Consider the following 57,671-nt stretch of genomic DNA (forward strand, 5'->3'; position numbering starts at 1 on the left):
ACCATTTAGTTTTTCAACACTAAGAAAAACCCTGATGCAAATGGCATCAGGGTTTTGTTGTTGTTTATTCTAATATTGGCTCATTTTCAATTGGCTTTGTCACTTCGTTATCTTCACCAACAACCTCTTCTTGTTGGTAAATTGCCTTACCAGATTTACGTAATACGAAATAGGCACAGCCAAAATTACAAAACTCATATAAATAATCTTGAAGCGTACTAATTTTCGTATCGAAAGTAGATTTTTGATTTTTATCATCAAAAAAGCCTTTTAAGCGTAATTGATTATAGCCCCAATCGCCCACAATATAATCATATCTGGCTAAAATATCTGAGTATCGCTCATTAAATACTTCCTCTTGAAAGGCGTCTCGGTAATCTTCAATAATCTCATATTCATATCCATCAATAATAATCAAAGTGACACCACCTATTCTATGACAGCTTTTGCTTTATAATTCTGCTTGTAATTGTCGTTCTTTTGTTGCTGCATTCACTTGCTCATCAGCATGATAGCTACTACGAACAAGTGGGCCAGCCTCGCAATGCTTAAAGCCTTTTTCCATCGCAATTTTACGTAGCTTCCCAAATTCTATTGGAGAATAGTACTTTTTAACAGGCAAATGCTTTTTCGTTGGCTGTAAGTATTGACCGATAGTCATAATATCTACATTATTTGCTCGTAGATCGTCCATTACTTCCAAAATTTCTTCATGTGTCTCACCTAAGCCGATCATTAAAGAAGACTTTGTAGGGATATCTGGCTGCATTTCTTTTGCCAAGCGAAGGAATTCTAAGGAACGCTCATATTTTGCACGTGCACGTACTCTAGGCGTTAAGCGGCGCACCGTCTCAATATTATGGTTTAAAATATCTGGCTTTGCGTCCATTAAAATTTGCAGGTTCTCTTGCAAGCCACCTAAATCAGATGGTAGGACTTCTACAGATGTAAACGGACTCTTACGTCGAATCGCACGCACCGTCTCAGCGAGTACTTGTGCGCCACCATCCTTTAAGTCATCACGCGCAACCATTGTAATAACAACGTGCTTCAAATTCATAATGGCTACCGAATCTGCTACACGCTCTGGTTCAGCTAAATCTAGCTCATTTGGTAAGCCTGTTTTAACTGCACAAAAACGGCAAGCACGCGTACAAACGGAACCTAAAATCATCATTGTTGCTGTACGACGTTCACCCCAGCACTCATGAATATTAGGACAGCGTGCTTCCTCACATACTGTATGCAGATTTTTTTCACGCATCAGTTTTTTTAGCCCTTTATATTCATCATTTGTGTTTAGTTTAATTTTTAGCCAGTCCGGTTTTCTTAAATGTTCTTCCTTATTTGTGCTTGTAGGTTTACAAGATGTCATACGAATATCGCCCCTATCAAAAATGTGCTTTTTTTATATTAACTATCTTTACTGTTGTCAATGTAACATATTAAAGGAACGGCAACAACTATCACAGCAACTTTTCTATTTATCAAATGGTATAGGTATTTCAAGTGATGGCTGAGTCCCCTCAGTACCATTTGTATAAACATTGGGTACAGGCCCCCTTGTCAATCCCATTGCAACTGGGATATCCTGCGTAATGGTTGAGGATTTACTAGCGAATGGGACAATGATTTGTACATTTACCTCTATACGAATTCCTACTTCCACAAACGCACTGTTAATACCATATTCCGTTATGGAAGAAGTAACATCACTATGCACATTACCAATTACATGAAAGCGTGCTGGAATTTTAGGACCTAAATTCCCCAGTAGTGGAATATTAGCTGCTTGGCTTATTGGTATATAAAAAACAATCCCATTTCCTTCTTTTATTTTATTTAAATCATATTCAATATTATCGAGATCAGGCAAACTCGATAAATCTCCTAGTTCTGCTTGCTCCAAATACATTTTTACTTGCTTTACTGTGTCTGCACGTACTCGATTAATGATTTCTGTATTAATTTTCAAATCAGAGCTGCTGTTGGGAGATACTTCTACAAGAACGTCATTAATATCTAAAACATTTAAAGATGCTTTACTCACAACATAGGATGCAATTTTATTGGTTTGTACTTCAGCATATTGTAAGTAGGTGGGCATAAGTCGCTCGTTCAAAAAATAAATGAATAAAGAAACACCTATAATGATGCTTACGATTAACAAGGTCAAACGATTTAACCGTTTTCCCTTTTTTCTATAGCTACCATAATGACTATAATTACTATATGATCTTAGTTTCATTCTTTTTCGAGGGAAAAACAAAAAAATCTCCTCCTGTTCCATAAAATATGAACAGGAGGAGATTTTTATTCGACCTTGGACGGTACAACATAGTCTGTTTCTACACATTCAATTGTTAAGCCAGGGTAATCCACTAAATTAATTTCATATGTAGCTGATAGTAATTGATTTTGCTCCTCAAAAACACGAATAAATGGGTATGCAGCATTCAAAGTATTTTGTCTTGATACGATGCCTCTACGATTATCCGATAATTTTAAAATAACTCCATTTGGATAATGGACAACCGCCTTTTTCAAAGCTCTCACAATACGTGCATCATAAATAGTACCTGCACCCGCCTCTACAATTGCTAGGCCCTGTGATGGTAGCATTTTCTCACGGTAAACTCGATTTGTGGTCACCGCATCAAAGACATCAGCGACACCAATAATTTTAGCAAACGGATGAATTTCGAAATCAACTAAGCCTCGAGGATAGCCACTGCCATCAATGCGTTCATGGTGCTGGAATGCACAGTGAGCTACTAGCAATGATATAGAATGTAAATTACGTAACAAATCAAAGCCATAACGTGTATGCTTTTTCATCGTATCAAATTCCTCATTGGATAAGCGTCCAGGCTTTGTGAGAATTTCCTTTGGTACCATTAGCTTGCCTACATCATGTAACAATGCACCAATGCCTATCAAACGTAAATCCTCTGCTGAATATCCAAGCTCCTTCGCAATAGCTATCGAATAGAGCGTAACCTGAAAGGAATGTTGGTATAAATATTCATCAAATAAATATGCATCTGTAAGTATTGTTAAAATTTCATCATTTCCGGTAACTGCTGACAGTAACTCATCTACAATTGAGACAATCGCTTTTGACTGCTGGTCAAGTATATAAGAGGCATTCACTGGATTTAATCCATCCATTGATTGAAAAGAACTCTTAATGGTTGAAACTGCCTTATTTCGCATTGCAGTTGGAACGGTTTCCTTTACTTCAATCCCTTCAGAAATTTCATCATCTATATATAAATAATGCATATTTAATTCCTGAAGTCTTTGAATAATGCGGTCATTTATCACAACATCCTTCTTTAATAAAGGATGTCCAGCCTCATTCCAAATAGTTCTTCCTAATACCATTCCTTCTTTTAATACATCGATTGAAATTAATCGCATGACCTCTTCCCCAATCCATTCTAAAAGCATTGATTTCTACGGCTTAAAAATTCTTTGCCCATAATCTATCATAATGTTTCGTAAAAATTCTGGTAGAATATATTTTTTCTTCGCATATTTAAAACTTGGATAAAAATAACCAAATGTAAATAAATCAAGTGTTACTAATTTATAAATTCGATCGTTATCTGCAAGCTTTCCATTGATAAGTAACTGACGATCCTCATTCATGGAAAAGCCATAAGTCAGCATCTTTCCAAAGATTACGCCCCTAAATCCTAGTCCTTTCAACTCAATATAGGGCCACTCTTCATTTTTGGATTGCTGGAATACTTCTTTCATTTCTGCAACCGTTAATTCAATCGTACATAAATTAATTGGATGTGGGAAAATCCTATGCAAGTCCAGTGCCGTTACAGTTCCCTTTGGTAGACCCTCTAAAAATATTCCTGCATTAAATAATGCACAGTCTGCTCCGCTTTTATCCAAGATGGCCCGTGCAAATAAATCGGATAATTGCGAATAATGGAACCATTCCTTATTGTACGATTTTTCCGTTGTAAATATTGGGATATCTAGTAATTGCTTGCCTTTTTCCTCATATGACTGTACAATATCTAGCTCATTTTTAACCTTTGGCAAATCCTTATTATGAATTAAACTATCCTTTTTTTCAACAATTTTCCTCAGTTTTTTATCATATTCTACCACAAGATGCCCTGTATATTGTCCAAATTTTCCTCCACCTGTTAATAAAACGCCATTAACAAGCTTTCCATTCGGAAGAATATGATGGGTATGTGAACCAAAGATTACATCTATTTCTGGGCACTCCTCCGCTAAAAGCTCATCCTCTGTCACACCTAAATGTGACAAACAGACGATAATATCTACTTCATTACGAAGCTGAAGAGCTAGCCGAATTAATGTTCCCCGAGCATCGTCCATTTGCCATTTTAATTCTTTATAATAAATTTCAAACATAGCTGTGGCTGCAATTACTGCCAGCTTAGTACCATGTGTTGTGGTTAATATAACATAGGGCTTCATCCAAAAAGGATTACTTCCCTGTGAGGCATAGACATTGGCAACAACAACCTCAAACGCTGCCTCATCATACAAATGATATAGCTCTTCGTGTGACAATGTTATACCTTCATTATTACCAATGGTCACAACATCGTAACCCGCTTCATTTAGCAGTTTCACATTCCCCTTACCAATTGTAGCCTCTGTATAAATATTGGAACGATCTAAATGATCACCTACATCAAAAAGAAAACTTGATTCGCCCAATGTTGCGAGCTCCATACGCTGCTCTTTCACATAATTTTGCATTCGTGGCCAATACTTAAAATGACTGTGCAAATCATTCGTGTGAAAAATATGAATTTTTTCCAGCATTTTAGCCACCTCTTCTTTTCATTCACATTATTATCTCAACAAGAGATATTCACAATAAACCTTCAATTATGGATCTAATTCCCATCAATAATAATATAACGCGCAACGCTACAACAAGTGTCTCTGATTTTATTCTTTTATTTAATGCTGCTCCAAGCTTTGCACCGATATAGGCGCCTGGGATTACAGGAATTGTATAGAGCCAAGGCACATGTCCTAAATATATGTGACTCGCCGAACCAACAAGCGAGGAAAGAAACACTAGAAACATCGATGTTGCCACAGCAACATGTGGTGGGAATAAAAATAAAATTATCATTGCAGGAACAATCATTGAGCCACCACCGATACCAAATAATCCAGAGGCAAAACCTATACAAAACGTTAAAATAATGGCAAACCAAATTGGATATCCATAAATAAAGGTATTACCTTCAGTATCTGTAAATTCTCGCTGCGTCCCATTTTTTACAAACCATTTTACTGGTTTCAATTTATCACGTACAAGTAATATTGTCGCTAAAATAATAAGTAAAATACCAAAATATAAATTAAATGAAGGTAAATCTAATCCCTTATTTACCCACGCACCAAGCATTGTTCCTGGGACACTACCTATAAAAAATAGTAAACCGCTTTTATAATCAACAGTTTTGGATTTCATAAAGCTTAAGGTTGAGGCAAGCCCAGTAAAAATCATCATTACAACAGATAATCCAACCACTTTTTGGGGTGTTATATCTGGAATCATTCCTAGATTCAATCCTACGAATAATGTTGCTGGCACTAATATTATGCCCCCGCCTAGTCCAACTAGTGCACCTACTAAGCCGGAAAACAGTGCAATAATGACTAAAAGAAAAAATTCCATTATAGTTCCCCTTCAAACATATTTAATTGTTTAGGTGCTAGTCCGACATCTTTAATGTCTAAGATACCTTGTAGCTCCTTCGCATTTTTAGCAGCATGCAGTCCTGAATTATTATTAAATAATACATAAAGCTCCTCCACCTCAGTCTCAAGCCCTTTGATATGATGCCCAAGCTGCTGCAATTCTTCTTTATTATAATCGTATAAGAACCGAACTTTTCGCCAATTTTCAGCATTTCCGGTGTTACGCCAGCCATGAATATTGCGACCATGAATTCGAATAAGTGCCTTCTTAGCAGTAACAGTAGGATAAAATGGAACTGATCCAACACCTGCTTGTGGCTCATCACAAATGGTATGAATAAATTGTTGCTCTCGTAAGAAATTCATAGTTTGCTGCACGACAGGCTCTGCATACCATGTTTGATTTCTAAACTCTATAGCCACCTCAAAATCCTTAAGCTGCTGTCGTATATACAACAAATATTGAACATTTTTTGCCTGACAATCAAACCACGGCGGAAACTGAGTAAGAATCATTCCTAGCTTACCATGGTATTTAAATTCATTGGCACATTCGATAAAGGCATTAAACATATCATTTTTTGATTCAAAAGGAATATCCCCCCGTAAATGCCCTGTCATGCCTTGATAGGCTTTGACAACAAAACGGAAATGATCCGGCGTATCCTGACACCATTTTTGTACATTCTCTTTAGATGGTATAGCATAAAAAGAAGTGTCTACTTCAACCGTTAAAAAATGACCCGTATAATCGAATAATTTATCTTTTGAGGCAGTCACTCCACTGTAAAGTGAAGGATGATCGCCCCAACCAGTTAATCCAACTCGTATCATGTGACCCCCTCCTCTATGTACATTATCATAGCATACAGTTTCTACTTCCATATAAACACAAAGTAAAAAAATCGTATTCACTGATTCTAAGAACGAATAAAAAAACTGCACCCGATTGTTTAATGTGTACAACAATCGGGATACAGCATACTAATACATTTCCTTTTTTTATTAAACCAAGTAAATGGTTTGATCCTTGTCTTCACCAATTATTTTAGAAGGTATTGTTGAACACTTTCTAAGAATTTAATTCGGCTATATGCTGGGCCACCTTCCATAAGAGGGTCTACAACGTTGACAAATACTTGATCATTTTTAAAGGCAGTAATATTTTGGACAATTGGATTCTTTTTAAAATCTTCTAATGCATTTGGGGCATCAGCATTTTCATCAGCAGAGAATTGTATAAACACATAGTCTGGGTTCATATCAGCCAATTGCTCCACAGAAATAGCTTCCTGTGACTTAGCCTTGCTTACCTCATCAGGTACTTCTAAGCCAAGCTCTCCATATAATACAGGATTGAAGAACACCTCTTTTGGATACACATAAGCTTGTCCACCTCGCATACGAATAGCTGCCACTTTTTGACCTTTTAATTTCTCAATTAACGTTGCTTTAGCTGCTTCGATATCAGCCTTATATGTAGATAGGATTTTCTCTGCGTCTGCTTGTTTACCAGTTAATTCAGCTAATAAATTTAAATTATCTTCCCAGTCTGTAGAGATATGTGAAACTAAAATTGTAGGAGCAATTTTCTCCAACTTCCCATGTACTTCCTCTGGAAACTTTGTTGAGCCTAAAATAACATCTGGAGCTAATTCTACTATTTTTTCAAAGTTCGGTTTTATTTTCTCCCCAATGGATTCAGCTTTGTCTGTCACAGAAGCATAGAGTTCAGGGAATTTTCCACCAACAGCAATAGCTCCTACTGGATGCACATCAAGTACAACCATATCTTCCATTGCCTCCATTGCGCCTGTTACAACGATTCTTTCTGCTTTTTGTGGAACTGTATAGCTTTCACCAAGATATTCTATTGTTCTTGTACCTTTTTCATCTGTACGCTCTTGTTTGGTTTGTGCTGTTTCCCCGCTTTCGTTTTTATCAAGTGATGTATTTTGCTCACTTTCCTTTTCTCCTGAGCAGGCAGCTAAAACGAGCATAAATAATGTAATAAAACCAATAAGTAAAAATTTCCTTTTCATTCTGTCAAAAACTCCTTTGTCAATTATGTGTGAATACCAATCTTTCTGTTTAACCGCCTCTTTCTATGTAGTTATTTTGAAAAAGTATTATCAGCTCCTGATATAAGTGATATTGATAATCATTATCATTGTAGTATTAAATCATTATAAAATCCAGTGTTATTTCATTAATTAGTGAAATTAATTATCAATTAGACTTTATTTATACAAAAAAGGCATCCTAATTAAAGGATGCCTTTTTATGGGTATTTCATTAAAATTAAAGTTTTACGATGTTTGTAGCTTGTGGTCCACGTTGACCTTCTTCTACTGAGAATTCAACTTTTTGACCTTCTTCTAATGTTTTGAAACCGTCACCTTGGATTGCTGAGAAGTGAGCGAATACATCATTTCCGCCTTCTACTTCGATGAAGCCAAAACCTTTTTCTGCGTTAAACCATTTTACTGTACCTTGTGTCATTTATATGACCTCCACTAATTGTATTAAATAAAATCATTATTGCTTCAAAAGAAAAAAATTCACAAATTACAAAAAGTATCTAACAAAACACGATTACTCTTTGTAATTTGTGAATTCATTGTTCTACCGCAATTAATTTTATTACTTTAATTCTATGATAAGTTTTTGTATTTGTCCAGTATAATGTCACTATTACCCAAAAAAAGTCTAGAAATCAAAGATTTTGTGACGTTCTCTGTCTGACTTGTGTACTTATCGCATTATATAATCCTTCTTTCAGAATATCTGCTAGTAGCAACTATGTATGAAATCTAACCTTTTTTCTAACAAAGAGAGAGTTTGAAACCAGAAAGAAAAAAGGAAATAATTAAATTGATAGTTGGAGGCGATTTGTATGAAATTAAGATTTGAATCAGAGGAAGGAACTTCCATATTGAATAATCTTTATTTTGATGGCTATTTAAAAGTGTTTGCAAATGATAACAATGAAGACGAGCTACTTTTCTTTACCACTACTGGACACAGTACTATTTTAGGTGATTTTACTAGCAAATTGAAAACACTTCATCAAACAGGAAAAAGTCAAAAATTAAACCCATTTGGTAACGTAGATATTCTTACTTTAGAAAAAAATGGGTCCAAACTTATAGTTTCTCATTCTAAAAGAGTTGGAGAAAATAATCAGTGGCAACATATATACAATTTTACAGAGTTTGTAGTAGCTTATATCAAAGAATTACAACGATATTTAGCTACAGCGAAAAAAGCAGATACAAATATCACGACAATGAATACTTATGTTTATCTGAAGGAGGGATTAGACACATTACAGGCGATTATTAAATAAACTTTTATTAAGCAAAGATCCTAAAAAAGACCAAGACAGCAATTAAGCTTATCTCGGTCTTAGGATTTTAATTTATCAGGGAATAAATATAAGTGTCATATGAAATATTATTTTGATGTATATATTTTTTTAATACCCCTTCTTTTTCAAAGCCAGCTTTTGTTAACAGCTTGTTCGAGGCATCATTTTCAGTGAAAACGATTGCTCCTATACGCACTAACTTCATCTCTTGGAAGCCGAATGAAATTACTTTATTAACGGCTTCCAGTGCATAGCCTTTTCCCCAACTCTCTGGGAAAAGTGCATAACTTATTTCTGCTCTTTTATGCTCAGTTGACCACTCTTGAAAACCAATGGTACCAATTATGCCTGCTTGCCCTTTTAATTCTATTCCCCATTTAATTCCGCATTCTTCCTCATAGCTCTTTGAAAAGTTATTAATTATTAGCCTAACTTGATCTAAACTCGTTAATGGATTCTGCCCATAATGACGTAGTACATCAGGATTAGAAAAGCAATTTAGAATTGCCTGGGCATCATTCACTGTGAGCTCTCGTAGCACTAATCGATCTGTATGTAAAACAGGAAACATTTTCACACCTCTTCCAAGTAAGTTATATCTTACAAATTTTATATTAAAAGTATGAGGATTGCATTACTTATTTTTCTTCATTCAGCAAAATGTTTTCTGTAGTGAAAGTATAGTGGCAGCTACAATTATGCCAAGGCGAAATTGATCATGTCTTCACTAAATGATAATATGCAAATCTAGTAACAATTAGTGATTATCTGTTCATTCCTCAAATCCCATTCCTGAAAACTTTAAACACCTTACACCTGTCCGTTCAAATTAAAACAGAACAATATTAAGTAACCAATCTTTTAAAAGATTAGTGATAATATATTTCTTAATATTAATTTGGAAACTGTTAATCACCTTCTACGAAGCGAGTAATTATTGCAAAATGAACTATGTAGATTATAAAGGTCTCATTGTTTTCAGACATGTTATCATACACTCACCCATTACGAAGTGTTTTCTTATCTCCATAACCAACCTTACAAGCAAACTAAAATTTATTTAAACATAAAAAAACATCAAACATTATTTTTTTTGATGCAGCCATTTCGATAATATTTAACTCAATAAATCCCCTTTAAGAAAACTTAGTTACATTGTTTGACCTTCCCCTTACAGGATACTTTATATTTAAAGTAATTTAAAAGGAGGTGATTGTTATGCTTACAATTGGTGAGTTTTCAAAAATATCACATCTTACACTCAAGACGCTGCGATACTATGATGAAATTGGACTTTTAAAGCCTGATTTCATTGATGCTAATAATAATTATCGCTATTATAATTTTTCCCAGCTAGAAACAGCTTTATTAATAGCACGATTAAAAAACTATTTATTTTCGTTAGAAGACATCAAAATTATTTTAACTAATAGAGAGGATACCGAACTCCTTAGTAATAAAATGAAAATCAAACAAGAAAATCTGACACAACAACTCACAATTTATTCTTCTATGTTAAAAGAATTAAAACTAGATATTCAAGTGTTAGACAAAGATGGAAATATCATGAGCTATTTAGATCAGATTGAGATTAAACTTGTGGATCACATAGCCTATGATATCTTTTCTCAACGAAAAAAAATAAATACCGCTGATTTTTTAAAACACTTTAGTGAATTATTTAGTAAAATCTTGTTTAGAAATTTATCACCTAGCGCAAAACCACTTACTATTTTCCATAGTTCTGAATATGAACCTGATAATTATGATGTCGAAATTGCGATTCCACTTACAAATGCCACAAATGAAACAAAAGTGTTTAATCCTGGTCTTTGCGCAATGGCTACGCTTATTGGTTCTTACGATAAACTACCTTCCATTCATACTAAACTACATGTATGGATAAATGAAAATAACTATAAATTGAATGGTGCACCGTTTGAAGTTTATCAAACAGACCCCTATAGCACACAAGAGGATAATAGTATCATAGAAGTATTTTTTCCAATTAAATATAAATAACGAAGGGGTGCCTTATTGTGTATGGTATAAACAATTCTACGATAAAAGAAAAAATCTTAATTTTAATAGCTGAGATTATCTATTTAATCACTGCATATTATTTACTTTTCATTACATATGAAAAATCCGCCATTTCTCTCGGACTTTTTATTGCTTTAATTATTACAGCTTTGCGATTAACAGCTATGATGTTTATATGGTTACCTAGAGGTATTGCAATGCAGGAAGCTCTCATGAACAGTATAGCCTTTGGGATTTACTATTTGGGCTTTCCCATTTTAATGATTACTAGTAAACAGGATCCAAACTTAACAATACTCATTGTAGGTTGGATATTATTTTTAGGAGGGAGTATGTTAAACACAATTTCTGAATTGCTTAGAAAACCTTTTAAAGACAATCCTCTAAATAAAGGTAAGCTCTATACAGGCGGTTTATTTAAATATGCGATTCATATTAATTATCTTGGAGATTGCCTTTGGGTACTAGGCTTAGCGCTAATCTCTAACAATATTTATAGTTTGCTAATTCCTCTTGGTTTATTTTTCGTATTTGTTTTTGGCTATATTCCAAAATCAGATGATTACTTACAAAACAAGTACGGACAACAATTTACATTATATAAACAGAAAACTAAAAAACTAATTCCTTTCATTTGGTAAAAAGTTACAAATTCAAAGTCAAAGATCACCTGTAATTGGGTGATCTTTTTTACTCAAATCAAAATTAATTCAGTACCTAGTCATTTTCTTGATAACTAATATTTTTCATAGGTTTTTTCTCTATTAAACAAAGGCAGGCTAAGGTTTCCCCTAGCCTGCCTTTGCTATATCTTATTTTGAAAGCTGCTCATTTCCATCTTCATCAATAAAATATGAGTGAGATTTCGCTGCTTCTTCAATGTCATCAAACGCCCAGTGAGTTGCTTTTACATCTGGGAAGCTTGTTGTTGTTACGCCTTGTAGTGGACCACGCTCGAACATGCGGTTCATCATCACCACAGCCTGGGCACGTGTTAAATGCTCGTCTGGCGCAAAGCTACCATTCTGACGACCATTGATGATGCCTGCCGTACGATTTGCTTCGATAATCCATTGTGCCCAATGACCTTTTGTATCATTGAATGTAATCGCTACCTTCTCTTCGATAGGCAGTTGCTTAAAGTTCGCTACTACCGTTGCCATTTGCGCACGCGTAATGTTTTCACTTGCACGGAAGTTACCATTGACGTCGCCATTCATAATGCCACGCTCTTTGACAAAGGCAATGGCACCCGCTGCGTAATGATCACTTGGAATATCCTTAAATGGTGCAGTGTTTGCTGGTCCATCTGTATAGCCTAAAATACGCGCAATCATTGTTGCCACTTGAGCACGTGTTACGTTTTTCTCGGGGCCGAATGTGCCATCTGGGAAGCCTTTAATGTACGCTTCATGCTCTTTTACTTCTAGGGATGGCTTTGTTTCTTCCTTCTTATTGACCTGAATAATCGTAAATGTACTGAACTTCTCGACTGTGAAGCGTAAGCCTAGCTCACCCTTCGCCATTGTTACTACCTCAGGGATAATTACTTTCTTCTCCCCGTCGGAGTGTTCAATAAATACCGCTAATTGCTTCAGGAATGCCTCACGCTCTGCTGTATTTGTTGGGATTTTCACGCCTTTTAATGGCAATGTTACCTGTACAGGACGACTTGGCATATTCGTTTCGATTGTCATTGGACGTGCTATCACATGGACATCATTGCTTTTCAGTGTCTCACGTACTACGCGCTCTACACGTGCACGCTCTTCAATCGCTTGACGCTCACTTTCCTTTTTCACGGGTACTAAACGGAAGTAGAAGTTATCGTCAATGCCTTCCATTGAACTCACTGGAATCGCAATATGTCCATTTTCCGATGAAATTTCTAACGATAAACCGTTATCACGTAGTAATTTCAGGGATTCTTTTGGAATTTCGACCTTCGCTTCCTTCACTTCATCATTGACATCTGGCAATACGATACGAGCAATATTGTTGCCGATTTCCTTTGCCTTTGCCACAGCTTCTTTGGCATTCGCTTCTGTAAGAGCTACGAAGTCCGTGATGTCGCCGTTGGCATGCTTAGTACGTTCAATTTCTACTGTTGTTTTTTCCAGTGGTTTTTCTCCATCGATTTCAAGCTCCACTCGGATTTTTGTTTTTGTGTCGCCCGGTGTCGGCGTAACTGGTGGTGTTGGGTTTGGCGTCCATGAACCACCCCCACCTGTGTAGGCATCGCGATATACTTTAATCGTATATTGTCTTACATTGCCATTTGCATCTTTCACTGAAATGACAATGATATTTTCCCCTACCTGTAGTGGAATTTGTCCAATAGCACCTAACTGTCCATTAACCGTTGTTGTGACTGTAGCGCCAGCCTCTACTGGAATCGCCGTAAAGTCAATGACGGATGTTGAATAGCCAACTGTCATTGTGTAATCTGTTACCCCTGTTTGGAAGCTTGGGCTTAACGTACCTGTTGATGGAGTTAATGTGCCTAACCCTTTGCCTATTTTCACAAGCGCATTTTGTGCCCCTGTTAATGCTGCTAATGCTTTGTCTACTTCTTCCTGTGTTGCATTTGGATTGGCTAGGATTTCTTTTGCTTTATTTAAAGCTGTTTGATAGTTCGACCAGCTTGCCGGTGTATACTCACCTGCAACTAAATTTTTACCTTCTTCTACTTTTTGCTGAAGTGGCACTTTGTTCACTATTGGTGTTGTTGCCACTGCGAATGTATGTTTCTTTGTTACCGTTTGTTGACCATTTGTTGCTGTTGCGATAATTGTGTATGTGCCATCTGGTAAATCTGTTGGTGGTGTAAATGTCCATTCACCTGTCGTTGGGTCGACTGTTGCCGCCACATCTACCAACAGAGGCTCATCCTTGTCATTTTTCAAGATAATTGTTACTGTAGATGGCGTTGTCGTTACATCCACCTTCCCACCAATTGTTGGCTGCGGATTAGCCGTCACTGCGTCTGGCTTCGTAATTTGGAATGCAGAACTATATGGATCTTCTACAGGCAATTCAAATTGTTCGATTGCTGCACCATTTGTTCCTTGTAAGTTCCCTGTGCCATCGTATTTCACTTTTACAGCTTTATCTGTGACGTCTGGATTATTCGGGAAGGTTAACACTAACTTATCCCCAACTATTTCAAAATCAGTAGGTACTACTTTAGTGCCATCCACTGTTATTGCAAAGCCCGCTAAATCTGTTAATTGAATATTTTTATCAAACGTTACTGTGACTTTATTGGCACCTGCAGTTTGTTCAAGTACAGCTGTTTTTGCTTTTGGTTTCACAAGTACTAAATTATCTATGGCATTTGATAAATTTGTTAATGCCTCATTTACCTCTTCTTGTGTAGCAGTTGGATTCGTTAATACGGCTTTCGCTTTCGTTAGTTCTTCTTGATATTTACTCCAACTTGCTGGTGTATAGTTTTCTTCCGTTAATGTGCCTTCTTCATTTACCTTTTTTTGTAGCTCTGTTTTGTCTATTAATGGTGTTGTTGGAACTAATGAACCCCGTGCCTCTGTTAATGCTGCTAATGCATCATCTACATCTTTTTGTGAAGCATCTACATCAGCTAAAACTGATTTTGCTGCAGTTAATTTTAGTTGGTAATCATTCCAACTACTTGTTGTATAATGAGCTTCTGTTAAAGTCGATTCTTTATCAACTTCTGCTTGTAGAGGTTCCTTATAAACAGTATCTGCCTTAATTTGATCTGCTGTTAATGTAATTAAACGGAAGCCTACAATTTCTCCAGTAAGATCATCTACTTCGTAAATGCCGACATACTTAATTGTTGTTGCATCGACACCTGCTATATCAGCATCTGAAGTGTAAGGCTGTGCCCCAGTCGGAATAGCTTCACCTGGGAATGGGAATGACAATATTTTGTCAGAAACAACCATTTTCAATGATGTACCGCTAGATTTAGAGGGTGCCACATCTACTTTCGTTGTACCAGGATTAGTTCCTTTTGATGCTGTTGCTGTTAGTATCTCAGCAGGAGTAATTGCACCATCCCAGAATTTTATAGAATATACTTTCCCGCCTGTTGTTTTTTCAAGTCCGCCTGATTTATAGTCATCATGGAAAAAACCAAATCGAATTTTGCCATCTACAATAGAGGGGGTAGCTTCTCCTCCTATATCGTTTACTTCAATTTCTTTTTCGAATACACCATCCACCATCATATAGGCAGTGAACTTTTTTGTACTTTCATCTCTTGTAGCAATAATATCAATAATACTTTTTGGAGCAGCTGATGTAATTCCATCAGTACCTATGTTATAGAATTTTAATTTATTTTTTCCTGCAAAATAAAATCCTGTATCCAAAGTTTTATTTTTATAATCAATAATTTTTGTCCAGGTACTATTAAACATATCATAAGAAAAACGTACACTTATTGTATAGCTTTTATCAATTCCTTCTGCTACTTTAGCTGGATCAATATCTAGCGTGAAACCACCTCCACGTTGAGTATTTGTTGTCCATTGCCAATAAGGTCCTGTACTATCAGAACCGTATGCTGTAGTTGTATTACCGTATGTGTTGTTGTTATGTGTTCCAGAGACCTCTGTTAATGTAGAATTACCTTTTTTATCTGCTGGTAATATATTTCCTGATCCTTGGTCCGTAAATTCATAATCTACAATTAATTCAGGTGATGCGCTTGCTGCTTGTGCTTGTTGTGGAACACCCATAAATGACACTGTACTCGCTACTAAAATCATCGCGAGAAACGTATTTAATATTCGTTTCCATCCTTGTTGTCGCTTTGTCGCTTTCATTTTGTTCCTCCAATCTTTTAAAAATTTCATAGATTTACTGATTCAATTTACCCTCCTTTCAATAGATTACCCCATGCTTAACTATAGTAAATCGACCTATACAAAATCTGAACAACCTTTCTAACCAGGTATTAATGAACTTCCATATAAACAATATTTCCTTTACTAGATAAAAAAAAAGAAGTATCCCACATTGAAATACCTTAGATATTGGTAATGTGAGCAAACTTTATTTTAAGACTACATTTGGAAAATAAAGTAGGTATACTTTGTTAAAATTAATTTAATTTTGAATATAAAAAGCCCAGGCTCAAAATTTATTGTGAACTGGGCTTCGTCATTGGTTAATGCGTGTTCATTTGTTTGTTTACAATGACATTGATAGATTACTACATCATTCTCAACAAAAACTGAACAATAGTATTTACTTTTACGTTGCTGAATAGTAAATGTATATTTTTTTTCGTTCTTGTGAGGGATATGTTTCAGTGATGAAAATATTTTTAATGCCTGCCTTGTAACACTCCTGGAATAACAAATACGGCAAGCAGTTTGTGCAGCTGGTAATAACTCAGCTAAACCTCGGCATGTAGTAGTTATGCTTGCACTTATTTCACATCATCCTTTGATTTGCCGTATTTTAAAGCCTGTGAACTGTCGTTAGGTCAACAACTTCACCAATGCGTACTAAAAAGTAATTCATTGCAAATGAAAACAGGCAAGGTAATTAACTTTGCCTGTTTTTATTAAAATCTATTTAAACGTTAACTAGAGTGAAGTTTGGTAGACTTTTATGCAGTAGCAAATTTGATGACGATTTATATAGTCCAAAACAACAGAAAGCGGTACTGAATCATCAATAAAATGAACATACAAATAGTTGCTACCAATATAGCATTCCATATTTTCCTTCTTCTGCTAACTTCTTTATTCCTAAATGATCTTAAAATAGGGATAGTTGCAATTATCATGCCAATAGAAAGAACTGCATTGATTATTAGGTGTATCCTAAAATCTCCAATTGGAGAGGACATAGCCGACATAAATCTCAATATAGTCACTATCATGTTGATCAAACTTAATAGACCGATAACTGGTAATAGATTTGTCTGTATATATGCCGGTATATAAAGAGAGGTTCCCTGCTTTTTACGTTTTCTCAATAAAATGACAGATATGAGCGCAGCAATGGAGCCTGTAATAAAAATTATTGTACAAAAAACAAAAGCAATCTGATTGATCTGGATGTTTTTGTTTAGCGGCATTTTTAAATAGTCTCGAATATTTCCTGTGCGAACCTTATCAACCTGACCATTTTCATCTAACTCAAAGGATAAAAAAGCGAGAGAGCCTCCGCTTCGTTCCAATATAGATGGATTGGAATCCATTCGTTCAAAAACCAAGGGGGCGACCTCTGCAAAGTGAAGTGTTTCTCGATTTGGATCGATGGAAGGTCGTACTTCAATTTCCCCGTTCCCCATATCCTTTACAACAATACTATCACCAGAAACCAAATATAAACTTGACAGGAAGTTGCTATGAATCATTCGGCCCGAATAATAAGTTCCACTAAGATTTTGGGTATGGAAATTTGGCACAGTAACCGTTGCTTGATGAGAAAACTGGGCAGAAAGCTTATCTACAATTTCAGTTCGCACACCACCCGATTCTCCCGCTACGTTGGTAAGCACACTAACACCGAAATTCTCTTCCGGGACGAGACTTAAAAATGCGGAAAAATTGGTTGTATTTCCTCCGTGTTCTAGTAAACGAACTCCGTTTTCCTGACGCATCCAAAACCCATGGGCATTAGAAGGCATACCGGCAGTAACAGAAAGGGAATCGGTATGCATTTCTTTAAGCGTTTGAGGTGAATTAAATAATGAGTTTTCTAAAGCACCCTCATAATCCATGTGGGCGATCATAAACTTTGCCATGTCTTCTGCGGTTGAAGTAATCGCTCCAGCAGGTGCCTCATTTAAAAAGTTTTCTGGTAGCAACTCGAATCCTTCTGACACACTGCCATAACCCTTGCTTTTATTTTCTGCAAACCCAGGTAGGTGATAATAATTTGCATAGGCAGTACTTCTTTGCATATGCAAAGGATCAAAGATATGCTTTTTTACATATTCTTCAAAGCGTTCCCCAGACTTCACTTCCACTATATATCCTGCAATGTCTGTACCGAAGTTAGAATATGCGATAACCGTTCCCGGTTCATATATTTGCTTGGGCTGATGTTTTGCACTTACCCATTTTTCAAGAGGAATGATTTTTTCTTTATCAAAAGTAAGCATTTCGCTTGCATTTTCTTCAAATCCTGCGGTATGGTTCATTAAATCTAATATTGTAATGGGTTTATCATAAATCAAATTAAGGCGCTCATACCCGATATATTCTCGTATATCGGTATGCAGATCAATCATTCCTTCTTCAACTAGTTGCATTACGGCTGTCCATGTAAAAATTTTGCTGACCGATCCAATTTCAAATACAGTAGATGCGGGATCGACAGGAATATCCTCCTTTATGTTTGCAACCCCATACCCTTTGCTGAAAATTAGCTTTCCGTCTTTAACTATAGAAACTGCCGCACCCGGTACGGTAACCCCTATTTTACCTTCCATAATATCATCAACTATTGTTTCGATTTTTGAAATATCCACACCGGATGGAGTTACTTCAGCACTTGCAAATGTTGACATGGGAAAGTAGAAAATGCAACTGAAAATTGTAATTACGGTGGTTACAAAAGCAACCAGCCTATTTGTTTTTTTCATTATAAGTCTCCTTATTTCCATTACGTAATCTTAATATATTTTTAGAAACACAAGTTTTATCTCTTTGTTTGTATACCTTGCCTGCCAGACGCGCATGTGTACTATGTACGCTTCAGTGACTTGATTAATTTTTTGGTTCGTATTAGAATTCATAAATGGAGTTCTCCTGTGTGATGGTGAATCAATTTAGGCGTTGACACTCATACATCATACAAGAGGACTTTTTCTTTTTAAGCTCCCGAAAATCCTTCTAACAGGAATGCTCCTAAAATAGGAAATAAGAACACCCCAGATAGATATAGCTTCTAAAAAACAGAATAGAAATTCCGATATAAATTTGTCCACAAATTCTTGCTTTCTTGTCTTATCCACTTTTTTATGTAAGACAACTCCAATCACAAGCAAAATTATGCTGACAGCAATATTTAAAATTATGAATAGTGGTACCTAATTTTTTAAAAACAGAAATACTTCAAAAAATCCCCAACCACCTTCATTTTACCTCCATTGATTTTTTCTCTCTTTATTCAAAAATTGTATCTATCGTACTATTTAATAGAAATTCAAATACTTCAAGATGGTCATAAGCAATTTTATCTTTCATTGTCACTATAAATAGCATCGAACTTATTACAGCATATGCTTTTTCTTTTTCAACTTTCAGTCTGAGCCCTGCAAGATCAATGGTCTCGTAGAAAAAATTAACGCTATCAAAATGTAGTTTTTCGATACGATCTTTAGGTATTTTGTTTAAAAAGGCTAAGAAATCTGGAGTTCCCAGATCATATAAAAATGGTGATTTATCAAATTCTTTAAAATGCCATTTCATGGCACTAATAAAACCAGCTTTGCCCTTTTCACTATTAATAATTTCTTGCAAATTGCTTTTCAACCTATTTTGCACACGCTCTAAGGTGTCACAAAACAAATCCTCTTTAGCCGAATACAATAAATAAAATGATCCTGTTGATATTCCTATTTTTGCAGTTAATTCACCAATACTTGTTTTCTTGTATCCATGTAATGCCCAACTCCGCTCACATTCAGTACAAAGCTTTGCTCTTAGCTCAATCTTTTCTTCATCAGAAAAGCCTTTCGGTCCTTTTGCCATCCATTACACCTCCTTATTTTATTATGAATTAATTTGTTTTTTAATTCATAATAAAATAATACTCCCTCTTGTATTGGCTGTCAACTAAATACTTGATTATATAAAAACGTTCAAGCATTAAAGATATAAGACTATCAACTGTACTATATGCTTTTGTATTTTTTAGCGAAGCAGGAATACGAATTAATGAGGCTTAGGCTTTACGCTGGTCAGATTACGAAGATAATAAAAAAATGTTGAAAGAGAAGGGTGACGTAATAACAATAATAAATTAACATTAACAAACTAAAAAAACATATATGATTTTTCAAAACTCTCTTGGAAATTATTTAGCTCCATCAACCGTACGAAGAAAGTATTGAGAAGTATTGCAAGGCAGCTGGCGTGGATTATATGGGAGCTCACTGTTTCAGACTACACACGCTGTTTTGCTTTTAGAATCCGGCGCAAGTATTAAATTAAATTTCAAATTTAGAGATAGTGAAAAAATAGAAGGAGACGAACTAAAAAAGTTCGCCTCCTACACTGATAACATCTGAATCGGCACGTTTCCGGTACGGCCAATTTTCATTGTTTATCTAAAAACCCTTATATATTAGGCATTTCAGGTGTATTACCCGATACTGCCTTCCATCTCAAATTTGATAAGACGGTTCATTTCTACTGCGTATTCCATTGGAAGTTCTTTTGTGAATGGCTCGATGAAGCCCATTACGATCATTTCTGTTGCTTCTTCTTCAGAGATTCCGCGAGACATTAAATAGAATAATTGTTCCTCTGACACTTTTGAAACTTTTGCTTCATGCTCTAATGAAACATTATCATTTAAGATTTCGTTGTATGGAATTGTATCTGAAGTTGATTGGTTATCCATAATTAACGTATCACATTCGATGTTTGCACGTGCACCGCTTGCTTTAGGACCGAAACGAACTTGTCCCATATACGTTACTTTCCCACCTTGTTTAGCAATTGATTTAGAGACGATTGTTGAAGATGTGTTTGGTGCCATATGAATCATTTTCGCACCTGCATGTTGGTGTTGTCCTTTACCTGCTAATGCGATGGATAATGTCATACCACGAGCACCTTCACCTTTTAGGATACATGCTGGGTATTTCATTGTTAATTTAGAACCAATGTTTCCATCAATCCATTCCATTGTACCGTTTTCTTCAACAACTGTACGTTTCGTTACAAGATTGTATACGTTGTTCGCCCAGTTTTGAATTGTTGTATAACGGCAATAAGCATCTTTGCGTACAATAATTTCTACAACTGCTGAGTGTAGAGAGTTTGTTGTATAAACAGGAGCTGTACATCCTTCTACGTAGTGTACGTGTGCACCTTCGTCCACAATAATTAATGTACGTTCGAATTGACCCATATTTTCAGAGTTAATACGGAAATAAGCTTGTAAAGGTGTTTCAACTTTCACACCTGGTGGTACATAGATAAATGATCCACCTGACCAAACAGCTGAGTTTAGTGCAGCGAATTTGTTGTCTGTATAAGGAATTACTTTACCCCAGTATTGTTTGAAAATATCTTCGTTTTCGCGTAAAGCAGAGTCTGTATCTTTAAACACAATACCAAGATCTTCAAGGTCTTTTTTCATGTTGTGGTAAACGACCTCAGACTCATACTGCGCAGATACACCTGCAAGATATTTTTGTTCCGCCTCTGGAATCCCTAATTTATCAAAAGTAGCTTTGATTTCATCAGGTACTTCATCCCATGAACGTTGTGTAGCCTCTGATGGTTTTACATAATACGTAATTTCATCAAAATCTAAGTCACCTAGATCGCCACCCCATTGTGGCATTGGTTTTGTATAGAAAGTTTCAAGAGCTTTTAAGCGGTATTCAAGCATCCATTCTGGCTCTTCTTTCATATTAGAAATTTCACGGACGATTTCTTCAGTTAAACCACGTTTTGAACGGAAAATTGATACGTCCTTATCATGGAAACCGTATTTGTAATCGCCGATATCAGGCATTTTTTTAGCCATCGTTTCTCCTCCGTTCATGCTATTGTATCTAGTCGTTAAATCCTTTCTAGTTAAGTGAAGACACATGTAGTGCCTTCGCTCAACTGAAAGAAATTATTTATTGCTTTACGCCTTTTTCCATTGCTTTCCAAGCCAATGTCGCACATTTGATACGTGCCGGGAATTGAGCTACACCTTGTAGTGCCTCAACATCCTCTAGGTCATATTTGTCACTATATTCTTCACCCATCATCATCTTCGAGAAAATTTCGGCAAGCTCTAATGCTTCCTCTACCTTTTTCCCTTTAATGAGCTGTGTCATCATAGACGCAGAAGACATCGAAATGGAACAGCCCTCACCATCAAATTTCGCATCCTCCACAATACCATCAGTCACCTTTAATGTTAAGTGAATACGGTCGCCACAAGTCGGATTGTTCATATCAATTGTTACAGCATCATTTTCTATCGATCCTTTATTACGAGGATTTTTATAATGATCCATTATGACTGAACGATATAATTGATCTAAATTATTAAAAGACATCGCCAAAATACTCCTTCGCAGAACGTAACCCTGCAACTAAGCGGTCAATATCCTCCTCTGTATTGTACAGATAAAAGCTTGCTCGCGCTGTCGCTACTTGCTGAAGACATTTCATTAGTGGCTGTGCACAATGATGACCTGCACGAACAGCAATACCATTCATATCAAGCACCGTTGCCACATCATGTGGATGTACATCGTCTAAGTTAAATGTCACTAGTCCACATCGCTTCATTGGATCACGTGGGCCGAAAATTTTAAGTCCATCAATTGCTTCAAGCTGATCCATGGCGTAGCCTACAAGCTTATGCTCATGCTCTGCAATTGTATCAAGCCCGATCTCAGTTAAGAAATCAATAGCGGCACCTAACCCTATTGCACCTGCAATAATAGGCGTTCCACCTTCAAATTTCCACGGTAGTTCCTTCCACGTTGACTCATAAAGTCCAACAAAGTCGATCATTTCGCCACCAAATTCAATTGGCTCCATCTTTTCTAGGTGTTCCTTTTTACCATATAGTACACCTATTCCAGTTGGTCCGCACATTTTATGCCCCGAAAAACCTAAGAAATCTACATCCAAATTTTGCACATCAATCTTCATATGTGGAGCTGCTTGTGCACCATCGGCTACCATAACTGCACCATTAGCATGTGCAATTTGAGCAATTTCTTTAATTGGATTAATCGTACCGAGCACGTTTGATGCCATTGAAACTGAAACAATTTTTGTTTTAGGTGTAATCGTTGCACGTACTTTGTCTAAGCTTAGTGTGCCATCCGCTTCAAGCTCAATGTATTTCAAAACTGCTTTTTTCTCTTTAGCTAGTTGTTGCCAAGGAATAATATTTGAATGATGTTCCATATGGGTAATAACAATTTCATCACCCTCACCAACGTTGGCACGGCCATAGCTTGCTGCTACTGTATTTAAAGCCGTTGTTGTTCCACGCATGAAAATAATTTCTTGTGTGGATTGAGCATTGATAAACTTACGAACCTTCTCACGTGCGCCTTCATATTTGTCAGTAGCACGATTTCCTAATGTATGCACACCACGGTGAACATTGGAATTATCGAATTCATAATAATTCTTCATCGCCTCAATTACTTGAATTGGTTTTTGAGAAGTTGCTGCACTATCAAGGTAAACCAGCTTATGACCATTAACTTCCTGATCTAAAATTGGGAAATAGCTTTTAATGTCTTTATTCATCATTAGCGAACTTTCCTTTCAATAACCTCCGTCAGTTGCTTTTGAACGCCTTCAATAGGTAATTGCTTAACAACTGGCGCAAGGAATCCATGGATAACAAGGCGCTCTGCTTCCGCTTTCGAGATACCACGACTCATTAAATAATAAAGCTGTAATGGATCTACTCGACCAACAGATGCTGCGTGTCCTGCTGTTACATCATCTTCATCAATTAATAAAATAGGATTTGCATCCCCACGAGCCTTTTCTGACAGCATTAAAACACGTGATTCTTGCTGTGCATCTGCTTTTGTTGCACCATGCTCAATATAACCAATACCGTTAAAGACTGATTGAGCTGCGTCCTTCATAACACCATGCTTTAAGATATGCCCGTTAGAGTTTTTACCCCAGTGACGAACCTCAGTAGTGAAGTTAAGTTTTTGTTCTCCACGACCAACAACTACTGTTTTTGTATCAGCATTAGAACCGTCACCAACTAAATGTGTAATGTTTTCAGAGATTGTATCTGAATCATTCATTAAACCAAGAGCCCAATCCACTTTTGCATCGCGTGCTAAACGAGCACGGCGGTTTACATACGTAGTATAGCCCTTTGCAAGTACATCTACTGCACCGTATGTAACTTGTGCATTATCTTGGACTACTACTTCTGCAATAATATTCGCTTGCCCTTTTGCTTCTTCAATAGTTGAAATATAAGTTTCAACATATGTTACAGCTGAATTTGCTTCCGCTACTACTAAAACGTGGTTGTATAGTGAAGCTTCTGCATTATCATTTAAAAATACAACTTGAAGTGGTTGTTCGATGATTACGTTTTTTGGTACATAGACAAACACTCCACCATTTACAAGTGCTGCATGAAGCGCTGTTAATTTATGCTCATCCACTTTTACTGCTTCTGTCATGAAATATTTTTGAACAAGTTCGCCATGCTCACGAACAGCTGTTAACATATCCGTAAAAATAACACCTTTATCAGATAATTCTTGTGATGTTTTAATATATGCTGGTGTATTATTACGTTGAATATAAAGATTTTCCTGAGCTTCGAGATCAATTAAGCCTCTCGCTTCTTCTGGTAGTGCATCAAGTGTAGTAAATTCTTTACTAGCAACTGAATGAGCTGGAAAATTCACAAAATCCCATTTTGAAATATTCGTTCTATCTGGTTTTGGCAAATCTAAACCAGTTACTTTGTCTAGTGCTGCCGTACGAAGCTCTGTAAACCAAGTTGGTTCTCCATTTGCTTCTGAGAACGAGCGCACGTCCTGTACTGTTACAGGCAAGTTAAGTTCCACTGTCATGCTAGTTCGTCCTCCCTCTTATGCTTCTTGTTCTTCTGTTTCTTCTTCGATACCTAATTCTTTTTTAATCCAGTCATAACCTTCTGCTTCTAAACGTTGCGCAAGCTCTGCACCACCTGATTTCACAACACGTCCTTGCATCATTACGTGTACATGGTCTGGTGTAATGTAGTTAAGTAGACGTTGATAGTGCGTAATCATTAAGCAGCCAAAGCCTTCTCCACGCATTGCATTGATACCTTTTGATACTACTTTAAGCGCATCAATATCAAGACCTGAGTCAATTTCGTCTAAAATTGCGAATGTTGGTTTAATCATCATTAATTGAAGAATTTCATTACGTTTTTTCTCACCGCCAGAGAAACCTTCATTTAAATAACGTTGAGCCATATCTTCGTTCATTTCAAGGAATTCCATGTTTTTATCTAATTCACGAATAAATTTCATTAATGAAATTTCATCGCCTTCTTCACGACGGGCATTAATAGCTGAACGTAAGAAATCAGCATTTGTTACACCTGCAATTTCAGAAGGGTATTGCATAGCTAGGAATAAACCAGCTTGAGCACGCTCGTCTACTTCCATTTCGAGCACATCTTCTCCATCAAGCTCAACAGTACCTGAAGTTACTTCATATTTCGGATGCCCCATGATAGCAGAAGCTAGTGTCGATTTACCAGTTCCGTTAGGTCCCATGATTGCGTGAATTTCATTTGTATTGATTGTAAGGTTTACACCTTTTAAAATCTCTTTCCCGTCGATTGCAACGTGAAGATCTTTAATAACTAAAGTTGACATGAAAATACCTCCATAGTGTGTTCAGTGAATGGGGAACCATTCCTTAATTATCATCATTCTAATCTTAACTGAAAATCGTTCTCTATGCAAACCATTTCAATTTCTTTCACTCTTCTCAGTTGAATTCCTTAAAAATAAGGATTTTGTAAGCATTTTCAGATTATTGCTAACCGTTATTGACAATGAGAATCAACTTTCTTCATTTTCAATGAATTAACTCTAATTGAGAATTAATTTCATCTAGCAACATAGTGAAAACCCCGCAGAAAGCGTTAATTGTAGCGGTTTTGTGACAAATTTGCATAAACAACAATATCTATACTATAACCTTTTTCTTTAGAATGGAATCAAATAAGCGAAACAAATAACTAGAGAGTTATTCAACAAATATCGAATATCCCACCAAATCAATCGGTTATATATCTTTAACTGTACCTTCTGCAACCATCCGCCTAAAATTTCCCTATTATCAGAAAGGGTTATCATTGCCCTTCATTAGTAATTCCTCAATTTTTGTAATAACAGAGGATTTTTTAAGCCTCTGTTGATTTATAATCATTTTTCATCTTAAATAGTATATAATTAGAGTATATCAATCTTATTTTTCGATTAATAGAGGTGAAATTTATTGGAGTTACGTCAATTACGTTATTTTGTTGAGGTTGCTGAGCGTGAGCACATCTCAGAGGCTGCAGAGTATCTTCATGTTGCTCAATCTGCAATTAGCCGTCAAATTGCCAATTTAGAAGATGAATTAGGGACACCCCTATTTGAACGTGTGGGACGAAACGTCAAATTAACACCAATTGGAAAGATATTTCTTGAGCATACAATTACCGCCTTAAAAGCAATAGATTTTGCAGCAAAACAGGTTGAAGAATATTTAGATCCTGCGAAAGGTACGATTAAAATTGGCTTTCCAACAAGCTTGGCAAGCTATGTCCTGCCAACGGTTATTTCAGCCTTTAAACGACAATATCCAGATTTACAATTTCAGCTTCGTCAGGGCTCCTACCGTTTTTTAATTGATGCTGTCAAAAATCGGGAGTTAAACTTAGCCTTTTTAGGTCCTCTTCCCCCGAAAGATGAATCCATTCAATCAACAATTTTATTTACGGAGAATATCGCTGCATTACTGCCAGCCAACCATCCATTAGCAAAGAAAGAAAACATCCAATTGGCTGAATTACGAAATGACTTATTTGTGCTGTTTCCAGATGGCTATATTTTACATAAGGTGGCGATGGATGCCTGTCGTGCTGCTGGTTTTCTGCCGAACGTTATCTCAGAGGGTGAGGATTTAGATGCATTAAAGGGACTTGTTGCAGCAGGTATTGGGGTTAGCCTACTACCTGAAAGCTCTCTATACGACTCAGCTGCTCGCTTTACCGTAAAGGTGCCTATTCAATCACCTACGATTCCCAGAACAGTCGGCATTATTTCACCTATTAACCGTGAGATAGCACCATCAGAAAAAATATTTTTAGATTTTGTCACAAACTTTTTTTCACGTCTATCTCAATTCCAATAAAAAAATCGCCAGTGCTGGCGATTTTTTTATTGCTTCGTATTTGCTACCCGTCCCTCTGCTGTTTGTTCACCAATCCATTCTAACGTCTTTGAACCTAAACCTCCTGCACGCCATAAAACCACATTATTGTAGTTTTTCTTACGCACATAGGAGACCCATTTTTCAAGTGTTTCCTGATCAGCATACCAGACTTCATGCTTCATATTTTGATCATCTAAATAACTAAAATAGGCTGCACCACTTGCTTGATCTCGCTGTTTTACCGCTTGCGTTTTAGTCAATAATTCCTCTGCCTCAATCTCCGTTATCGCAACCGTCTTCCCTTGATTGACCCATTTAAAGCCGCCAGTAGCAAAGGCAATTGCCAGGTTCTGATTAGATTTTTCAATCTTTTTCATTAAATCATCTAAAAATGAAAAAGTCGCCTTTGCGCCTGGACCACTATGATAGCCATAAACATTATAGGCCATCACCGTATATTTCGGTCCATCTGGTAGCTTTACATCGAATGGAAATCGTGGCTCTAAAACAACATGTAAGGTAACATCCTTTTTCAATAGCTGCTGATAGAGCTCCTCTAGGAAAAGTACATACGCTGGAATGTCCTCTTTTGCAACCTTCTCATAATCAATTTCGATACCCTTCAAATTGTACTGCTCGACTATTTGCATAATATTATCGATGTGTTTCTGTCTAGTTGACGCATCTTGAAGCAGACGATGTAATAGCGTGCTGTCCTTCTGAACAGATGGGGCATTATCTGTAACATAATCATTAATTAACGTGAGCATCACATGATGTGTTTCATTAAATTGCTGCTGTGTTTGTTTCAACATTTCTATTGCATCTTCAGTTAATAATAATTGATCTTTACTATTAAAATAGGCACCAAAAACGCGAATATCCTGTAAGCCCTGCTGTGAATTTTTCACATCTTCAAAAGCTGATTTTTTTTGCCATTCAGGCAACCAAATGGATAATTGAAGCTTGTTCTTATCCTTCAGCTCCTCTTTTGCCTCAACAGGTGCTTCTTTGCTATTATTACAAGCTGTAATGATTAATAGGATTATACAGATAAACAACAAAAAGTTTTTCACTTGAATCTAATTTCCCCCCGTTTTAGAAGGTTTCAATAAAGAAGTCAACTACGTGATTGAATATTGTCGCCGTTTTATACTTTACTTTATCGAAATTCGTATATTGGTTAGTAAAAATTGTTTGATCATTCTTATCTGAAATTATTATATCTTCGATCAATGAATCATAAATATCGTCCGCATATTGTTCATGGGAGGTATCCTTCTTGCTGAACAACGCACCAAATCCAATATGAGTGCCTTGGATTGCTGGATTTACTTCAATTGTTTTGGACAATTCCTTATCTACATCTATTTTTATTGTATCTTTATTGACTGTAATATTAAATACTCTTTTTTTTGTAAGATTTCTTGGATATTCTTCCTCATCTATTCTAGTACCCCTTTGCGTATCCTGATAGGAGTAGACAGTTGCTTTATTAAATGCATACTCCTCTTCATTCCACTTTATTTCATTTAATGGGAATCGTTCCTTCTCAACAACACCAGCTCCTGCAGATTTTTCAGAAACAACAATTTCATTATCTACAAGGGCTACACGAATATAATTATTATTTTTTTCGTCATAATTTAAATAGATAGACTGTTGTCCAACAACATTTCCTTTAAAAACAAAGTTAACACTATATTGTTCTGGCAATGCTTTCTTTAATAGCACTCGACCTTCACTAGATGGGGGTGAAGTGATTGTCATCTCATTGTTTTTAAATTGTACAGCACCATTTACAATTGACCATTTCTTGGCTAACTCTTGATCGCCTACTTCAAATTCTACATTTCGCTTACTTGCCTGACGAATTTTCATCATCACATGGTTGGTAGACCAGTAAGGAGATACCTGCAGCCGACTTAAATTGTAAAGATCAGCGTCAGCATTATTATAGGCTCCCTGCTCGCGATTGAAATGCATACTAAAAGTTTCCTTAATTTGCTTATCATTCACGCTTTGTACTAACGGCTCCATATTATTATAGAGTGAATTTGCGTGCATAATAGCATAGGCTCTAGGAACTTCTCCTAACTCCTCTTTATAAATATCATGCATTGATTTATAATCTTTTTTAATTCGTGCTTCCATTTCCTTACGTGTTTCACTTGGGATCATGTATGGATTACGAATAAAATCCATTAAATAGTGATTATAATATTCAATCGTTGTTTTATTCGGCACATCATTTTCATCAATCATTCCTAATGACTGTCCTTTATCATTATAAATATTAATATATGTCAATCGATAGCCATTAGATCCCAATTCCCAATACCCGCTTTTTTCCATTAATAACAAGTCTTTTGGCTTCAAAAATTTATTATCACGCGTATCCATTTTATTCGCATACGTAAACATCGTCGCTTTATAATTTAGATTTTCCATGATATTTTGAGCGAAGATACTGGAATCCGTACGACCATCTTCGAATGATAAATATAACGACTTTTCTGGAAGTGGTTTATTTTTTTCATAAAAATCTAGAATATCCTGTTGAGTAATTGTTTTATAGCCCTGTCTTTCGAGCAATGCTAATTGTTCTTTTAAATTTTTCTTCGATACATATTTAGGAGAGTCACCTCTGCTCACACCAAAATACGATAAGGCGATAAATCCATCTTTATTTTCTAATGGAACCTTTTCCTCAACCCTTTTTTCTGTTAAAAATACGACACGTATTAAAACAGCTGCTAAAAATAGAACGACGATTAATTGTGCTATCGAGCGGATGATTTTCCTTCGATTCTTTTTAGCCGGATTTAATACAACATTCTTTTTACTCATTCCTTCTCACCCATTTTTCTATTTTTTAGAATCGAAAATCGGGATTTTCGTAATTTTTGCTTTTCCAATTTCTTTTCCTTCGCTATGACATCCTGGGGTGTTTCTCTTGTACCCCATGTAGATTTCCAAAAAGTAACCCATGCAACTGGCATTTGCCATAGTAAAATAAATTCATAGAAAAGGACAAAGATAAAGCCAAATGCCCACAATTTACTCCTTCTAAAGAAAAGATGGGCCAGACTCATCAGCATAGCCATTAATAGTAGACCCATTAAAAACGTGGTTGGGAAAATACCATGCATTATTGGCACATAAATTAAATTGTAGACAACCACAATAGGAGCTGCTATCGGCACAATTAAACCGATAACGAAAAACAGAAACATAAAGGGTTCCTTTTTCCACATAAATAAAAATGCTCGTAGTGATTCACGTAGCCATGACCGTTTCCACCTCATTTGCTGCGATAAAAAAATCTTGGACTCTGATGGAACAATCGTAGAGCATACGGCATTATCCTGATAGCCCGTGCGATGTGTTTTTAAAATATAGTTCGTCATACTTCGGTCATCACCAAAGGTTGCAGGCTGCCCAAGAAATTTTTGATTTAACCACGCTGTCTCGTTCTTCAAAATAAGCTCTTTTCGGTAACATGCTAACGGTCCAGATAAGCATGTTACCGTATCAAACCAAGATTCAGCAGCCTTCATTATACGGAAGGCAATATAATAACGAACTGTTTGTAATTTCGTTAATGCATTGGTGAATTTATTTTCAACCTCTGTACGTCCAGCTACACCACCCATTTGTGGGTCCTGGAAGGGCTGCACTAAATTTCGAATGGCATGGGGTTCTAAAAAGCTATCTGAGTCCACGAAAACGACTAAATCATGCTTGGCAAGATGTACACCAGCCACTAACGCCTCCCTTTTCCCACCATTTTGGGGTAGCTTATGGAAGCTTAAGCGATCCTCTGTTTTAAAGCGTCCACCCTCACTATGAATCAACTCAATCATTTCCTTGGCCTTTTCCTCAGTCCTATCCGTTGAGTAGTCATCCACGACAATAACTTCCAGCTTATCTACAGGATAATACTGATTTATACAGCTTAAAATGGTGCGGTGAATCCACTCCTCTTCATTAAAAACAGGAATTATAATTGAAACACCCGGTTCGTAATTAGGATTTATCGGAACATTTCTATAGAAAATTCCAAATAAATATCTGCTTAGTAGAAATGTTGCCGCAATAATACTATATAAATATAGAAACTTATTAAATCTAAAGTAGATGACACTTTCTGCTCGCATCAGCATGACGATAAGCGAAACTATCAATAGAAATAGACTTGCTACAAATATTGAAAGTCCCCAACGCTTTTTTGTCATATAATCGTTTAATGGCTCCAAAAATTCACAGGCATAATAGTACCTTACTTCACCATCTACCTCTTTCGTAAAGGAACGTACTACTTTTGCTTTTAGATTTACTTTTGATTCATAGCCCTCTGGCATTGCTCCACCAGGAATAGTGAAATTCATTTTGATAATTTCATCCATTAATAAGTTGTTCGGACTTAGTGAATAGATGAGAATACCTGTAACAGAAATATCCTCTGCAAAATGCTTTTCATTCGTTATTTTTTTCCTAGCTCTTTTAATTTGTACTTCAAAATTAGTTTCATAACGGAGACTTAGAAGCTGTAACCGATATATTTCATTGACATCTGTAGGGTCGATTTCCTCAGTTTGATAGGAAGCACCTCGTCGATTCACAAGACTTCGTATATTTTCCGGGTCAGGAATATTTGATAGTATTCGCCGATCAGAACGCGGTATCGTTAAGACCTCTTTTTTCTTATTCATGATTATCAATTCACTTTCTTATTCGAATCTTCTTCAATCCAAGTAGACATCTTTGAAAAGCTATACCCATCTTTTTGAAGCTTTTCAATTATTGATGGTAATACTTCTACTGTTTTTGTCCCATCTAAAATATGCATAACAATTACCTTTCCTGGAGCAGCTCTGCTTATTACACGATTGTAAATATCCTGAGCTGATAACTCTAAATTCCAATCAAAAGAAGCAATATCGTACATGGCAATCGAAGTAACACCTGTAGCAGCAATAATTTTTGCAGATTCTTCATTAATAACACCTTTATTTGGTCTAAAATATAGTAAAGGCTTTTCCTGTAAGGCATATGTTAATGCCTTATGCGCCATTACCACATCCTCCTGCAATTCTTCAGGAGTCATGGTCGTAACATCGAGGTGATTGTAGGAGTGGCTTGCAACCTCATGACCTCTATTTACAATTAATCGCGCCAATTGAGGATCCTTCTCCACACCCTTTCCTATTAAAAAGAAGGTTGATTTTACATGGTACTTATCAAGAATATCTAAAATTTCTTTAATTCTTTCCTCACTTGCCCAATCATCAAAGGATAAAGAAATTTCTTTTTTCGTTGTATTTTTGCGATAGAATATATTAGGTTTAACATTTTGATAATCTGGATTTATTTTAATAGCATCATAGCCCTCAATTTCTTCTAAAGGTTTGGCAATATATTGTTCATCTAACACTTCCGTTAATGTGGTAAAGACATATCCTTTTTCCTTTCCGTACTGGGACAATAGTGGAATCACATCAATAATCGCTGGATTAATATACGTATTTAAATGAATAATCGATCCACTATTAATAAAACGATGAATATAATCCATTATCTCCTCTGCACTTTGCATATTACGATCTTTAGGATTAATAGAAGATTCTACGACACCCTTCATATTTAGTGTTTTTGCTGCTAAACGCATATTATCGGTGGAGTCACCAGAGCGACTACGAACATACTTTGGCGAATATCCTAATTGTTCTTTAAATACTTCATTTGCTAAGAAAATTTCCTTATAGGTTTCCTCGTAGCTTAAATCTGCCATTTCGGGAAACGTTAATGTTCCATTCTCTACTTCATGTCCTCTTGCTAAGATATCTTTTACTAAATCAGGATCCTGTGCTATTCGCATACCTTCCACAAAAAAAGTTGCCTTCATATTGGACTGATCTAACGCCTTTAAAAGCTTTTGCATTGTCTCCATATCTGCAAGTCCGTTGAAGGTAATTGCAACCTTTTGGTCAAGTATGCTGGCATGACTATAAACTGTGCTCATCGTTCCATCATGCTCTTTAATCTCAATGGTGGAGTCGACAGGGTTGACCTGATGATCTTCATTAGAAGTTTGACATCCAGTTAACAATAAAATAAATAGTAGACTACATATTTTTAGTTGTCTCATGTCTACGAAATTCCCCTTACAGTTTGTAATATTCTTCATTTTTAAATAAAAAATGGGTATTTCTTGTGTCGAAAATTAAAGCAGCCTGTTGATCGATTAAGGCATAATCAATATTTTTATGATTCGTTAAAATTAATATTGCATCTGCTTTTTGCACTAAAGTCTCAGTTAATAGCACCGTATTAAAATTTTCTTCTTTTATCGTAAATGACTCAATAAACGGATCAACTATCTTTAACTTACACTGCGCTCTCTTTAGCTCACCAATCACTTGTAATGCGGGTGATTCCCGAAAATCGTTAATATTTGGCTTATAGGCTACACCAATTACGACAATCTCTGCTTTATTTAGCTTTTTGTTCTGAGCTATTAAATAATTATTCAATCTATCAACTACAAAACTAGGCATTGAATCATTAATTTTATCGGCAGCCTCTATTAAAGTTGCCGGAATGCCATGCTGTTGGCTAGCCCACGATAAATATTTTGGGTCCACCGGTATACAATGACCACCGACACCAGGGCCAGGTGTAAAGGGCATAAAACCATAAGGCTTTGTCGAAGCTGCTTCAATGACCTCCCAAACATCAATGTCCATTTTATGGCAAATCCGACTTAATTCATTGACAAGTGCAATATTTATTTGACGAAATGTATTTTCTAATAACTTCTCCATTTCAGCTATCTTCGGACTTGTGACAGAAAATACATTTGTATTAAGCGCAGTTTCATAAAAGAGCTTCGAAACCTCCAAGCACGCTTCTGTTATACCGCCTACTACTTTTGGTGTATTTGAAACTGAAAAATTTACATTTCCAGGATCGACACGTTCAGGTGAATAAGCTAAAAATATATCCTGCCCTATGACAAAATTGCTTTTTTCTAGAATTGGTTGAACAATTTGTTCTGTAGTCCCTGGATAGGTCGTGCTTTCAAGAATAATCAGTGTATTGCTAGAAAGATTTTGTTGAATGGCTATAGCAGCTTCTTCAATATATGAAATATTTGGTGCTCCATCAGCTGTTGTTGGCGTTGGTACACAAATAACAATGACATCAGCATGTGAAAGTTTAGAAAAATCATTTGTAGGGACAAATCCATCCTCACTCACAGCTTTGTGAATGACTGAGCTTGGCAAATCCACAATATAGCTTTGACCAGCCTTTAATTTGTCAATTTTTCCATTATCCTTATCAAAGCCAATTACCTGAAAATCTTTATTAGTGATTTCTAGTGCTAGTGGTAGCCCTACATAGCCCAGTCCAATAACGCCAATTATAGCCTTTTTCGTTGTAATTTTTTTTGATAAAGCTAATTTTGGTGATTCTGTTTTGATCTCCATTAAAAATTACTCCTTTATCTATTTTTGCCTATTTTTAACATATTTCTGTCTAACTAGAAATGAAGTTACGAATGACTCTGCACTTCATTGTTAAGTATTAGACCATCATTTCACGCACTCTAAATTCCTTAGTTAAAATAGATCGCTCAACTCTAAATTTTCAGATAAACAATTTCACAACATATATATAGTACTAAATACAACTAAACAATTCCTAAACATTTTAAACCAAGAGAAGAAAAAAGAACTATTTATTTATAAAAAATTAAAGCATTACCGTTTTATAATCCTTTAGAACTATTTGCTTTTCGTTAATTTCAATACAGCTATCAAGTTGACTAAAGTTATTCAAAATCTGTTGTAAAAAATTTAGAGTTTTTGTTAGGAGTTTTTTATTGGAGGCATATTTACGATGTCATTAATTTTATCCAAAACTGATTTATCTCTTATTATTATTAATTAAGAAAGCCATGCATAGTGAATTTTCAACCTATAATTATTTTTCGGCTATTTTGGATTTCTTTTAAGTGTAGTAAAAATTTTTTTAATACAACGCTGAAGAATGTTAATAAATAGATAGTTAATAAAATTTAGGGGATTTTCCACAAACAACATGTTACTTTTCACTACATTTTTTATTTTGCTCCATGTCAATCAATTGATATGAATATAATACGCTTTTGTCATTCTCAATTTTTAGTGATTTGCCAAATTAAAATATATTTTCTTAAACCTTCCAAAATGGTTGGATTAGTAAGTATAAAATATTCAATCACCATCTTCGAAGATACAGGTCGATTGAATTTCAAAATTCATCCTAGATTCATTATTCACTTTAAAGATAAAGCGAAATGATTCGTTTCAATAATGGCATAAAATCGAAGTAATTTACCATCATCCCTCTTAGATACAAATGTTACCGTTGCCTTGGTCGAAAAACTCCAGACAATATATACAAAATAGCCATCTATCAAAAAAGCATTATGATAGATGGCCATTGGATGGTGCGTACCACGAGGGTGTGCTATTTTATTATTTCAGCTTACAGTAGACAAGAGTATACTGTGCTTGCTTTAAGGTTCATTTATTCATTTCACTAATATTGCTAGATAATTTGTTGCTTCAAACTTTACTCGTTTCGTTTAAATTATTTGCTAGGTTTGAAAGACCAACATATTAACTTCTATTTTTTGATTCAACTCTCTATTTTTATTTAACTAATGTTTTGTAAGCTGTAACCCTTCCTTTGTATTCACTGGTAAAATAGAATCTTTACCTAAATCATTAATATATTTCATAATTTGTTCTAAAATTTCAGGTGTTGTTTCATACTCTTCTAATCGATCTTCTGTAATACCGTGCAACATAATGATAACCCAAGAGTTCTCAGCAACTGCTTTGTCAATCCACTTTTTCACATCCAAAAATTCTGTTGTATTTATAATGGCATATGACTTTAGCCAGTACGGATCATAATCATTCATTATATTAGTTTCTCTTCCAAGTACACGAATACCGTCGAAATATTGCATAGCAATTTCCCGTATTTCTTTATTGTAATCGGAATAGGGAATTGCAACTGTTGAAACGACACCTTTTCCTAATAAAGACTCTATTGTATTGATGCTTTCGGCAAATTCATCATGAATCTCATCTTCAGATTTCCTTGTTAGAAATGGATGATTTTGAGTATGAGATGCAATTTCTAAACCTAAATCATGTGCAACCCATAATTGAGATGGATTCATATAAACTTCATCATCTGAGTACACCTTATTACCGATAATATTAAAAGTTCCCGGCATATTATATTTTGAATGAAGCGGTAATGCTTTATCATACCAATTTCGATAGCCATCGTCATAGGATAGTGTCACAAGTGCCTGCCCATGATAATTAGCAGTATTTAAAGGTGTTATTTTTTCCATATCCTCAATTGCAAAATTAGTAGTAAAAATCAACTTGAAACTATTTTCTAAGAGTTTTGATTTATCATTCTCTATATTATTTTGGACATTTAAAGTATATGTCGTATAGTTTTCGTATGATTTTTCAGGCTTCACTTTCACTTTATTTTCATTAACCTCTAATGTAATCGGAAAATTATTTCCTGCTTCATCTTTAATTGTAATTGAAGAGTTAGTAATGGATGCTCTATTAACAGGATGATTAAATGTAATCGTCCATTCCTTATTCAAATCTGTAATTTCTTTGTGCTCTATGAAAGATTCTGCTTTCGTTATAGTCATGCCATTCATACATAAAAGCACAAATGGTATGGCTATAATGAGAAGCTTTCTCCACTGAATCAATCTTTATCTCTCCTTTAAATCACTATTTAAATTTCTTAAATGTTTCTTGCATAATTTCATAGGATTTTTTTAATCGTTCTTTTGTTTTAGGCATCTTCCAATTATCCCATGTAAAACTATGCAATTGATTAAGTACACCTTTTTCAATCTCTGGCAACGAAGACACAACCTCCTGCTTATCATTAACAAACAATGCACCTATATTTATTTTATCTACAAAAACTGATACTTCTCCGTTTTCTTTATAAAAATCGCCTATAAACTCTTTATGACTAGGATCCTTTGCTTGAAGAAGTAACCAAGGGATACGTAATTCTATAATTCCTTTGTCGCTCCAATTATAATCAACAAGGGAATTATAATTCTTTGCCTTCGGATTACCATTCCCCTCTATTAATTTGCCTGTTTCATAAGCTGCAAAAGGTACTGCTATATCCTGTTCTGGCAAGTAGAGCTCCTTATTTAAAGCATAGTAAATCGGACTGAACGTAGTGTTTTCTTTCATAACGTTTGGAGAGGGGATGTCGATAAGCTTTAATTCATGCCCATATAAATAAGAATAGAAATCATAATAAGGGTCAATGACAATACGTGACTCCTTCTTCTTATTAAGCTCAACAACAAACTCAATACCATTACTGAACGTTACTCCTTTCAAATCTGATTTTGCTGTTTTTCCTTGATTTGGAATCACATCTAATAGAATTTGAGTAGAGGATGTTTTATTGAGTAAATCTCCTTTTAATTGGAGGTACAAGTATCTTTCATCATAATCAACGCTCATTGAAGGCTTGTTTTTTTGTTGTTCATATAAGAGAGGAGCTTTCCATTCTGATATATCTCCGTCAACCTGTACCTTATGTTGATCAAAGCTTAATAAACCAAATTGTTGTTCATTTGTTTGTGCATTCGACCAATAAGGGCGTTGGTTCGGATTATCATAGTCCATCGTATTCCAAGTACGTTTAAACCACTCATCTTGCCAAGTAAATACTAATCCGCCAAGTAAATCCTCTGCCATAATATCCTCAAACAGATGGGTTAATATTTCACCTTGTTCCTGTTCTGATACAAATCCTTGAGTCCAGCCATACGGGTTATCATGAGTTAAACCACGAGAACCAGGGATTCCAAACTCAGCGATTAATATCGGCATACGATGTGCAGCATGTAATTCCGCTAAATAACCTGCATAACTATTTTTTTCTCCACGATGATCAACATACGACAAGTATTTTTGATCATAGTTAAAGAAATCTGGATAGTATGGATATACATGGTACGATGCAAATTGACCTGTTTGTTTCGCTAACCCTTTTGTATAAATGACATTCGGATTAACACTTGCAATATCTTCATCCGTATTCGGCTCAGATGGATGATCTAATAAATCTGTTGTAACCCAGTTTGTGAAGCTCATAGGATGTATCCAGCCATAATTTTTTTGTTCATATTGTGTAAGATAATCCATTTGCTCTGCAATCCAATATTCAAATGGAGAAGCATCTTTTGTTTCGAAATAAACACCATCATACTGACCAATAGTAGCATGCTTTTCATTTGTTCCGTTTACCATATGAGGGTACCATTCTATACCAATAATCCAACCGATTATATACTGTGAAACATCTGTATCATAATAACCAGATGCATGCCCTACTACATGCTCTACATATTTATTACCGTGAATAACATCTACAAGGGTTTTCATTTCTTCTTGAAATTTCTTAAGCGTTGTAGGATCATAAGCATCTAAAGTTTCCTCTAAACCTTCCTCTTCAATCCACACTCCATGTAATACATATAAAGGATTTTCTGCTTCATCATTATATCTTTTTAAGGCTCTATAAAAGCCAGGTGGATGTAACGTATAGACTCGGATTGTATTGGCATTCATTTTACCAATCTGCTGGAACCAACGATAATATTCATCCTCCGTTATGGCGGCCTCCCCAGGGAAATAACCTGGTTTTCCCATTCCCATATTAACGCCTTTGAGGGTGATAGATTCCCACTGCCCATCTTTTAAAATTTGAAATGTTTGATCATTAATACGCGCATTATAACCTAAATTATTTTTTGCTGAACCATCAGATTGCTGCTTAACTTCTTTTTTCTCAAATTCTTCTAAAATAGACTTCATAATCGGTACATATGCTGACCAATAAAAAGCATCATCTGCGAAATTTTGTAAAACTTTATAGACTGATGCTAGCCCTTTTATTTTATAGAAGAATGGCACTTTATTAATATCATTAAAATCGCCTGCAAAGTAATATTTTGTAGCATTTTTTTGTTCACCCGAAACAACTGCTGCGAATGAAAAAGGAATATCATGATCACTTAATAATTTTTTACCTTTGTCAGTTAAGCTCCACTCATAATTCGCTAAAACATCTTGCTCATTTTTCGCGGTAACAATATCAAACCAGTAATCATATCGTGGGTTTGATGAAACATGCAAGAACTCTTGTCCTGATTTAGTGAAATTAAGATAAATACCTTCTTTATCAATATGTTTATTTAATTCTAAAACAAATACCTCATCTGTAAAGTCATTCACTAATATGAAGCCCCCACCTTCATATTTCCAGTCATCCTTAAATTTATCAACAACCCATTGTGGAATTTCATTATTTTTTTTATAGTCTAATTCTTCAAAATAGCGGCCAATCCAACCAGACCAGTCTATGTTCAAATAATCTAGCACTTGATTTCGCACTTCAGGAGATGTTGGTGATGCAATAGAGTTAAATTCTGCTATAAATAAACTTTTTTCTGCACTAGTTAAACGTTTCATAATCGCATCCCATTCTTGCGATTCTAATCCACCAACGATTTTCTTTGTGCGTGCCCCCAATCTTTCTTGCTTCGAGTTAAGATCATCTTCATAGACACCATACGTGTCCGCCAAATAGATTGCATCATAATCTTTGTAATCCTTTGGTATTTCAGAAGTAGACACACTGTTATTTTTTTCATCTGGAATTGTGCCAAAATAATCCTTGGACTCATCATATTGACCATCTCTATGTTCGTACTTTAAAAAATTTAATAGCCAAGTCAACCCTAAATGCTCTCGATATGATTCATCCTTCACTGTTTTATCAATGATGGCAACATTTAGTTGTTTATTAGGTGACACAAACCAAAGAGCTATTGGTATCATTATAAGCAATAGCACTACTATCATTCCCAAATAAATTCGCTTCATATCGATTCTTGCTCCTTGCTTGAAATACCTTTACGTTCCATTTTGCCCCACTCTCGTCTTCTTACTAAGAAGTTCAAAAGACCTTCACAGCGCCAAAATAGTGTAATGGGACGATACCAAAAAATTTCTGTAAAACTTAGTAACATCATACGTATTAAGTCAGCAACCTTGAACGTTTTATTTTTGCTCCATGCTTCAAATAGCACTGCCATCATTGAAAATACAACACCATAAAGTACAAATGATAAAAGTAGCAAAATGGCTATCTCATAATAGATATCACCTAAGAAAAAAGCAAAAACAATATAAATATATCCACCAAGTTCGACAATCGGTCCTAATCCTTCAATAAGCCAAAAATAGGGGAAGGATAATAACCCAATACCGCCATATCTCGGATTAAAAGTCATAGATTTATGATTCCATAAACTCTCTAATAATCCTTGATGCCATCTTCTTCTTTGTCGCCTTAAAACGGCCATCGTTTCTGGTGCCTCTGTCCAACAAACAGGGTTCTCTACAAATTCAATACGTTTATTTTCCTTCTTTTTACGGATATATCGATGAAGTTTTACTACGAGTTCCATATCTTCACCAATCATACTTTTAGTATAGCCACCTGCTTCTACCACCCATTTTTTCGAAAATACACTAAATGCACCTGAGATAATTAAAACCAAGTTAAATTTACTTAGCGTAATTCGCCCTATTAAAAAAGCTCTAAAGTATTCAATAATTTGCATAGTCACTAAATAATTTTTAGATAAGTTTGTTTCTAATATGGAGCCAAGTTGCATATTCATTCCATTGGCAATTTGGACATTGCCTCCTGCTGCAATTACCTCACCATCAGATAAGGCAATAGGTTTCATTAAACGTAATAAAGATGTACTCTCTAGAATGGAATCCCCATCAACGGAGCAAAAATAAGGATATCTTGCAACATTAATACCGACATTCAAAGCATCTGCCTTTCCACCATTCTCTTTCTCAACTAAAAAACAATTTTGGTGAATTTGCGATTGATAGATTTGAACAATCGGACTTGCTTGGATTTCCATTTTTATAACTTTTTCGATTTTTTTCATTTGAAATTGCTCAATAACTATTTCTTGCGTGCGATCAGTAGAACCATCATTGACAATGATTATTTCAAATTCTGGATAGTGTAAGCTAAGTAGAGAATGAATACTATCCACAATACCTACTTCTTCATTATAAGCAGGTATAATGACAGATACTGGTTTAGAATAGAACGCATCAATATACATATCATCCATTTCAGTTTGATCAAGTCTATGTTCCTTTCTTAACTTTAAAAGAGCAAAGAAGAACATAAGTCCATACGTTACTATAACTAGTAGCATATAAATTATGATTAACCCACCAAAAAACCACATTAAATAGTCACGTAAAATCATACTGCACGCATCCTTTTTCCTAATACTTCATTAGCCATATCAATTGCATATTGGTCATTTGTTGTGGCAATGAATTCTTTTAATCTCTGATAACCTCGTGGATCTTCAATTAGCGTGCTTGCTGCTTGCGATCGTACCCACCAATTACTATCCTGTAACAATTTTTCTAAATGCTCGGCAGTATATGTTAAAGGTGCATACCTAAATAATTTTGCGACCATTAATCTTTCTTCCCATATCGACGAATTGACAAATGGAATATACGTCTCTAAATCTCGGATAATCCCAATTCTTTCTAGTCCTCGAAGAGTACGAATACGAATTTCAGTATCCTCACTTGCTAATAAATCTTCAAGTCCCTCGATAACATCCATACTACCTTTTGCTGCAACTGTATCAATCAAAGCATATTGTGCTGCTTGTTGTAATCTTTCCATCTTTTCCATAAGTCGTTGGAGCATCTCTACTTCTAAATATGAGAATAACTTTTTATACTCACTTTGTGAAAAAGAATCATTATATAGCCATATTTCTTGAATAAATTTTTCTTTTTCAAGAATAGAATAGATTTTAAATAGCTGAAATACTTCTATTGAATGTTTGCGTTTAATGGATACTTCACAAGTACTGATAAGCTCTTTTATACGGAAATCAGCAATGCGATACATTGCATTCATTTTCTTACTCCAGTTTCTGGATTTTAATTCATTTTGGTAATATTCCTTTAAATACATCTGTGAAAAAGTATAGATCTTTTGTTGAATAATTGGATTGGATATATTTCTTAAATACGATAAAAATATGTGTTCTACCGCTAATATTTGAATTTTATTTTTAGGAATTAGCGTAACAGTAAATCGGTCGTCCTCTAGAAAGTATTCCTGCCAAAGAATTTTTGTATTTTGTATATACTTTTCCATCACATGCTTCTTTCTTTCTTCGTACCTTCTCTGATAGATTAAATAAATCATTACTACACCACAAAATAATAAGAGAATAGCAATAATATATAATAATAATTGAATCGATAATTCAATCATAATCATAACCTCGCAAATGTTCGTTTTAATTGTGCTTGAAATAGATTTAAATCAAATGGCTTAATTAAATACTCATCAACGCCACTTTCGTATGCATAGATCATATCTCCCTGAGACTTCCTATTAGTCATCATATAAATAATAAATTTCTTTTGATTAGCCATTTGCCTTAATGTATGCAAGACATTGAGACCATTTTTACGGGGCAAAATATCATTCATAATGACAATATGCGTATGTCCAGATAAATACCAATCCGACTGTAAAAATTCATGTCCATCTGAAAAAACTTTTGTTTCTAGTTGAAAATGATCCACTACCATTTTTTGAACTGTTAATTCTAATACTTCGCCAAAAATAACATTTTCCTCTAAAATACTAACTTTCACTCTTTCAATTGGCTGCGTCTTAAAACTCGTTACTTTTTCAATTTCCCAAGGTTCTGTTAGTTGACTAAAAACATCAAATTGTTTACCAATTAGATCCTCAAACATTACTTGATCATTTTTAACCTCTGCAATGATTCCCTGCAATGTAAAAGCTAAATCGATTTTAAAAGGGGAATCCTTACTTTTTACGAGTTGAAAAATTCGATTTAAAAACGCATTTCCCTCCTCCTCACCATTTTGTGTTAACAAAATTCCCCACCGTAAACATCCCTCTAACCTAAAAAGCATATCGGTATTTCGAACTTCGGATACAAGAAAATGAGCAATTTGTTCTTCTAAATCTTCAATCATACTATTTTTCTGGGAATTCGATACAGTTGCTTTTAAAAAAATAACTGTTAATTCCATATGTGAACGAATAATATTTGCCTTTAACACATCAAAAAATGGGGGAATATCACTTTCTTTCAATATATCCACTTTTTGTGTCGTTTTAATTAAAGTGTCCATCCTATGCTCCTCTAATATTTTTCAATATGATATTTGTTTGCACTGTGGAATTATCGTAGGAAATAGCTGTTATTCAGTAATTTTTCATTATATTACCTATTAATATGTTGTTAAATATGTGCACTTTTGCTTATTAACTACTTCTCTATACAAGCACATGAATGTTTAGGCAATCAAAATCCAGCTAAATCAACTGTACTAGATTATCTTACTTGCTACTCCATGTAAAGTTGTAATACACATAGGTAATCAAAATGTACATACTTATTTGGGCGTTTATCGTGCATGAGTGTAACTATTAATAGAAACTTCGTGGTTTAAGAGGTACGAGTTATTTTACGGCTGATGTTATACTTTCAAAGAAAAAAACATCTACCAAAAGAAGATAAAAATGGATAACTATCCCACTTTATATTGGATTATTTTTCTATTTTAACATACATTTTCGAGAAATAAGATAAATGTAGGAATTTTTTTACACAATGTTGTTAGAAACTTCATAAATGTTTCACAGTATATCATATTCAAATCCTTTTATAAGAATATAACAATATGAACTGAACAAATTCTAAACAAGATGAAGATTCAAGGCAGGAATACAAATAGAAAAAATCTGCTGTTTTCTCATATAAAACGGAGAAAATTTGCAGATTCTTTACTTTATGATGACAATGGGGGAAAATGGGAAAATGCCCTTTTTGCTACTTACAGGTTTTCTAAGTCATTTGAATGGCTTCTCGCCTATGGTCGCATCTCCATCCAACTTTCCAGATGGTGGATTGCAATACCTTTAAAGCTCGTTTTTTTAGAAAAATATTCTTGAACTTTGCTCAACTGCCGATTCATATATGCTTCTCCTTCTTCTGAGAAGCTAACAGAGTCTCCCTCTTTTGACTTCAAAGTTTCAACACCTACAACAACTTTTTTATTCATTTGTTTGGCATATTCGATTTCATTTTTCGCGATTTTTATAATTTCCTGTGAATTATCTCGATAAGCCATTATCGTCACACCATCCGAATGGTCAATTAACCATTCAGATAAAATACCATTACCATATTTAGTGTCGTATGAAATCTCATCATACCAAAAGGGTATATCTAATTGTAGTGGTAAATTGAACGACTGTGCTTTCTTTTTTGCTTGCACAACTAATTGTTGATAGGTCTGAATCGCAGTTGTTTGTTTTGTAGTCCAAAGAGTTGTATCATAGGGCTCAATATCTAAATGTATCCCTAAAAAACGTTGTACATCTGTTGCTTCATGTTGATAGTGCTCTAACCAATCCATAAGTTGATTTTGATATTCAATTCCATTCTCGGTAATCCAATAGCTTTCTCCAGCTAGTGCGTATATCTGGATGTCTTTAGCTGTAGCCTTTTCAATAAAGCTTTGATAAACTTTTTTAGATATTTCATAATCAATTTGTAAATAAACCTTGTTTATTTGTTTAGTTTCTAAAAACTCCAAGGTATTAATTTCGTTATCTACAAGTATCCACGGATTCCAAATCCATGTAGAACGTTCATCTTCTGTAATATTATCCGCCTTTATAATTGTACTATTAAGTGACATAAATAAAATGCATATGATCACTAACTTAAAACTTCGACTTTTAATAATTTTACACAACTCCTTTCTACAAACTAGTTATACCATATCGAAAATTTTTATAAATAGGGATATATTTCATTTTATAATTTTTCTTCATAAAGTAGGGTTTTTTTCTTAAATACCTGTTTAACCTAACTCAATTTTTACAAAAAAATAGTACAAACCTTGGTTTGTACTATTTAACAGTTTATTTTATTACAATAAATTATTTAACTGGTAGAACTGCACCTTTCCATTCTTCAAGCATGAAGTCTTGGATTTCTTTAGAAGTTAATACTTCTACTAATTTTTTAATTTCTGGTTTTGTTTCATCACCAGCACGTACAGCTATAATATTAAGGTATGGAGACTTTTCACTCTCTTCAAGAGCAATAGCATCTTCAATTGGGTTTAAGCCGTTGTCGATTGCATAGTTAGAGTTAATAAGAACTGCATCACCTTCATTATTTTCATACATTTGCACAAGCATTTCAGGTGCTGTATTTGCATCGAATTTAAAGTTTTTAGGATTTTCTGCGATATCCTTGATTTCTGCTGCTGTTTTATCAACACCATCTTTTAATTTAATTAAGCCCTTAGCTTCTAATAATGAAAGCATACGACCGTGGTCTGAAACTGAGCTAGAAAGTAAAATTGTTGCGCCCTTTGGTAGATCCTCAAGAGATTTATATTTTTTAGAGTAGATACCGATTGGCTCAATATGAATGCTACCAGCATTGACGAAATCATAGCCATTATCTTTAATTTGTAAATCAAAATAAGGAATATGTTGGAAATAGTTAGCATCAAGGTCTTTTGATGCTAAATCTTGGTTTGGTAATACATAATCTGTATACGTTTCAATTTTAAGATCAATACCTTCTTTTGCTAAAATAGGTTTTGCTTTTTCTAAAATTACTGCGTGTGGTGTATTAGAGGCACCTACAGTTAATGTCACATTTTCTTTACTATCTGTTTTATCTTCTGTTGATGCACCTGAGCTTGCATCGTCTTTTTTACCAGCACCGCAAGCCGCTAAAGCTAGCACTAATACTGATAAGAATAATCCTGTTAATAGCTTCTTCATTTTATTACACTCCCTTTTATTTTGTTCAAAGTATGTTAACGGCAGAAAACCGAAATAACCTTTAACGTTTATCTGTTTTAGCTGTAATCATATCGCCTATCCATTGAATAATAAATACGACTACTAAGATTAGAATAGTTGCCATTAATGTCACATCTGAGCGATTACGCTGGAAGCCATCCAAGAAGGCTAAGTTTCCTAACCCGCCGGCACCAATAATTCCTGCCATTGCTGTATAACCAACAAGCGCTACAGCTGTTACAGTAATACCTGAAATAAGCGCAGGTAATGATTCTGGAATTAACACTTTCCATATAATAGTAGATGTTTTAGCACCCATTGAACGCGCTGCCTCGATTACCCCTCTATCAATTTCACGTAATGCAATCAATACCATACGTGCATAGAATGGTGCTGCACCAATAATTAGTGCTGGCAACGCAGCATTGGCTCCACGGATTGTGCCAAGCAAAAATTTTGTAAATGGAATTAATAAAATAATTAACACGATAAATGGAATCGAACGGAAAATATTTACGAGTGAACCTGTTAAGAAATTAACAATTTTATTAGCCCATAGTTGATGGGGACTTGTTAAAAATAATACGATTCCAATTAATAAGCCAAGGATGAATGTTACTACGGTTGAAATAGCTGTCATATACAGTGTTTCATAGGTAGCTGCCCACATTCGCTCCCAGTCGACATTCGGAAAGAGATTAGTTAGCATTTGCAATCACCTCCGTTTGTACTTCAACTGTATTTAAGTAACCTAGTGCATCAGCCACATTTGACTCGGTTCCATCAATTTGCACAATAAGCGTACCGTAAGCACCATTTTTTGTTTGAGAGATATTACCGTGCACAATACTAACTTCTACATCAAAGTGCTTGACGAGGTGTGAAATAACGGGCTGCTCTGTTTTTTCTCCCACAAAAATTAGCTTAACAAGTTGTCCAGTTGGATAATTTGCTTTTATTTGTGCAACCGTCTCCTGCGTTTCCTTCGTATCTGTAATTTGTGATACAAATTTTTTCGTAATAGCAGCTTGAGGTGCCTGGAATACTTGTAATACCTCACCACGTTCTACTATTTCGCCTGCCTCCATTACTGCTACACGATGGCAGATTTTACGGATAACGTGCATTTCATGTGTGATTAACACAATAGTTAATCCTAAACGTTCGTTAATATCTACAAGTAAATCCAGGATTGCATCGGTAGTCTCTGGGTCAAGTGCTGAGGTTGCCTCATCACATAATAAAACCTCTGGATTATTAGCAAGTGCTCGAGCAATGCCGACACGCTGCTTTTGACCGCCTGATAGCTGTGATGGATACGCCTGATCACGTCCATCTAAACCAACAAGAGTAATCAATTCCTTCACACGTGCATCACGCTGAGCCTTTGAAACACCTGCGATTTCTAGTGGAAAAGCGATATTTTCTTCAACGGTTCTAGACCATAGTAGATTAAAGTGCTGGAAAATCATACTTACCTTTTGTCTTGCATCTCTAAGCTTTTGCCCCTTAATAGATGAAAACTCTTGATTGTTAACCATCACCGTACCAGATGTTGGCTTTTCTAAACCGTTCAATAAACGAATCATTGTACTTTTACCAGCACCACTATAGCCGATAATGCCAAATATTTCACCTTTATTTATGGAAAGGTTTACGTCTTTGACTGCTATTAATTCGCCATTTGCGGTTTTGTATTTTTTCGTAATATTTTGAAGCTGGATCATAGCGAATACTCCTTTTCTCATATAGAAAACCCCTTCACTCACAGACAAGTAGAAGGGGTCACGTATTTATACGCTCAACCGTTCTCTCATCTTTCAAAGATAAATCTTTGGGTGATTTGGCACCTTTTCACGTTGTGATGGTTGCCGGGCTTCATAGGGCACTTCCCTCCGCCACTCTTCATAAGAGTTCGATATATTCAATGTTTTAGTAATATATTTGTTACTTTACCACGCTAGCAAACTTCAGTCAATTGATTTTTTTAACAATTCGTATAAAAACGGTACGGATTGAAAAGCATAGACTTTTTCTGTCACTTTTCCGCCATCACAGACGAGTAAACATGGTACACTTTCGATTTCGTAATCTAAGGCAATCTCTTCAACAAAATTTAAATTTGCTTTGCCGATTTGAAGCTTTGGCAGTAATTGCTCAACGATCATCATCATTTTCGATGCAACTGCACATGTACCACACATAGGTGTATATAAATAAAAGGCAGCTCTTTTCCCCGACTGGACAGCCGCGACCCACTGCTCTTTTGACCATTCTTCCATTTTTTCACGCAACCTTACAAAATATATTGATTATGGATTGAGAAATGTGCTCGCAACAATATCATTGCTAATACCTTTCTCGGAGTTGTCTCAACTTCTTTATACGTTGGCATTGTACGTAAATGCTCTGCCTCTGGATAATGTCTGTCCATTAATGCCCGTAGCTTATCCCCTGATGGATCTGCATCAAAAAATGTATAAAGCTCACAGCCCTCATATGGATCAAGCAGCACTTCTAATTGATGCACACCAATTGTACCATTCGTACAAAGTATTGTGACATCTTCACTTAAAATAGGTTCAATTTGAAGCTTATCCGAACGGCCTTCAACAATTAAGCATTTTCCCTCGAACATCACGCCACCCCCATTAGACATATCCCTTTTCCTTATAGTCATTATATCAATTAAGTGTCAACGATGGTAATGTTAGACACCCATTGGAAGCGACTATCTCCCCAACCATGAAGATAATAAAAAACGTCGGTGAATGCCGACGTTTTTCTATTAGGGCTTGTCTTATTCAGCGACCATTTCTTCGTATTGCTCTGCTGTCATAAGCTTTTCTACTTCTGATGCATCAGCAGGCTCAACAACGATCATCCAAGCTTTTTCATATGGTGATTCATTAACGAATTCTGGGCTATCTTCTAAATCTGCATTTACTTCAACTACAGTACCTGAAATTGGCGCATATAATTCAGAAACAGTTTTTACTGATTCTACGCTACCGAATGGATCGTCTGTTTTGATTTCATCGCCAACTTGTGGAAGCTCAACAAAAACGATATCTCCTAATTCAGATTGCGCGAAGTGTGTAATACCAATACGTACTTTTCCATCTTCTACTTTTACCCATTCATGTTCTTCAGAGTATCGTAAGTCTTTAGGTGTGCTCATGCAAAAAACCCCTCCATAAATATGTAATATATTCACTTTCAGTGTGCCATACTTCTCCTATAAAAACAAGGATATTTACGGCTATTTCCAAGCTTGCTCAAAATCAGATTCTTTAAACCCTAACGTTACTTTTTTTCCATCAGTAACGATTGGACGTTTGATTAACATACCATCAGAAGCAAGTAGCTCAAGCTGCTCCTCATCGGTCATATCGGCAAGTTTATCCTTCAAACCAAGCTCACGATACTTCATGCCAGACGTATTAAAAAACTTTTTAAGAGGTAGTCCACTTGCTTGCCATAACTTTGTTAATTCGTCCTTTGAAGGTGGCTGTTCTACAATGTGTACCTCTTCATAAGTTATATCGTTGTCATTTAGCCATTTTTGAGCTTTCTTACAAGTTGTACATTTTGGATATTGGATAAATTGAATCGTCATCGAAAGGCTCCTCTACTTTCTTTTTGAGGACACTGATTTTCTGTGTCTTCCTTATTTTCTGTAGTATACCATCATAACCATACAAACCAAAATGAAACAATTCTCAGTCTCACACCAATCCCAGGCCTCTACTACAGTCTATCCATTTCTTTCTTAATTCTATCCGTCACATTCTTAATTCTATCCTTCACTTAACTGTTTCTATCAGTTGCTTTTGCAAATCTATCCTTCTCACCCACAAACAGCCCAGCTATCCTATTACAGATAGCTGGGCTGTTTGATTTATTTACACTACATATTTTTCTGCGTCAATCAACTTAACAGAGGCTTCACGTTTCTTCGCGATTAAGTTGTAAGGATTATTGCGTGTTAGCTTACGTAGTGCAGATAACGTCATGCGCGCTGCATCTCCGTCAGCTGAAGCAAGAATTGTATCTTTTGCCTCTTTTTCAATTTCTGCAAATGCTTCTTGACAGAAGATTTGTGTGTACAATAATTTTTGATGAGCTTTTTCAGCACCATCACGAGCAATCGCTTTTTCTGTACGTAAGACAGCTGATTCCATAGCGAATAATTGGTTTGCGATATTCGCAATATTTACCAATACCTCTTGCTCCTGATCAAGCTTCGGACCAAAGCGTTGTGCTGCTAATCCCGCTGCTAAAACTGCAATTTTCTTTGCATTTTTCACAAGGTATTTTTCTTGTGCTAGTGGCTCTGTGCCTATATCTTCAGGCATCAGCATAAGCAGCTCCTGCTGTAAATTTTGGGCTACTTGTAATAGTGGTAGCTCACCCTTTAATGCCTTCTTCATAAATGTACCTGGTACAATCATACGGTTAATTTCATTTGTTCCTTCAAAGATTCGGTTAATACGAGAATCGCGATAAATTCGCTCTACCTCATATTCAGCCATAAAGCCGTAGCCACCATGTAATTGCACCGCTTCATCTGCGATATAATCTAATGTTTCTGAACCAAACACTTTGGCAATCGAGCATTCAATCGCATACTCAGCAATAGCACCGGCAATTACCGTTCCTTGCTTTTGCTCCTCAGGGTTTAACTGACTTAAGCGATCCTCAAATAAGCCTACAGTACGGTAGTTTAATGACTCAGACGCATATAATTGAGAAGCCATTGTTGATAATTTTTCTTTTGTTAAATTGAAATCAGACAGCTTTGTTTTAAATTGCTGACGTTGGTTTGTATATTGAATCGCTAGCTCTAATGCACGCTTAGATCCACCAATTGTACCAACGCCTAGCTTATAACGACCAATATTTAAAATATTAAAGGCAATTACATGCCCACGGCCAATTTCACCTAATAAATTTTCTACAGGCACTTCTGCATCTTCTAACACTAATGTACGAGTGGATGAAGATTTAATCCCCATTTTCTTCTCTTCAGGTCCCACTGACACGCCATTGAATGCACGTTCTACGATAAATGCAGAGAATTTATCGCCATCGATTTTAGCGTACACGACAAATACATCTGCAAAGCCTGCGTTTGTAATCCATTGCTTTTCACCATTTAGAATATAATGTGTACCTGCATCATTTAATTTTGCAGTTGTTTTTGCCCCTAATGCGTCTGAACCAGAACCTGGCTCTGTTAATGCATAGGCAGCAATTAATTCACCTGATGCTAGCTTTGGTAAGTATTTTTGCTTCTGCTCTTCATTACCAAACAGTACAATTGGTAATGAACCAATACCCACATGTGCACCATGCGTAATTGAGAAACCACCCGCTACTGACATTTTTTCTGCGATTAAGGCAGAGGATACTTTGTCTAATCCTAAGCCCTCATATTCCTCAGGTACATCAGCACCTAGTAAACCTAGCTCACCAGCACTCTTTAGAAGACGAACTGAATGCTCAAATTCATGATGCTCTAAGTTTTCAACAACTGGTAGCACTTCATTTGTTACATATTCTTCTGTCGTTTTTGCAATCATTTTATGCTCATCTGAGAAATCTTCAGGTGTAAACACACGATCTAATTCCACATCTTCAACAAGAAATCCGCCGCCTTTAATAAAATCCGTTGTTTTTTCTGTCATGATTAATTCCTCCCACATATATCTATTTTGATTATTTAATCCCCTAATCAGCTACACCCCAGCATAATTGCGTTCAGACTTTCCAAGCTTGCTCGAAAAGCTCCTTTTCAAAATCTGTGACATCCGCTGGGCCTTTTCTCGATTAGCAGTCATAAATTGACGAAAATATATAGAAAAGCTTGAAATATACAATGTTCGGAGGCAACCGTAAACAGTACACCTCAAGCTTATCTAGCGAAAAATTATAGAATTTCAAATACGCCTGCAGCCCCCATGCCGCCGCCAATACACATTGTCACAACTCCATATTTCTTACCTTGACGCTTCAATTCATGAATAAGCTTTAATGTTAAAATAGCTCCTGTTGCGCCAAGTGGGTGACCTAATGCAATGGCACCACCATTCACATTTACTTTTTCTTGGTCGATGCCTAAATGACGTACAACCTGTAAAGATTGCGAGGCAAATGCTTCATTTATTTCCCATAAATCGATATCATCTATTGATAATCCTGCAATTTCTAACGCTTTGGGCACTGCCACGATTGGCCCAATACCCATTACTTCAGGAGGTACACCCCCAACTGCAAAGCCTAGGAATTTTGCCATTGGCGTCAGACCCTGCTTGTCAGCCTCCTCCCGATCCATCACTAGGACAGCAGCTGCTCCATCAGATGTTTGAGAGGCATTACCAGCTGTCACACTACCTTTTACATGGAAGGCTGGACGTAGCTTTGCTAAACCTTCAACAGATGTACCTGGACGTACACCCTCATCCATACTAAATGTGAATTTCTTCACTTGTGGTTTATTGTTAGCATCCACGAAATGCTGCTCCACCTCTACTGGAACAATCTCATCATTGAACTTTCCTTCTTTAATCGCCTTTTCTGCAAGCGCATGTGAACGAACAGCAAAGGCATCTTGATCCTCTCGACTAACATTGTATTGACGTGCTACTTCCTCAGCCGTATGACCCATACCCATATAATATTGAGGAGCTGTTTCAGCTAAAGTCGGATTTAAGCGTGGCGTATTCCCCACCATTGGCACCATACTCATTGACTCAACGCCACCAGCAAGTATCGCCTTTGAATGACCTAGCATAATTCGTTCTGCTGCATAGGCAATTGCTTGTAAGCCTGATGAACAGAATCTATTAATAGTTAGTGCTGGTGTTGTATCTGGTAATCCTGCAAGTGCGCCAATACTGCGTGCTACATTCATCCCCTGCTCAGCTTCTGGCATAGCACAACCTAAAATCAAATCATCAATTGGCCCTTCATAGCCAGCTCTTTTTAATGTTTCTTTGACAACTATGGCACCAAAGTCATCTGGTCTCACTGTTGCTAAAGAACCTTTTTTTGCTTTTCCAATTGGAGTTCGTGCTCCTGCTACAATAACGGCTTCACGCATCGTATAATCCCCCTTTGTTTCATGTGCAAGATTTGACTAATTCTTTTATTAGTTACGTAGTGGTTTCCCTTTTAACAGCATGTGCTGCATTCTTTGCTGAGAAAGAGGATCTGCAACCAAGCTTAGGAATGCCTCACGCTCTAGGTTTAATAGATATTGTTCATCGACTAAAGTACCATATGGAACTTTCCCACCAGCAATGACATACGCTAATTTTTTAGCGATTTTTAAATCGTGTTCACTAATATAGCCGGATTCAAACAATCCTTGCGCACCAATTAATAGCGTACCGTAACCTGACGCACCGACTACGGGAACTTTCGCAGGTACAGGTGGTTGATAGCCTGCCTCATATAGCGCTAGTGCAGCTTGTTTTGCATCATATAGTTGGTGATCTGGATTAACAGAAATCCCATCAGCAAAGTCTAAGAAGTTATTCTCACGTGCTTCTTCACCAGATGTTGAAACTTTTGCCATCGCAATCGTTTCAAATACTTTATTAGCAATATGTTGATAGTCTATCTCAACACCATTTGGTAAACCTTTAAGGAATTTTTGATAGAGTGCTTTATTGCCGCCTCCTCCAGGAATTAAGCCAACGCCCACTTCTACTAATCCCATATAGGTTTCCATTGTTGCCTGAATATGTGCAGCTGGTAAGCATACCTCTGCTCCACCACCAAGTGTCATGGCAAACGGTGCTGCGACAACAGGCTTACGAGAGTATTTAATTTTTTGCATCGCATCTTGGAAAGCTTTAATCACGAAATCTAGCTCAAAAATATTATCATCCTGTGCCTCTACTAAAATCATGCCTAGATTTGCACCAACACAGAAGTTTTTCCCTTGATTACCGATGACTAAGCCCTTATAGTTGGCCTCCACTTCATCCACCGCAAAATTAATCATTTGGATAATATCTAAACCAATAGCATTCGATTGGGAATGGAACTCAAGTAAGGCAATGCCATCACCTAAGTCTATTAAGCTAGCACCTGTGTTTGATTTAATAACACCATGCTTTTTCTTATAGCTTTTTACGTTTATTTCCTTTTCATTCACTGGTACCTTTACATAATCGGAACCATTGTAGTACGCTAAGTCACCATCAATTTCTGTATAGAAAGTGTCAAAGCCATTTGCTAACATTTCTTTCACAAAAGCAGGTACTTCACGACCCTCAGCCTCCATTTTTGCTACGGAATCTTTCACGCCAAGCGCATCCCATATTTCAAATGGACCTTGTTGCCAGCCGAAGCCCCATTTCATGGCATTATCAATTGCTACGATATCATCAGCGATTTCGCCATGTAGCTGTGCAGAGTATATGAGTGTTGGAGCGAAGATACCCCATAGTAATTCTCCTGTACGATCTTTAGCATATGTTAAAGCTTTTACCTTATTAGCTAGACCACGCGTTTGTTTTGCCATTTCAATAGAAGGTGTTTTTAATTTTTTAACTGGGCTATATTCTAATGTGTTTGGATCAATTTCAAGTATTTCTTTCCCTTGTTTTAAGAAGAAACCTTGACCAGATTTTGCACCTAGCCAGCCATTTTCCACCATTTTCTGTAGGAATTCTGGTACTGCAAATACTTGCTGTTCTTCACCAGTAGTTTGATCATAAACATTTTTCGCTACATGGATAAATGTGTCTAAGCCAACAACATCTAAAGTACGGAAGGTTGCCGATTTGGGACGACCGATTAATGGACCCGTTACAGAATCCACCTCACCCACTGAATAATTCCCCTTCACCATTTCTTGTAAAGTGATAAGTAAGCCGTACGTTCCAATACGATTGGCAATAAAGTTTGGTGTATCCTTGGCAAGCACCACACCTTTTCCAAGCACATCCTCGCCAAATGTTTTCATAAAGCTTACAACCTCTGGTGCTGTTGTATTAGCTGGAATGACTTCAAGTAATTTTAAATAGCGTGGCGGGTTGAAGAAGTGAGTACCCAAGAAATGCTTTTGAAAATCTTCTGAGCGCCCTTCAGCCATTGCATTAATGCTAATACCAGAAGTGTTTGAACTAACAATTGTTCCTGATGTTCTGACAGCGTCGATTTTTTCATAAAGACTTTGCTTAATTGCTAAATTTTCAACGACAACTTCAATAATCCAATCCACATCTTTTAACTTCCCTAAATCATCCTCAAAGTTACCGACCGTTAGTAGTGATAAATTTTTCTTAGAAGTAAGTGGTGCTGGTTTTTGCTTTACTAACTTTTGAAGCGCCCCATTAACAATACGATTTCTTACAGCAGGATGTTCTAGAGAAAGGCCCTTTGCCTCTTCTTCTGCTGTTAGTTCCTTCGGTGCAATGTCTAATAATAGTGTTGGAATACCGATGTTTGCTAAATGTGCAGCAATACCAGAGCCCATAACACCTGAACCTAGAACAGCTGCTTTTTTAATATTGTAAGTCACAAGCAATTCCCCCTTATTCTCCCATTGAATGAATAGCCATTCATTTTTTGGCCAAAAAAATATCAAGTTTGCCTTCGTGTATTTTTGTCCAGATTTTATGTATGACTAGCTTAATCCAGCCTAACATCTGTGACATACAACTAAGGCCTATCTTCATTCAGCGATTATCAATACTAAATGAAGATAAAACTACTTTTTCTGTTTTTAGTGTAGATTATTTTGTCTAAATTAGCAATCTTTTTTCTTCATTTATTTTTGCAATATACAACTTTTTTTGTTTTTTACGAGCAAAAACAGGACAGTAAGTAGCTATCAATTATCCCAAACAGAAAACTTTCAGGATACGTGAAAAATGTGTAGAATGGAAAGCAAGGAGAGTGAAATACTAATGAAAACAATTACTACTGCTGAACAATTTAATGAACTGATCTCTGGTGACCAAAAGGTACTTGTGAAGTTCTATGCTGGCTGGTGCCCTGATTGTACACGTATGAATATGTTCATCGATCCAATTATTGAAGAATACAGCCAATATGATTGGTACGAGCTGAACCGTGATGAGCTACCAGAAATTGCTGACAAATATGATGTTATGGGTATTCCAAGCTTACTAATTTTCCAAAATGGTGAAAAATTAGCACACTTACATAGTGCTAATGCAAAAACACCTCAGCAAGTAACGGATTTCTTATCTACACAGCAATAATTAGCTGGCTAAAAAATTGTATAATTGACATAAAATAGCTACTGATCTGTGGCGAAAGCGAAGCGTCAGCCACAAGTTACAGATTTCTTATCTTCACAGCAATAATTAGCTAGACTAAAAATTGTATAATTGTCTGGAAAGCAAAAGCCGCAAGGAACAGACACAAAATATTACAAGAGCTACATTTCTTTTGAAATGTGGCTCTTGTCACAAAGGAGAAAATGATGCGCCAACAACTATCCATACATGGAAAATCACAATACGATGCAAGCATTTTGCCAAACTATCGAAATTCTGCGTGTGGACCTACAACTGTACATGTAATTTTAAACTATTTAGACGAGTCAGCTCCTTCGATAAATGCGCTTTATAAACTCCTTGGTGGTACGAAGATTGGGTTATTTAAATGGCGCCTCATTCGTAATCTTCGTCGTCTCCATCCAACATGGGATATCCGTAATTGTTCATTAAAGGAGGCACTACAGGAAATTGATGCAGGCCGTCCTGTAGCCATACGCTTTGATCGTTATTTCAGCCTGAATTGGCGAGATAAAAAATCCGCCTTTGCCTATCACTGGGTACCTCTTATTGGCTATGAAATACGAGATGATGAGCTGTTGTTAATTTTCCACGATAATGGTGGGCCTAATCGCGAAAGTAAAATCCGAACAGCTTTATTTAAGGATAATGAGAAAGTATTGAGCTTTATAAAAATCACGCCTATTTTTTGAGCTAGCTTGCCTGCTTTGTTTAGATATGCTCTTAATTCCTCCCCTCAAGATAATTTTTTACAACTTGGGCAAAAATATCAGTTGTTCTATACGTCTCTTCCAGCGTATTTTCTATACTTCCAATATTTAATAAAATAGAATTATCATGAAGCTCTTGATTATAAGTATTTTCAGGAGTTACTTCCTTTTCTTCTACCCCCCTCGAAAGTCCTGGATATAGTTCCTCCAGTTGCTTATGAAGCTGTGTTGCAAATTTTTTGTTCACTTCATAGTTTTCGCTTGTTTTTGATACGGTAAATTGAATTCTTGCATAATTTTCCCCTTTAATTTCAATCGTTGAATCCTGTCTTTTCAGAGAATC

Annotated in this window: 46 protein-coding genes and 1 riboswitch (1 of these 47 running past the window's edge); of the genes, 6 read left to right on the forward strand and 40 right to left on the reverse strand. The window is 35.9% G+C overall.

Features of this window, described 5'->3' with window-relative positions; genetic code table 11:
• Positions 1-64: 64 nt before the first annotated feature.
• The 9 genes from B2R82_RS15295 to B2R82_RS15335 all read right to left on the reverse strand — a co-directional run bounded on the left by B2R82_RS15295 (position 65) and on the right by B2R82_RS15335 (position 8,223).
• Complete coding sequence (locus B2R82_RS15295; RefSeq protein WP_054770580.1) at positions 65-418, reverse strand: YutD family protein; 354 nt, start codon at positions 416-418, stop codon at positions 65-67.
• 33 nt (positions 419-451) lie between these two features.
• On the reverse strand, positions 452-1,375 hold the full coding sequence (gene lipA / locus B2R82_RS15300) for a lipoyl synthase (protein WP_283869357.1): 924 nt from the start codon (positions 1,373-1,375) through the stop codon (positions 452-454).
• Positions 1,376-1,480: 105 nt separating this feature from the next.
• Positions 1,481-2,248, reverse strand: a complete 768-nt coding sequence (yunB, locus tag B2R82_RS15305; RefSeq protein WP_286925742.1) for a sporulation protein YunB — start codon at positions 2,246-2,248, stop codon at positions 1,481-1,483.
• A 65-nt stretch (positions 2,249-2,313) separates the two neighbouring features.
• Positions 2,314-3,423 (reverse strand): HD-GYP domain-containing protein, encoded by a 1,110-nt coding sequence (locus B2R82_RS15310; protein WP_313373243.1) that lies wholly within the window; start codon positions 3,421-3,423, stop codon positions 2,314-2,316.
• Between the two features lie 36 nt (positions 3,424-3,459).
• Positions 3,460-4,827, reverse strand: coding sequence for a bifunctional metallophosphatase/5'-nucleotidase (locus B2R82_RS15315; RefSeq protein ID WP_286925744.1), 1,368 nt, complete (start codon positions 4,825-4,827; stop codon positions 3,460-3,462).
• Positions 4,828-4,876: 49 nt separating this feature from the next.
• On the reverse strand, positions 4,877-5,698 hold the full coding sequence (locus B2R82_RS15320; protein ID WP_286925745.1) for a sulfite exporter TauE/SafE family protein: 822 nt from the start codon (positions 5,696-5,698) through the stop codon (positions 4,877-4,879).
• The gene (locus B2R82_RS15325; RefSeq protein WP_286925746.1) at positions 5,698-6,555 is read right to left on the reverse strand and encodes a DUF72 domain-containing protein; all 858 of its coding nucleotides are present in this window, start codon (positions 6,553-6,555) and stop codon (positions 5,698-5,700) included. The genes B2R82_RS15320 and B2R82_RS15325 overlap by 1 nt, the downstream gene beginning before the upstream one ends.
• Positions 6,556-6,764: 209 nt before the next feature.
• Complete coding sequence (locus tag B2R82_RS15330) at positions 6,765-7,763, reverse strand: ABC transporter substrate-binding protein (protein WP_286925747.1); 999 nt, start codon at positions 7,761-7,763, stop codon at positions 6,765-6,767.
• 259 nt (positions 7,764-8,022) lie between these two features.
• On the reverse strand, positions 8,023-8,223 hold the full coding sequence (locus B2R82_RS15335; RefSeq protein WP_054770577.1) for a cold-shock protein: 201 nt from the start codon (positions 8,221-8,223) through the stop codon (positions 8,023-8,025).
• A 394-nt stretch (positions 8,224-8,617) separates the two neighbouring features.
• On the opposite strand from B2R82_RS15335, the gene B2R82_RS15340 reads away from it, so the two are divergent.
• Positions 8,618-9,070: a hypothetical protein gene (locus B2R82_RS15340; protein WP_286925748.1), complete on the forward strand. Its 453-nt coding sequence runs from the start codon at positions 8,618-8,620 to the stop codon at positions 9,068-9,070.
• 67 nt (positions 9,071-9,137) lie between these two features.
• Here the strand turns inward: B2R82_RS15340 and B2R82_RS15345 are convergent, their stop codons facing one another.
• Complete coding sequence (locus B2R82_RS15345) at positions 9,138-9,662, reverse strand: GNAT family N-acetyltransferase (protein ID WP_286925749.1); 525 nt, start codon at positions 9,660-9,662, stop codon at positions 9,138-9,140.
• A 647-nt stretch (positions 9,663-10,309) separates the two neighbouring features.
• Here B2R82_RS15345 and B2R82_RS15350 point away from each other — a divergent pair.
• A complete protein-coding gene (locus B2R82_RS15350) occupies positions 10,310-11,113 on the forward strand; it encodes a MerR family transcriptional regulator (protein WP_286925750.1) in 804 nt (267 codons plus the stop codon).
• Positions 11,114-11,130: 17 nt separating this feature from the next.
• Entirely contained in the window at positions 11,131-11,775 is a 645-nt protein-coding gene (locus B2R82_RS15355) for a methyltransferase family protein (RefSeq protein ID WP_286925751.1), read from the forward strand.
• Positions 11,776-11,946: 171 nt separating this feature from the next.
• Here the strand turns inward: B2R82_RS15355 and B2R82_RS15360 are convergent, their stop codons facing one another.
• The 8 genes from B2R82_RS15360 to sufC form a co-directional block, all read right to left on the reverse strand.
• A complete protein-coding gene (locus B2R82_RS15360) occupies positions 11,947-15,951 on the reverse strand; it encodes an S-layer homology domain-containing protein (RefSeq protein ID WP_286925752.1) in 4,005 nt (1,334 codons plus the stop codon).
• A gap of 818 nt (positions 15,952-16,769) precedes the next feature.
• The gene (locus tag B2R82_RS15365; RefSeq protein WP_286925753.1) at positions 16,770-18,731 is read right to left on the reverse strand and encodes a serine hydrolase domain-containing protein; all 1,962 of its coding nucleotides are present in this window, start codon (positions 18,729-18,731) and stop codon (positions 16,770-16,772) included.
• Between the two features lie 523 nt (positions 18,732-19,254).
• Positions 19,255-19,842: a TetR/AcrR family transcriptional regulator gene (locus B2R82_RS15370; RefSeq protein WP_286925754.1), complete on the reverse strand. Its 588-nt coding sequence runs from the start codon at positions 19,840-19,842 to the stop codon at positions 19,255-19,257.
• A gap of 613 nt (positions 19,843-20,455) precedes the next feature.
• Entirely contained in the window at positions 20,456-21,853 is a 1,398-nt protein-coding gene (sufB, locus tag B2R82_RS15375; RefSeq protein WP_283869368.1) for a Fe-S cluster assembly protein SufB, read from the reverse strand.
• A gap of 97 nt (positions 21,854-21,950) precedes the next feature.
• The gene (gene sufU, locus B2R82_RS15380) at positions 21,951-22,379 is read right to left on the reverse strand and encodes a Fe-S cluster assembly sulfur transfer protein SufU (protein WP_054770496.1); all 429 of its coding nucleotides are present in this window, start codon (positions 22,377-22,379) and stop codon (positions 21,951-21,953) included.
• Positions 22,369-23,598: a cysteine desulfurase gene (locus B2R82_RS15385; RefSeq protein WP_286925755.1), complete on the reverse strand. Its 1,230-nt coding sequence runs from the start codon at positions 23,596-23,598 to the stop codon at positions 22,369-22,371. Before B2R82_RS15385 ends, sufU begins: the two co-directional genes overlap by 11 nt.
• The gene (sufD, locus tag B2R82_RS15390) at positions 23,598-24,905 is read right to left on the reverse strand and encodes a Fe-S cluster assembly protein SufD (RefSeq protein ID WP_286925756.1); all 1,308 of its coding nucleotides are present in this window, start codon (positions 24,903-24,905) and stop codon (positions 23,598-23,600) included. The genes B2R82_RS15385 and sufD overlap by 1 nt, the downstream gene beginning before the upstream one ends.
• A gap of 18 nt (positions 24,906-24,923) precedes the next feature.
• Positions 24,924-25,703 carry a Fe-S cluster assembly ATPase SufC gene (gene sufC / locus B2R82_RS15395; protein WP_016994918.1) on the reverse strand — a complete coding sequence of 260 codons (780 nt, stop codon included), beginning with the start codon at positions 25,701-25,703 and terminating at the stop codon, positions 24,924-24,926.
• Between the two features lie 628 nt (positions 25,704-26,331).
• Here sufC and B2R82_RS15400 point away from each other — a divergent pair.
• Entirely contained in the window at positions 26,332-27,234 is a 903-nt protein-coding gene (locus tag B2R82_RS15400) for a LysR family transcriptional regulator (protein WP_286925757.1), read from the forward strand.
• A gap of 26 nt (positions 27,235-27,260) precedes the next feature.
• Here the strand turns inward: B2R82_RS15400 and B2R82_RS15405 are convergent, their stop codons facing one another.
• The 21 genes from B2R82_RS15405 to B2R82_RS15505 form a co-directional block, all read right to left on the reverse strand.
• The gene (locus B2R82_RS15405) at positions 27,261-28,331 is read right to left on the reverse strand and encodes a glycosyl hydrolase family 18 protein (protein WP_286925758.1); all 1,071 of its coding nucleotides are present in this window, start codon (positions 28,329-28,331) and stop codon (positions 27,261-27,263) included.
• 22 nt (positions 28,332-28,353) lie between these two features.
• Positions 28,354-30,105 (reverse strand): polysaccharide deacetylase family protein, encoded by a 1,752-nt coding sequence (locus tag B2R82_RS15410; RefSeq protein ID WP_286925759.1) that lies wholly within the window; start codon positions 30,103-30,105, stop codon positions 28,354-28,356.
• Entirely contained in the window at positions 30,102-31,970 is a 1,869-nt protein-coding gene (locus B2R82_RS15415; protein ID WP_286925760.1) for a glycosyltransferase family 2 protein, read from the reverse strand. Before B2R82_RS15415 ends, B2R82_RS15410 begins: the two co-directional genes overlap by 4 nt.
• A 5-nt stretch (positions 31,971-31,975) precedes the next feature.
• On the reverse strand, positions 31,976-33,406 hold the full coding sequence (locus B2R82_RS15420; RefSeq protein ID WP_286925761.1) for a polysaccharide deacetylase family protein: 1,431 nt from the start codon (positions 33,404-33,406) through the stop codon (positions 31,976-31,978).
• A 16-nt stretch (positions 33,407-33,422) separates the two neighbouring features.
• Positions 33,423-34,748, reverse strand: coding sequence for a nucleotide sugar dehydrogenase (locus B2R82_RS15425; RefSeq protein WP_286925762.1), 1,326 nt, complete (start codon positions 34,746-34,748; stop codon positions 33,423-33,425).
• A gap of 1,217 nt (positions 34,749-35,965) precedes the next feature.
• Positions 35,966-37,060 (reverse strand): polysaccharide deacetylase family protein, encoded by a 1,095-nt coding sequence (locus B2R82_RS15430; protein ID WP_286925763.1) that lies wholly within the window; start codon positions 37,058-37,060, stop codon positions 35,966-35,968.
• 22 nt (positions 37,061-37,082) lie between these two features.
• Positions 37,083-40,274: a hypothetical protein gene (locus B2R82_RS15435; protein WP_286925764.1), complete on the reverse strand. Its 3,192-nt coding sequence runs from the start codon at positions 40,272-40,274 to the stop codon at positions 37,083-37,085.
• Positions 40,271-41,695, reverse strand: a complete 1,425-nt coding sequence (locus B2R82_RS15440; RefSeq protein WP_286925765.1) for a glycosyltransferase family 2 protein — start codon at positions 41,693-41,695, stop codon at positions 40,271-40,273. The genes B2R82_RS15435 and B2R82_RS15440 overlap by 4 nt, the downstream gene beginning before the upstream one ends.
• Positions 41,692-42,735, reverse strand: a complete 1,044-nt coding sequence (locus tag B2R82_RS15445) for a HEAT repeat domain-containing protein (RefSeq protein WP_286925766.1) — start codon at positions 42,733-42,735, stop codon at positions 41,692-41,694. The genes B2R82_RS15440 and B2R82_RS15445 overlap by 4 nt, the downstream gene beginning before the upstream one ends.
• A 2-nt stretch (positions 42,736-42,737) precedes the next feature.
• A complete protein-coding gene (locus B2R82_RS15450; protein ID WP_286925767.1) occupies positions 42,738-43,634 on the reverse strand; it encodes a response regulator in 897 nt (298 codons plus the stop codon).
• A 741-nt stretch (positions 43,635-44,375) separates the two neighbouring features.
• Complete coding sequence (locus B2R82_RS15455) at positions 44,376-45,209, reverse strand: amidase (protein ID WP_286925768.1); 834 nt, start codon at positions 45,207-45,209, stop codon at positions 44,376-44,378.
• 244 nt (positions 45,210-45,453) lie between these two features.
• Positions 45,454-46,314, reverse strand: a complete 861-nt coding sequence (locus B2R82_RS15460; RefSeq protein ID WP_286925769.1) for a MetQ/NlpA family ABC transporter substrate-binding protein — start codon at positions 46,312-46,314, stop codon at positions 45,454-45,456.
• 61 nt (positions 46,315-46,375) lie between these two features.
• Positions 46,376-47,044 (reverse strand): methionine ABC transporter permease, encoded by a 669-nt coding sequence (locus B2R82_RS15465; RefSeq protein WP_054770486.1) that lies wholly within the window; start codon positions 47,042-47,044, stop codon positions 46,376-46,378.
• Positions 47,034-48,062: a methionine ABC transporter ATP-binding protein gene (locus B2R82_RS15470; protein WP_286925826.1), complete on the reverse strand. Its 1,029-nt coding sequence runs from the start codon at positions 48,060-48,062 to the stop codon at positions 47,034-47,036. The genes B2R82_RS15465 and B2R82_RS15470 overlap by 11 nt, the downstream gene beginning before the upstream one ends.
• A gap of 83 nt (positions 48,063-48,145) precedes the next feature.
• A riboswitch (SAM riboswitch) is annotated at positions 48,146-48,249 on the reverse strand.
• A 56-nt stretch (positions 48,250-48,305) separates the two neighbouring features.
• A complete protein-coding gene (locus B2R82_RS15475) occupies positions 48,306-48,617 on the reverse strand; it encodes a thioredoxin family protein (RefSeq protein ID WP_286925770.1) in 312 nt (103 codons plus the stop codon).
• Positions 48,618-48,631: 14 nt separating this feature from the next.
• The gene (locus tag B2R82_RS15480) at positions 48,632-48,973 is read right to left on the reverse strand and encodes a hypothetical protein (RefSeq protein WP_283869385.1); all 342 of its coding nucleotides are present in this window, start codon (positions 48,971-48,973) and stop codon (positions 48,632-48,634) included.
• A gap of 162 nt (positions 48,974-49,135) precedes the next feature.
• The gene (gene gcvH, locus B2R82_RS15485; RefSeq protein ID WP_054770484.1) at positions 49,136-49,516 is read right to left on the reverse strand and encodes a glycine cleavage system protein GcvH; all 381 of its coding nucleotides are present in this window, start codon (positions 49,514-49,516) and stop codon (positions 49,136-49,138) included.
• A gap of 81 nt (positions 49,517-49,597) precedes the next feature.
• Entirely contained in the window at positions 49,598-49,954 is a 357-nt protein-coding gene (locus B2R82_RS15490) for an arsenate reductase family protein (protein ID WP_286925771.1), read from the reverse strand.
• A 286-nt stretch (positions 49,955-50,240) separates the two neighbouring features.
• Positions 50,241-52,025: an acyl-CoA dehydrogenase family protein gene (locus B2R82_RS15495; protein WP_286925772.1), complete on the reverse strand. Its 1,785-nt coding sequence runs from the start codon at positions 52,023-52,025 to the stop codon at positions 50,241-50,243.
• Positions 52,026-52,267: 242 nt separating this feature from the next.
• Entirely contained in the window at positions 52,268-53,440 is a 1,173-nt protein-coding gene (locus tag B2R82_RS15500; RefSeq protein WP_286925773.1) for an acetyl-CoA C-acetyltransferase, read from the reverse strand.
• Positions 53,441-53,488: 48 nt separating this feature from the next.
• Positions 53,489-55,873, reverse strand: a complete 2,385-nt coding sequence (locus B2R82_RS15505) for a 3-hydroxyacyl-CoA dehydrogenase/enoyl-CoA hydratase family protein (protein ID WP_286925774.1) — start codon at positions 55,871-55,873, stop codon at positions 53,489-53,491.
• 388 nt (positions 55,874-56,261) lie between these two features.
• Between B2R82_RS15505 and B2R82_RS15510 the strand changes: the two genes are divergently transcribed.
• A complete protein-coding gene (locus B2R82_RS15510; RefSeq protein WP_283869390.1) occupies positions 56,262-56,579 on the forward strand; it encodes a thioredoxin family protein in 318 nt (105 codons plus the stop codon).
• 224 nt (positions 56,580-56,803) lie between these two features.
• The gene (locus B2R82_RS15515) at positions 56,804-57,310 is read left to right on the forward strand and encodes a C39 family peptidase (protein ID WP_286925775.1); all 507 of its coding nucleotides are present in this window, start codon (positions 56,804-56,806) and stop codon (positions 57,308-57,310) included.
• A gap of 31 nt (positions 57,311-57,341) precedes the next feature.
• Here the strand turns inward: B2R82_RS15515 and spoIIP are convergent, their stop codons facing one another.
• A protein-coding gene (spoIIP, locus tag B2R82_RS15520; RefSeq protein WP_286925776.1) for a stage II sporulation protein P crosses the window boundary here: on the reverse strand, positions 57,342-57,671 show its final stretch. It continues 564 nt past the right edge of the window; the window shows 330 of its 894 coding nt (coding positions 565-894); its start codon lies beyond the right edge, outside the window; it ends in the stop codon at positions 57,342-57,344.

Source organism: Lysinibacillus sp. UBA6686 (assembly GCF_002455205.1).
GTDB lineage: Bacteria > Bacillota > Bacilli > Bacillales_A > Planococcaceae > Lysinibacillus > Lysinibacillus pakistanensis.

Coding starts and splice junctions, on each gene's coding strand:
- B2R82_RS15495 (WP_286925772.1), bottom strand. CDS start 52,025: ATGACAGAAAAAACAACGGATTTTATTAAAGGCGGCGGATTTCTTGTT.
- B2R82_RS15500 (WP_286925773.1), bottom strand. CDS start 53,440: ATGCGTGAAGCCGTTATTGTAGCAGGAGCACGAACTCCAATTGGAAAA.
- B2R82_RS15460 (WP_286925769.1), bottom strand. CDS start 46,314: ATGAAGAAGCTATTAACAGGATTATTCTTATCAGTATTAGTGCTAGCT.
- B2R82_RS15475 (WP_286925770.1), bottom strand. CDS start 48,617: ATGGAAGAATGGTCAAAAGAGCAGTGGGTCGCGGCTGTCCAGTCGGGG.
- B2R82_RS15440 (WP_286925765.1), bottom strand. CDS start 41,695: ATGATTTTACGTGACTATTTAATGTGGTTTTTTGGTGGGTTAATCATA.
- B2R82_RS15335 (WP_054770577.1), bottom strand. CDS start 8,223: ATGACACAAGGTACAGTAAAATGGTTTAACGCAGAAAAAGGTTTTGGC.
- B2R82_RS15470 (WP_286925826.1), bottom strand. CDS start 48,062: ATGATCCAGCTTCAAAATATTACGAAAAAATACAAAACCGCAAATGGC.
- sufB (WP_283869368.1), bottom strand. CDS start 21,853: ATGGCTAAAAAAATGCCTGATATCGGCGATTACAAATACGGTTTCCAT.
- B2R82_RS15490 (WP_286925771.1), bottom strand. CDS start 49,954: ATGACGATTCAATTTATCCAATATCCAAAATGTACAACTTGTAAGAAA.
- sufU (WP_054770496.1), bottom strand. CDS start 22,379: ATGTCTTTTAATAATTTAGATCAATTATATCGTTCAGTCATAATGGAT.
- B2R82_RS15420 (WP_286925761.1), bottom strand. CDS start 33,406: ATGAGACAACTAAAAATATGTAGTCTACTATTTATTTTATTGTTAACT.
- B2R82_RS15370 (WP_286925754.1), bottom strand. CDS start 19,842: ATGGCAAAAGGACCGAAAGGCTTTTCTGATGAAGAAAAGATTGAGCTA.
- B2R82_RS15455 (WP_286925768.1), bottom strand. CDS start 45,209: ATGTCACTTAATAGTACAATTATAAAGGCGGATAATATTACAGAAGAT.
- B2R82_RS15510 (WP_283869390.1), top strand. CDS start 56,262: ATGAAAACAATTACTACTGCTGAACAATTTAATGAACTGATCTCTGGT.
- B2R82_RS15425 (WP_286925762.1), bottom strand. CDS start 34,748: ATGGAGATCAAAACAGAATCACCAAAATTAGCTTTATCAAAAAAAATT.
- B2R82_RS15320 (WP_286925745.1), bottom strand. CDS start 5,698: ATGGAATTTTTTCTTTTAGTCATTATTGCACTGTTTTCCGGCTTAGTA.
- B2R82_RS15465 (WP_054770486.1), bottom strand. CDS start 47,044: ATGCTAACTAATCTCTTTCCGAATGTCGACTGGGAGCGAATGTGGGCA.
- B2R82_RS15415 (WP_286925760.1), bottom strand. CDS start 31,970: ATGAATAAGAAAAAAGAGGTCTTAACGATACCGCGTTCTGATCGGCGA.
- B2R82_RS15515 (WP_286925775.1), top strand. CDS start 56,804: ATGCGCCAACAACTATCCATACATGGAAAATCACAATACGATGCAAGC.
- B2R82_RS15445 (WP_286925766.1), bottom strand. CDS start 42,735: ATGATTGAATTATCGATTCAATTATTATTATATATTATTGCTATTCTC.
- yunB (WP_286925742.1), bottom strand. CDS start 2,248: ATGAAACTAAGATCATATAGTAATTATAGTCATTATGGTAGCTATAGA.
- B2R82_RS15480 (WP_283869385.1), bottom strand. CDS start 48,973: ATGTTCGAGGGAAAATGCTTAATTGTTGAAGGCCGTTCGGATAAGCTT.
- B2R82_RS15330 (WP_286925747.1), bottom strand. CDS start 7,763: ATGAAAAGGAAATTTTTACTTATTGGTTTTATTACATTATTTATGCTC.
- B2R82_RS15310 (WP_313373243.1), bottom strand. CDS start 3,423: ATGCGATTAATTTCAATCGATGTATTAAAAGAAGGAATGGTATTAGGA.
- gcvH (WP_054770484.1), bottom strand. CDS start 49,516: ATGAGCACACCTAAAGACTTACGATACTCTGAAGAACATGAATGGGTA.
- B2R82_RS15315 (WP_286925744.1), bottom strand. CDS start 4,827: ATGCTGGAAAAAATTCATATTTTTCACACGAATGATTTGCACAGTCAT.
- lipA (WP_283869357.1), bottom strand. CDS start 1,375: ATGACATCTTGTAAACCTACAAGCACAAATAAGGAAGAACATTTAAGA.
- B2R82_RS15350 (WP_286925750.1), top strand. CDS start 10,310: ATGCTTACAATTGGTGAGTTTTCAAAAATATCACATCTTACACTCAAG.
- B2R82_RS15325 (WP_286925746.1), bottom strand. CDS start 6,555: ATGATACGAGTTGGATTAACTGGTTGGGGCGATCATCCTTCACTTTAC.
- B2R82_RS15435 (WP_286925764.1), bottom strand. CDS start 40,274: ATGAAGCGAATTTATTTGGGAATGATAGTAGTGCTATTGCTTATAATG.
- B2R82_RS15345 (WP_286925749.1), bottom strand. CDS start 9,662: ATGTTTCCTGTTTTACATACAGATCGATTAGTGCTACGAGAGCTCACA.
- sufD (WP_286925756.1), bottom strand. CDS start 24,905: ATGACAGTGGAACTTAACTTGCCTGTAACAGTACAGGACGTGCGCTCG.
- B2R82_RS15385 (WP_286925755.1), bottom strand. CDS start 23,598: ATGATGAATAAAGACATTAAAAGCTATTTCCCAATTTTAGATCAGGAA.
- B2R82_RS15365 (WP_286925753.1), bottom strand. CDS start 18,731: ATGAAAAAAACAAATAGGCTGGTTGCTTTTGTAACCACCGTAATTACA.
- B2R82_RS15340 (WP_286925748.1), top strand. CDS start 8,618: ATGAAATTAAGATTTGAATCAGAGGAAGGAACTTCCATATTGAATAAT.
- B2R82_RS15450 (WP_286925767.1), bottom strand. CDS start 43,634: ATGGACACTTTAATTAAAACGACACAAAAAGTGGATATATTGAAAGAA.
- B2R82_RS15360 (WP_286925752.1), bottom strand. CDS start 15,951: ATGAAAGCGACAAAGCGACAACAAGGATGGAAACGAATATTAAATACG.
- sufC (WP_016994918.1), bottom strand. CDS start 25,703: ATGTCAACTTTAGTTATTAAAGATCTTCACGTTGCAATCGACGGGAAA.
- B2R82_RS15410 (WP_286925759.1), bottom strand. CDS start 30,105: ATGAGTAAAAAGAATGTTGTATTAAATCCGGCTAAAAAGAATCGAAGG.